The following is a 54,948-nucleotide window of genomic DNA, read 5'->3' as shown; positions in this document are numbered from 1 at the left end:
TATCGCTACTACAGCTTGTACATCGCGCAGAAGGTTATGAAGCTCGACCCGACGCGCGCCACTCCGGCGGTCATTAACAATGACGGCCTGAACTACGTGCCAACCAACCGCTACGTGCTGTTTGGTCACCACTTTGCCGCTATCGCCGGTGCAGGCCCGCTTGTGGGCCCGGTGCTGGCCGCGCAGATGGGCTACCTGCCGGGTACCCTGTGGCTGCTCGCTGGCGTGGTGCTGGCGGGTGCGGTGCAGGACTTTATGGTGCTGTTTATCTCTTCTCGCCGTAACGGCGCCTCTCTGGGTGAGATGGTCAAAGAAGAGATGGGCCGCGTGCCGGGGACTATCGCCCTGTTCGGCTGTTTCCTGATTATGATCATCATCCTCGCGGTGCTGGCCCTGATCGTGGTGAAAGCGCTGGCCGAAAGCCCGTGGGGTGTCTTCACCGTCTGCTCAACCGTGCCGATTGCGCTGTTCATGGGTATCTACATGCGCTTCCTGAGACCGGGACGCGTAGGTGAGGTGTCGGTGATTGGTATCGTGCTGCTGGTGGCCTCCATCTACTTCGGCGGCGTGATTGCGCACGATCCGTACTGGGGCCCGGCGCTGACCTTCAAGGACACCACCATTACCTTCGCGCTGATTGGCTATGCGTTTATCTCCGCGCTGCTGCCGGTCTGGCTGATTCTGGCCCCGCGCGACTACCTGGCGACCTTCCTGAAAATCGGCGTTATCGTCGGTCTGGCGATCGGCATTCTGGTGATTAACCCGGATCTGAAAATGCCGGCGGTAACGCAGTACATCGACGGTACCGGCCCGCTGTGGAAAGGCGCCCTGTTCCCGTTCCTGTTCATCACCATCGCCTGCGGTGCGGTCTCCGGCTTCCACGCCCTGATCTCCTCCGGTACCACGCCTAAGCTGCTTGCGAACGAGAAAGACGCGCGTCTGATCGGCTACGGCGCGATGCTGATGGAGTCCTTCGTGGCGATCATGGCGCTGGTTGCCGCGTCCATCATCGAACCGGGTCTGTACTTCGCGATGAACACCCCGCCGGCGGGTCTCGGCATCACCATGCCAAACCTGCACGAGATGGGCGGTGACAACGCGGCGCTGATTATGGCGCAGCTGAAAGACGCCAGCGCACACGCGGCGGCGACCGTCAGCTCCTGGGGCTTCGTGATTTCGCCTGAGCAGATCATGCAGACCGCGAAGGACATCGGCGAACCGTCCGTGCTGAACCGCGCAGGTGGCGCTCCTACACTGGCTGTCGGTATCGCACACGTGTTCCACAAAGTGCTGCCGTGGGCGGACATGGGCTTCTGGTACCACTTCGGTATTCTGTTCGAAGCGCTGTTCATCCTGACCGCGCTGGACGCCGGTACCCGTGCAGGCCGCTTCATGCTGCAGGATTTGCTCGGTAACTTCGTGCCGTTCCTGAAGAAAACCGACTCTCTGGTAGCGGGCATCCTGGGTACGGCGGGCTGCGTCGGCCTGTGGGGCTACCTGCTGTATCAGGGCGTTGTCGACCCACTGGGCGGCGTGAAGAGCCTGTGGCCGCTGTTCGGTATCTCTAACCAGATGCTGGCTGCCGTGGCGCTGGTGCTCGGCACCGTGGTCCTCGTGAAGATGAAGCGCACCAAATACATCTGGGTCACCGTGGTTCCTGCGCTGTGGCTGCTGCTCTGCACCACCTGGGCGCTTGGCCTGAAGCTGTTCAGCGCTAACCCGCAGCTGGAAGGCTTCTTCTTCATGGCTAACCAGTACAAAGAGAAGATTGCCGCAGGCGGCGCAGACCTGACTGCCCAGCAGATTGCCAACATGAACCATATCGTGGTGAACAACTACACCAACGCGGGTCTGAGCATTCTGTTCCTGGTGGTGGTGTACAGCATTATCTTCTACGGCATCAAAACCTGGTTGAAAGTGCGTAACGCTGAAGGCCGTACGGATAAAGAAACCCCGTACGTGCCGGTGCCGGAAGGCGGCGTGAAGACCTCTTCACACCATTAATCCAGCATGTAACTGTAGGCCCGGATCGCTGCGCGCCACCGGGCTTTTTCTTATCAGGACAGGTTATGTTTGGTAACTTAGGCGAAGCAAAAAAATACCTCGGTCAGGCGGCGAAAATGCTGATTGGCATTCCGGACTATGACAACTACGTTGAGCATATGAAGACCAACCATCCGGATAAGCCGTACATGACCTACACCGAATTCTTCCGCGAGCGTCAGGAAGCGCGCTACGGCGGAAGTGGAGAAGGCGGCGTCCGCTGCTGCTAAAGGAGAGACCATGACCCCGATTGCCGTTACCCTGCTGACCGGTTTCCTCGGCGCCGGTAAAACCACCCTGCTGCGCCACATCCTGAATGAACAGCACGGCTTTAAAATCGCCGTCATCGAAAACGAATTTGGCGAAGCCTCCGTAGACGACCAGCTGATTGGCGATCGCGCCACGCAGATCAAAACCCTGACCAACGGCTGCATCTGCTGCACCCGCTCTAACGAGCTGGAAGACGCCCTGCTGGACCTGCTCGACAGCCGCGATCGCGGTGAAATCGACTTTGACCGCCTGGTGATCGAGTGCACCGGCATGGCCGACCCCGGCCCGATTATTCAGACCTTTTTCTCTCACGAGATCCTTTGCCAGCGCTACCTGCTGGACGGCGTCATTGCCCTGGTTGATGCGGTTCACGCCGACGAGCAGATGAACCAGTTCACCATCGCCCAGTCTCAGGTGGGCTACGCCGACCGCATCCTGCTGACCAAAACCGACGTGGCGGGCGAAAGCGTTAAGCTTCGCGAGCGCCTGACGCGCATCAACTCCCGCGCGCCAATTTACACGGTGACGCACGGCGATATCGACCTGTCTCAGCTGTTCAACACCAACGGCTTTATGCTGGAAGAGAACGTCACCGCGAAACCGCGCTTCCACTTTATGGGAGACAAGCAAAACGACGTGGCGTCGATTGTGGTGGAACTGGACTACCCGGTGGACATCAGCGAGGTTTCGCGCGTGATGGAGAACCTGCTGCTGTCGTTTGCCGACAAGCTGCTGCGCTACAAAGGGATGCTGTGGATTGACGGCGAACCCAACCGCCTGCTGTTCCAGGGCGTTCAGCGCCTGTACAGCGCCGACTGGGACAGACCGTGGGGCGATGAAGTGCCGCGCAGCGTGATGGTGTTTATTGGTATACAGCTGCCGGAAGAGGAGATTCGGGCGGCGTTTGCGGGTCTGAAGAAATAACCGCCATGCATCCCCTCTCCTCTGTAATTTATTAACCTGAAGCGATGAATTTTGTATCAGGAAAATGAATAAATTACAGCGATGTTCTGGTCTGGCTGTAAATCGCCGAAGCGTTTCCGTAGGGCCGGGGCGAGGCGCAGGGATGCGCCGAGAGGGCGTGGCCTGCAGGGATGCAGGCTCATGCCCGACCCGATAGCCCGAAGGAATAAGCTGAGGGCACCGCGAAGCGGCGATTTACCGCCGGGAGCCCGGGTCGCCAGGGTGGTGGCGATTGAGCCACCCTGGCACGTTCACAGGTCATGCCGTTACAGAGTAGCAAGGAACATAAAGTGAACGGAATGACCTCCACAGCCGTATGTTCCCCCTCACCCCAGCCCTCTCCCTCAAGGGAGAGGGGGCCGTCTGTGCAGGCATTATTTTGTGGGGATACTTATTTCACCGCCTCCGGCAGCGTCACAATCCACAGCTCGCTGTCGGACTCCGGCTTCTTCAGCGGCTTCACGCTGAGCGTGGTTTCCACCGGCTTATCATCCAGCGTCAACTTGCCTTCCGCGTTCACCCGATAATCCTTGAGCTTCTTGCCCTCGACCGGGTTTTGCATCGCCACCTTCACGCCAAAGTCGTTATCGTTCGCCACCGCAAGCGTTTTGCTGTCGATAAGCGCCAGCCCTTCAGCCTTCTCCTGCTGCCAGCCCAGCGCGCGGAGATCGACCACCTGCATTTTTGCCGCGAGGGTAATCCCGCGCTGCGCCAGGGTTTTCTCATCATCAAATTCCGGGTACTCGCCCGGCTTGTCAAAGGCGGAAAGATCGCTCGCCTTGCTGAGATCCACCTTGTAAATCAGGTTGCGCATCCCGTCGTTTTTATCGCTTCCCTGCTCAATCAGCAGGATGTGCTGGTCATCGAGCGCCACAATGTCGCCGATTTTGGCGTCGCTGTTTTTATCGTAGGCCGCGCTGTCGATGGGGTAACCGTACATCGCGGTTTTGCCGGTCGCCGGATCGAAGCTCACCAGACGGGTGAACAGCGCCTGCTTTTTGCTCTTACCGTCGATGTCCAGCGTGCTTTGCACGGCGGCGATAATCCGCCCGTCCGGCATCCGGGTCAGGCCTTCAAAGCCCCGGTTGGGCTGGCGCCATTTGATGATGTTTGGCAGACCGCCCGCGATGGATTTTTCCCCTTCCGCGGCCTGCGGCCCGTGGATCGCGAGGATCTTGCCTTTGCTGTCGACGTTAATCAGGAACGGGCCGTACTCGTCGCACAGCCAGTAGCCGCCTTTGCCGTCCGGCGTGATGCCTTCCGTATCCAGTCCGCGGTTGTCACCCTTGAGCGTCTTTAAGGTATCGCTGAACGCCACTTCATTGGTGGAACCAATCACGCCGCTTTGCAGCGGCAGACCGTTAATCTCGCCTTTATCGTCATGCAGCGGACGGGCATCCGTTGCCTCTGCTTTGCCGTTCTGGACGCGGATGGTCATCAGCAGCGGCGCGAAATCTGGCGTGACAAATATTTTGGCTTCGTTTTTACCCATTTTTGGCGCATCGGCGTTGGGACCGCGATCGGTCACGGTCGCAAACGTCAGGGCATCGTCCTGCTTGCCCGTAAACAGCAGGCCAGAGCCAATCCCCACCGGGAGCCCGTTCGGGAACGCATCGGCAAACGCGCCGCTGTATTTCACATGGGAGCCGTCAGGGAAGCTGACGACATAGCGCTCAGCGGTAGGCTGTGCCGCCAGGCCAGAGAAAGAGAGCGCACAACCGATAAGCACAGGAATAATTTTTCTTTTCATATTGTTAGCATCCAGTTAGTGAAGCCAACAACGTAAAGAATAAACGTGTCAGAAAAATGACATGGAAAGGCAACCGGCATGGGCGAGTGAACGTATATTCAATGCCCGGAAATGTAAGGTTGTGTTGTATTGTGTGACAACTGAAATACTTTTGGAAATTATTAGAAACTCAATTAATTCACCTCTAATCACTATCCCTTCTTCGTTCAGTTTATGTTTAGTCAAAAAATTAAACGGTTCCTAAACACCAAAACATCACCCGTTGACACCCCGGCAATCAAACAGCATTGCAACAACTTCTATAAAAAACTTAACAACATCAGCATAAAACAGCGACTTTCATCACATTTGCAGTCATAAAAATCGCTTGTTAAGGTGCCCCCAGATGAATTTAATGACGAGGCATAAAACATGAAAAAACTGAATATCCTTCTTCTTTCTGCTCTGACCGCCCTCTCGGGTTCCGCTCTGGCAATGGGTGGCAGCATTGAGCAGGGTAAAAACTTTACCAACCTCAACCTGGAAATGGGGAAATCCTCATCCGGCCTGTATGCCGAAAGCAACTGGCTTAAAAACACCGATGACGGTACCCAGACCGGCGGCGTGGGCGCAGGCTACAACCTGGAAGTAGGCCCGGTAATGCTGAATGCGGGTGCCAAAGCCATCTACATCGGCCCGAAAAAAGGCGATAACGGCGTGGCGTTCCCCATCGGTGGTGGCGTAAACGTTGCCCTGACCGACAGCATCCACGTGTACGGTGAAGGCTACGTGGCGCCAGAAGGGCTGAACAACAGCGTGAAAAACTACGTGGAAGCCAATGGTGGCGTAAGCTGGACGCCGATCGCGCCGGTGACCCTGAAAGTGGGCTACCGCCACGTGAGCGTTGATGGTAAAGACGGTCGTCCGAACCACACGCTGATTGACGGCGCATATGTAGGCGGTGGAGTGTCCTTCTAAGCCTGTGTGTGCGTTTCGCCCGGCGGCGCTACGCTTGCGCGGGCCTACAATCAAAGGGGCAATATATTAAAATTGTTGCACATTGTAGGCCGGGTAAGCGCAGCGCCACCCGGCAAGAAAGGCGATGACAGTGTTCATAGTAAACCTGCCGGCTGGCAGGTTTTTTTATGACCTCTTACTGACGCACCACCACCAGCTTCTGGTTCACAAACTCTTTGATCCCCAGATCCGACAGCTCGCGTCCGTAACCGGAGCGCTTCACGCCGCCGAACGGCAGCTCTGGTGCGGTATCGGTAAGCCAGTTGATGTACACCATCCCGGTCTCGATCCGGGACGCCATTTTCTTCGCGCGCTCGATATCCTGGCTGAATACCGCCCCGCCCAGGCCGTAGTGGGAGTCGTTCGCCAGCGCGACCGCCTCGTCGTCGTTTTTCACCACGTATATCTGCGCCACCGGGCCGAAGAACTCTTCGAAGTACGCCGGGTTGTCGCGCGAGATGTTCGTCAGGATCGTCGGCTCGAAGAAGCTCCCGTCGCGCTGCACCGGCTTGCCGCCATAGTGCAGCGTCGCGCCGTTTTTCACCGCCTCGTTAACCTGTTTGGTCAGTGTTTCAAGCGCATCTTTCGACGACAGCGGCCCCAGCGTGGTGCTTTCGTCCAGCGGATCGCCAATCTTCACCTGCTTAAACGCCTCGGTGAATTTGCTCAGGAAGGCATCCGCAATCTTTTCATGCAGGATAAAGCGCTTCGCCGCGGTGCAGACCTGCCCGGCGTTGTTGAGGCGCGCATTCACACCAATCTTCACGGCTTTGTCCAGGTCCGCATCGTCCAGCACCACGAAGACGTCGTTACCGCCCAGCTCCAGCGTGGATTTCTTAATGTGCTTCGCCGCCTGTGCGGCCACCACGCTGCCGGCTTTTTCGGAGCCGGTCAGCGCCGCCCCCAGCACGCGATCGTCGGCAATGATGTTCGCCACCTGCTCGGACGAAATAAACAGGTTAGTCCATGCCCCTTCCGGCGCGCCCGCCTCGCGAACCAGATGGGCAAAGGTCTCGGCGCAGTGCGGCACGATGCTGGCATGCTTGGCGATCACCGGGTTGCCCGCCGCCAGGTTTGGTGCCAGGACGCGCATCAGCTGGTAATACGGGAAGTTCCACGGCTCAACGGCCATCAGCACGCCGATGGGGTGATGCTCCACCCACGCTTCCCCAAGCTCAGAGTCGTACTTCACCGGGGCCAGGAACTGCTTCGCGTTGTCGGCATAATAGCGGGCGATCTGCGCGCACAGCTTCACCTCGCCGCGGCTCTGTTCGATAAGCTTGCCCATCTCCTGGCTGGCGATTTTCGCCAGATCCTCGGTGCGCTCGTCGATCAGGTCGGCAAGCTTATGCAGCACCGGCAGGCGCTGGCTGATGTCGCCTTTAGCCCAGTCCGAATGGTAAAGCGCATCGGCCGCCTTCAGGGCCGCTTCGATATCCGCGTCGGTATGTGAGGGGTATTCTTTGATGAGCTGGTTAGTGGCAGGATTTACTGTCTGATAAGCCATGTCGAATCTCCTTGTTTTACCGCTTAGGGTATTAAGGGTAGTCAACATGACTGGCTGTGGACGTAAAGTTGGGTATATCCGGAAGGTTCTTAATGAAGCGCTGCCAGACGGTTCGCTGACGTGGTATAAAAAACGTCCAGAAGGAGTTCATATGACCGATACCCGACATATCCGGCAGACTTTTCACCGCGCCTCAGGCCTTGAGCTGCGCAGCACGTGGCAGAGCACGCAGGCGTATAAACGTCATTGTCACCCGCAGCTCTCCATCGGCGCGATTGTGGAAGGCCAGACCTGCTGCGTGTGTCATGACAGAGAATACATCCTTAACCCCGGGGACCTCATTGTGATCCCGGCCTCTGCGCCGCACAGCTGCAACCCCGTCGCCGGGCAACCGCGCAGCTACCATATGCTCTATATCGACACCGATCTTCCTCTGGCGCTCCAGGTGATTCGCGACCGTACGCTCTTTAAGCGCTACCTTGAGATTGTTGAGACGATGTCGCCTGCCTCCGTGGACACGCTGCTTTCAGCCCTGCCCCGCCGCCTGGAAAACGCAGATGCGCTTCGCTCAACCAGTCAGCACGTGCGGCAGGCGTTTCTTGCCGACCTGGCCGCACCGCCTTCGCTTGACGAACTTGCCCAACTATTCTCGCTGCGCAAAGAGACGCTGATCCGCACCTTCAGGCAGGACACCGGCCTGACGCCGGGCAGCTTCCTCAACATCTCCCGCGTGGAGTTCGCCAAAGCGCGGCTACGTGCCGGGGACGACATCGCCGACGTGGGCTACCAGAGCGGCTTTGCCGACCAGAGCCATTTTCATAAGACCTTCGTCAGCTATACCGCCGCCACGCCGCGCCAGTACGCCACGGGCCGATCAATATCCGACAATAAATAACGTTGGCATCACCGTAGTCTGACCTCAGATTGTTAACCGAGGTTACTATGGAACTGTTCTTCCCTTCTGCTTTTCTTGCCCTGGCGCTGGCGCATTTTGTCGCCCTGTTAAGCCCGGGTCCGGACTTCTTCCTGCTGGTGGGCTACGCGGCGCGCTACCGACTGCGCGGCAGCGCCGGATTGTGCGTCGGCATCGCCGCGGGCAATGGGCTGTATATCTTACTGGTGATTATTGGCTGGAGCGCGCTGCGCCAGTTTGCCTGGCTGTTTACGCTGATAGAACTTTGCGGCGCGCTGTACCTGCTGTGGATCGGCTCGCATCTGGTACGCAGCCAACCGCAGGCGCTGAGGCTGAATGAAACCCGTCAGCGCTGCCCTTCGCTGCGCAAGCAGATCCTGCTGGGGCTCGGCTCGGCGCTGCTTAATCCGAAGAACGCGCTTTTCTATCTGGCGCTGATGACGTCGCTACTGGGGCCGAACGTGACGCTGCTTCAGCAGGCGACCTGCGGCGTCTGGATGGTGATGGTGGTGCTGGTGTGGGATCTGGCGCTGGTGTCGCTGATGGGGCTATCGTCGGTGCAACAGAAGCTCAGCCGTGCGCTGTGGTGGATTGAGCGCACGGCGGGTGTGGTGCTGATGGGGTTTGGCGGGTGGGTGCTGTGGCGGGTGATATGAAAGAATCTTATCAGCCGTTTTCTATGCCCCTAACCGATAATCCCAGTCATCCGAGTGAATAACGTTACCGTCACGGTAATGCCAGGTAATCTTTTTATAACGAAGCAAAACAAGCTCAAGATGACCCTGTTTTTCATGGTAAGTCTCTTTCACGTCATGCATTAATGAAAACACCGTGACGACCTTCACCGCTTCCAGCGTTATCGTGAAATAGATTTCTTCCTGACCGGCATCATTGATTCTGTACAGGTCGATAGTCGCTTTCCTGAACGTACCGCCCGTGCTGAGTGCTTTATAGAGAAAAACACTGGAGGCATCTATTTCTTTCTCAATAAGAAAGGGACGATGCTGGCGTTTGCTCAATGCTCTGCCATTATGCAGGTCAGAATTATAGCTTACGTTATGATAGAGCCCTAAAACCTCAATCTGGTTTTCACGGTCTTTAACTTTCACGCTGCCTTTTATGTTATTACCCGCATCGTCAGTTAATGACATATATCCCGGAATGGCCATTTACATATCCTTATCGAATGGAACAGAGTGTTCAACAGTTGAGATCATAACGGCGAGACATCTTTTACCCTGCGGGCTTTTTATTTTGAACATCTCCCTGATTGAATCCACAAAGAGCTTATTACCCTCTGCTTCCGTTTCTGGATAACTGGCAAAAGCACAGATTTGTTGAATAGTGAGTAAGGGCTTATCGTCTTTTAAAATGGCTAAAACGCCTGCAGGATTATGAGGGATAGCTTCAGAAAGCGCTGCTTTTAAGTCTTCAGCCGTACTGGCGTCCACTCCGGGTTCAAGGGCACTCGCCACGGCTAACCATGCCTGAGTTCCTTTACTTATCTCTGGTATGACATGATTCCACCATTCCGACTCACCCGTATCATTTGAATCCAGCTCCGCTACAACAGACATGGCGCCTTTGCCGTTTATCATTTGCAGGATCTGTTCAGGAGTGTGGTTTTTGGCAAATAAACCCATCGGTAAGCACAAGAAGAATAGCACCATAATATACTTCATTATCGCACCACCAGTATTGTATCACCCGAATCATAAATCATATGACGCTTGTCCTGACCATTCATAATGATACAACCTGCTGATGCAGAGCCTGGTGGCTGACCTTTTTTATCACCATGAATTTGAAAATGATCCCTACCAAAGGTATTGGTCCCCGCTATAGGCTCAAGAATAATGGCCTCAGCGCTTTTATGATTATTCCACCCGGCAATAAAATAAATACCTCTGGGAATGGGGCCTCTGTTTCGTTGACTTTCACACTCTGGCTTATCTTTCGATTCACCCGCACCGCTGTAGCAGTTAGCGACAAACACACCATTATGGCTCAATACCCCCGTCGAAACTTTATACTCCCATGTCATCGATACCGTCTCCTTTCATAAATAGTCCTTTATCGTATGGCTAACAGGAGCGTTAAAATGACTACGACGGTCACAAAACATTACGTCCGAAAATAAATAAGCACAAAAAATATAGAAAAATTAATAATAGATAATTTTGATTTATATAATTTTTATATAAAAGCCGTGTGTCAGGCAGAGAATGCGTCTCTCCCCTTACACCAGTTTTGCACTTTTGGTTCACTTGCCTCTATCCTTAACCCATGGAAAAAATAGCTGAACTCAAACGCGCCAAGCTGCTGGCGCTGGCGCTGCTGCTGGTTGCCGCCGCGGCGTTTATCACCACCCTGTTCCTGCCGCAGACCTTCTGGGTGCGCGGCGTCAAGGCCATTGCCGAGGCGGCAATGGTCGGCGCGCTGGCTGACTGGTTTGCGGTCGTCGCGCTGTTCCGCCGGGTGCCGATTCCCTTTATCTCCCGCCATACGGCGATCATCCCGCGCAATAAAGACCGGATCGGCGACAATCTCGGCCAGTTTGTGCAGGAGAAATTTCTCGATACCCAGTCGCTGGTGGCGTTGATCCGCCGCTATGAGCCCGCGCAGATGATTGGTGCCTGGTTCAGCAAGCCCGACAACGCCCAGCGCGTCGGGCTGCATCTGATGCAGGTGATGAGCGGTTTTCTCGAGCTGACCGACGACGGGCGCATTCAACGCCTGCTCAAACGCGCGGTGCATAAGGCCATCGACAAGGTCGACTTCACTGAAACCAGCGCCGTGATGCTGGAGAGCATGACCAAAAACAACCGCCATCAGGTGCTGCTGGACGCCATCATCAATCGCCTGATTACCCTCATTCAGCGGGAAAGCACGCGGGACTTTATCGCCGACCAGATCGTCCACTGGCTCAAGACCGAGCATCCGCGCAAGGCGATGGTGCTGCCCACCGAGTGGCTGGGCGATCAAAGCGCGGAGATGGTGTCAAACGCGGTGAACACGCTGCTGGACGATATCAGCCATGACCGCACGCACCAGATCCGCCAGGCATTTGACCGCGCCACGCTGAAGCTTATTGACAACCTGAAAAACGATCCGGACATGGCGGCCAAAGCCGACAACATCAAGCACTATCTGAAAAACGATGAGGCGTTTAACCGCTATCTGGGTGAGATGTGGGCCGACCTGCGCCAGTGGCTGAAGGCGGACATGCAGAGTGAGGACTCGCGCGTGAAGCAGCGCATCGCCAACGCCGGGCTTTGGTTTGGTGAAACGCTGACGAACGATGCGAACCTGCAAGCCTCAATGAACGAGCATCTGGAGCAGGCCGCGCACCGCCTCGCGCCGGATTTTGCCGCGTTCCTGACACGCCATATCAGCGACACGGTGAAAAGCTGGGATGCCAAAGACATGTCCCGCCAGATTGAGCTGAACATTGGCAAGGATCTGCAGTTTATCCGCGTCAACGGCACCCTGGTGGGCGGGACGATTGGCCTGATTCTGTTTTTACTCTCGCAAATCCCGACGCTTATCCATTGAGCGTCCTGAGGATCAGCGCCTTCATGCTGGAAATAGCGGCATTGGCGGAGGCGCTTCCCTGATGCAGCGCTATTCCCAACTCTCCTGTATCTGGCAGCTGGCGGCTGTCGACCTGTAACGTCTCGGGCAGGCCAATACGCGTGCGGAGCGTGATACCCAGCCCCGCGCTGACGCCCGCCCACAGTCCGCTCAGGCTATAGCTGGTAAAAGCTATACGCCAGGGAATACCTGCGGCATCCAGCGATGCGATAGCCCGGCTTCGCAAGAGGCAGGGGGCGTCAAACATTACCAGCGGCAGCGGCTCACCTCGCTGCAGAAGTGCCTCAATGTCCTCGCTGGACCGGCAAATCCACTTTAGCGGCTCGCTTCGCACATAGTCGCCTTCTCGTCCTTCCTGCCAGACCAGCGCCAGATCGAGTTCGTTTGCCGCCACGCCCCGCAGCAGCGGCGGGTTGCGATCGACGCGCGCGATCATGCGAAGCTCAGGGTGTTGTCTGTGAAAATCGCCGATAACCTGCGGCATCACGGACTCCCCAAAGTCCTCCTGCATACCCAGACGCACCTCGCCCTGAAGCAACTCCCCCCTGATAGCCCGGAGCGCTTCATCATTTAATGCCAGCATGCGTCGGGCGTAGCTCAGCAGAATTTCACCCTCCCGGGTCAGAGCCAGCGTACGCCCCTGCTTCACGGTGAGCGCCACGCCGCACTGCTGCTCCAGCTTTTTTAGCTGGGCGCTGACCGCAGAGGTGGACCGACACAGCCTGTCCGCCGCCTCGGCAAAGCTGGTGGATTGAATACCCTCCACAAAGCTGCGCAGCGCGTCCAGGTCTAATGCTGAAAAGCGTTTATCCATATCATCCTCATTTTCAGGACATTTGGTCCTGAACATTGCAATTTTATTTATGGTGGCAGCCTGCGAGAGTGATTTCCAGACCACAGGAGGAATAAAAATGAGCACAACACTGAATCGCGACACGCTTGCGCAGGTCTCCCCTAAGCTGGCGGAACTCAGCCAGCAGGTGCTGTTTGGCGATATCTGGCAGCGTCCGCAGCTGGCCCCGCGGGATCGCAGCCTGATCACGCTTGCCGCCCTGGCCGCCCTGGGGCGTACCGCGCAGCTTCCCTGGCATATCGACTTTGCCCGAAAAAACGGCGTGACGGACGACGAGATTGCCGAAGCGTTTACTCATCTGGCGTTTTACGCAGGCTGGCCGGCAGCCGTCAGCGCCCTGACCTGCCTGGCAGAGGAGAAACAATAATGCCGTTTGTTCGCATCATGACGGGTGGCCGCTATAGCGAGATGCAGAAAAAACAGATTTCGGACATTCTGCACCAGGCGCTGACGGAAACCTTCGCCGTTCCCGCGCAGGACCGGTTTCATTTTTTTGAATGCTTCGCTGCCGGGGATCGATACGTTGATCGGCACTATCTCAGCCCGGGCAGAACGGAGGGGGCGATACTGTTCAATATCGTGGCCGGTAAGCCGAGGAGCGAAGAACAAAAAGCGGCGCTCTACCGCCAGTTGGCTGCGCAGCTGAATGAGAAGATGGGCATCAATGGTGGGGACGTGATGGTCGTTATCCAGTTTACTGCCGCTGAAGACTGGAGCTTCAGCGGCGGCATACGCTATCAGCCCTGAATGACGTAGCGCGTCGCCTCGAAGCGGTTCAGGATCAGGTGCACCAGAAAGACCATCGTCAGCGTCGCCACCAGCGAAAAAGTGACGGAGGTGATGCGGTACAGATCGCTGAACACCAGGTCAGTGTCCGGGTGCATGTTCTGCCCGAACATTATCCCGATGGTGGTGATGCTGGAGAACCCTACGCCTGCGCCCACCTTCTCCATCACGTGGAGTCGCGCCCCAAACGCCAGCCCGAGGCCGATCAGCGGCATCATCAATAGCATATGGCTGCTGTGATCGTAGAGGATCAGCTGCACCACCAGAATATAGAGGCAGCCCAGCACCACGCCGACCACGCGCCAGATGGAGCTCATCACCGAACCGCGATAGTGCATCGGGAACAGGATTAAAATCCCCGCCATCAGCGCCGAAAGCGAATCGCTTAAGTCGCTAATCTGAAAAACGACGAATATCAGCGTCGCGACGGTGCCGGAGAGCAGCGACTCGTGGCGCACGCGGGCGTCGTCTTTCTCAATCAGCGGCGGCGGCTTGCGGGGCTCCACGTCCGGCAGGAGATAGTTCATCAGCGCGCTCAGGCATACCGCCATCACGCTCGCTTCGATGTTGGAGAACAAAAGCGTGTGCCAGTTGGTGGTGGGGTAGCTCATAAAGTTGAGCATCACGCTCTGGCACACCACGCCCATCGAACCGAACAGAAACAGCGGGCCTTTACTCATAAAGCGAAAGCGCATCACGTACAGGGCAAACACCACCAGCGTCATGATGACCGGCCATTGCGACAGATAGCCGATGATAATCACCATTTCAACGCAGTTTAGCGCGGCGCTGAAGATGAACTGCTTCGCCACGTGGCGGTTAAACACCGGCACCAGCGACAGCAGCATGATCGGGTAGACCACGAAAAATACGCCATAGCTGGTGTTGTAGAAGCTGGAGATGCTGAGCGCAATCATCCCGGCAAAGACGATGCGCAGGGTCTGGCGAAAGTCGTTTGCCGTATAGACGATGTTGCCGTGCGGGGTAAACACCCGCGCCAGGGTAGTAATAGACATCGAACTAATAAACATAGTGAAGCAGGCTCACCAGGTGGATCTGCATCCCGGAGAAGAAGCGCGCAAACGGTCCTTCGCTGTTGTAGAGCTGCACGGTCGCGCGGGCGCCGGTCGGCAGATGCTTCGGCAGCGCCTCGTCCAGCGTCACGTGAATGCGCATGCGCTGAGCGTCGCGCACCCAGCGGTTGGAGGTTTCCGGCTCGGAGAGCTGGCCGTAAACCGCCTCCTGACCAGCAAGGATCCCCGCGTCGCTGCTGGTGACGTGGGCGCGGAAAACGTGCCCCGGGAAGGCGTCGAACACCACGGCGGCGTCGGTGCCCTGACGGGTGTGGCGCAGGCTCTTCTCGCGGAAATCGGCCACGATGTCGGTCTGGTTGTTCACCAGCGCCAGCGCGGCTGAGCCCGAGGAGGCGTAAAAACCCGGGCTTAACTGCAGGTTACTGACCGTGCCGTCCGCCTGGGCGTAAACCTTCGTCCAGCCAAGATTGAGTTCCGCTTCATCCAGCGCGTTACGGTATTTTTGCAGCGTCACGTTGCGGTGCTCGTCCCGCTCGCCGCGCTGGATGCGCAGGTTATGGATGTTGGCCTGAATTGAGCTGACGGACTGTTCGCTGCTCTGCCAGGTGGTGCGAACCTTATCCAGATCCGCCTGCGAGACGTTCTGCAGGGTGCTCAGCTTCTGGTAGCGGTCAAAGGTTACTTTGTCGTTACGCGCGGTCAGCACGGCGGTTTTCAGGCTGGCCTGCGCGGCAACGATCTGCGCATCCAGCTGTTCGTTGGACAGGCGTGCCTGCTCGAGCGCGATTTGCGCCGCCTCCACCTTATTGCGAAACGGCGTGTCGTCGAGCTCAAACAGCAGATCGCCTCGCTTCACCTGGCTGTTGTTGTGGACATGTACCGCCGCCACGTAACCGGAGACACGCGGAGACACCGGCGTCACCACGCGCATCACGGTGGAGTCCGGCGTCAGCGGGATCCAGATATCCGCGACGATAAAGTAGACAAACATCAGCAGGAAAGAGGCAATACTCACCCTTACCCAGCGGGCAAACTTTTGTTCAGGGGTCATTATTTTTCGGTCTTGTTATCTTCTTCGCGGATTGTCCGCAAATTGCAGGCGATTTGATTCAACGTGGCGCTGAAAATGTCGAGATGTTCCGGCACGATGTTTTGCGATACGCGCGCCTGATACGTCTCAATCACCTGAGTGAGCCTTTGTAACAGGGCTTTTCCCTCAGGCGTCAGCGTCAGAAGCCGGATGCGCTTGTCATAAGGCGATACGGCGCGCAGCAGGTATCCCTGCTTTTCCAGCTGTGTCAGGGTGCGCATCAGCGGCGGCAGTTCAATGCCCTGCACCTCCGCCAGCTCACTCATTGAGACGTTATCCCCGAGCTGATGCAGCTGCATCATCACCGTCCAGCTCGACTGGGTTAACCCGGTATCGAGAATGGCCTCGTCGATGACGGCACGCCACTGGCGCACGATCATCGCCATCCGCATGCCCATCGGCCTGCGGCAGAACAATTCTTCTTCACTCATGGGGAAACCTCTCGTCACACGCGGTCAAGATAATAGTTATCAGGGTAACTATCAAGAAACGAGAGGCGAAAGCGCAGGAATTGCGAAAGGGTGTTCTCCCTCTCCCTGTGGGAGAGGGTCGGGGTGAGGGCATCAGCCCGCAGCGGCGTTTAGCGGCTAAAATGCTTCCTGACGGCACTTTTCCCCGATGCCGTCACCACCACCTCCCGATACCCCGCCACCCGCTGGATCCAGCCTTTACTTTCCAGATGGTCGAGCAGCAACGCGCCGGCTTCTCCGCCCAGGTGAAACCGCCGCTCGCTCCAGTCCAGGCAGGCACAGCAGGCCTTCCGGCGCGGATGCGCGCTTAACGAAATGCCGAGCGTCAGGAACTGCTCCCGGCCGTACAGGGTCAGCGCTGAACCGTCAGCCTCCAGCCAGCCTTCCGCCTGCATGAAATCATAGATCTGCACCGCCACCGTACCGGCGAGATGGTCGTAGCAGGTCCGCGCCTCGCGCATGGCTTTCGGCGCGCTGGTTTCCGGCGGGGTAATACGGCTCCACGAAAGCCCCATCATCTGCTCCACCAGCGCCGCCACGTCGTGCCCGGCAAGGCGATAATAGCGATGCCGCCCTTGCGACAGGCAGGTAATCAGTTGCCCTTCAAGCAGCCGGGCGAGATGCCCGCTGGCGGTCGACGGCGCAACGTCAGCCGCCGCGCTCAGTTCGGTGGCCGTCCACGCCCGTCCGTCCATCAGGGCACAGAGCATCTTCACGCGCGACGGATCGGCCATTGCAGCCGCTACAGCGGCAATCGCCTTTTCCAGCAACGCGCTGTTATCAGGGGGTAAACTCGTCTTAAGCATGGGCCGCCCAGGGTTCGGTGATCTCTGCGGCCAGCTTATCATCATCCGTCAGCAGAATAAGGTGATTCGCATGGTCGCTGTACTGAGTCAGGATTGACACACCGCGTGCCGCCAGCGCCGCTGCGATCTCGCCCAGCTCGCCAGGGCGTTCCTGCTTAAGCTTTCTGATCACCGGCTGTCGCACCGCCTGTACGGTAAACCCGGCGTCGAGCAGCACGCGTCGCGCTTTTTCCCCGTCTTCCACCAGGAAATGGGCATGTGTACCAAATACGCCACCGCCCTCCAGCCCCACGCCGTTGCGGCCCAGCAGCTGCCCAAAGCGCGCCAGTTCACCCGGGATATCGCGAAAAATGACATGAACGTCATACATCGGCATGCCCTCCGGTTTCAGAGGTATATTCCCGCACGACCTGCGCCACCCGAATGCGGTAGTACGCAAAAATCGACTCCCGCCCTTCGGCCTGCGCCGCCTGATGAAAGACGTTCTGCTTCCAGCGGCGGACGGCCTCTTCATCCCGCCACCAGGAAAGGGAGAGGATTTTGCCGTCGGTGGTCAGGCTCTGGAACCGCTCGATATCAATAAAGCCGTCGATGTCGGCCAGCAGCGGCTTAAGTTCGGCGGCCAGCTGGAGATAGCGCGCCTGATGAGCGGGCTCGGCTTTAGCTTCGAAAAGGACTGCGATCATGATGGTCTCTCCGTTGTGATTTGGGGAGAGAATGCAGGATGGAAAAGCACGATGCTTCGGCAAGGAGCGAAGTGTTGTGCCGGATGGCGCTGCGCTTATCCGGCCTACGGGCTCATGTAGGCCCGGTAAGCGCAGCGCCACCGGGCAGGTTTTATCCCACAATCGACCTCGGCTCCATAAACGCCCGAATTCCCCACTCGCCCATCTCGCGCCCCAAACCGGAGTGCTTAAACCCGCCGAACGGCGCTTTCGGTTCATGGGCGAGGGTGTTCACCAGCACGCGACCGGAAACAATCTGCTGCGCCACGCGTCGCGCGCGGTCAACATCGCCGCCCAGCACCATCGCGCTCAGGCCGTAGTCGGTGTCGTTGGCAATGGCGATCGCCTCCGCCTCGTCCTGATAAGGGATTACGCACAGCACCGGGCCGAAGATCTCGTCGCGGGCAACGGTCATCCGGTTGTTCACGTCGGCAAACAGCGTCGGACGCACAAACCAGCCGTCCTGCGTGCCTTCCGGCCGCCCTTCACCGCCCGCCAGCAGGCGCGCCCCTTCTTCGAGGCCTTTACGGATATAGCCCTGCACCCGCAACCACTGCTTCTCGCTGACCATCGGGCCGACGTCTGTCGCACTGTTGCGCGGGTCTCCGGAGTTCACCGCCGCCACGGCCTGCGCCAGCCCGGTTTCGATCTCCGCCTTGAGCGAGTAAGGCACCAGAATGCGCGTCCCGGCCACGCACGCCTGCCCGCTGTTCATAAACCCGGCCTGAATCACCAGCGGGATCGCCTGCGCCAGATCCACATCATCCAGCAGGATCGTCGGCGATTTACCGCCCAACTCCAGGGTCACGCGCTTAAAGCTTTCCGCTGCGTTGCGCAGGATCGCCTTGCCGGTATTCGTGGAGCCGGTAAACGAGATTTTTGCCACGTCCGGATGGCGGCTAATGGTTTCACCTACCGTCTCGCCGCGCCCGGTGACGATGTTAAACACGCCCGGCGGCAGCGCGGCATCGCGCAGCGCTTCAGTGACAATCCGCGTTTGCAGGGCGCTCATTTCACTCGGCTTGATCACCGCCGTGCAGCCCGCGGCGAGCGCGGCCGCCAGCTTGCCGCAGATAAACCCGGCATCGCTGTTCCACGGCGTAATCAGCCCGGCCACGCCGAGCGGCGTCATCTGCACCGTTGCGGCACCTGCGGGGGTGACAAACTCAAACGCCTCCAGCGCCTCAATGGCCTGAGCAATCACCTCCGCCGGATAGCTGGCCATCCACGCCGAGCGCGAGGCGGGCGCGCCGTACTCTTCAATGACCGCTTCCAGCAGATCGTCGTGGCGAGCGGCCACGGCGGCGTGCATGCGCTTCAGCGCCGCGATGCGTTCCTGCTTTGTGGTCTGCGACCACGCCGGAAACGCCGCTTTTGCCGCCGCAATGGCGCGCGCTGCGTCGACCTCATCCGCCAGACGAACCTGGCCGATGACCCGCGCCGTCGCCGGGTTGTACAAATCAAACCACTCGGTGCCGTGCGGGGTAACAAATTCGCCGTTAATAAAGATCTGTTCGATGGTGTGCATATAAACCTCCTCAGGCTGTGTGAGCACAGTCTGGCACGGCTTCTCCGTTGCGATAATCCACGCTATGCTGCAAGGGTTGTTTCGATTTTCAGGATAATCTATGCATCGTTCAGGTCTGACAGAGCTGGAAGTGGTAATGGCGGTGGTGCGGCGCGGCAGCTTTCGCGCCGCGGCGCAGGAGCTGGGGATGTCCGCCACGGCGGTCAGCAACGCCATCGCCGGACTGGAGAGCCGCCTTGAGACGCGGCTTTTCAACCGCACCACCCGCAGCGTGGCGCTCACCGACGCCGGGCAGCGCTACGTGGCGCGTATCGGCCCGGCCCTGCAGGAGATCCGTCTCGCCGGGGAAGAGATCCACAGCGACACCGGAGAACCCGCCGGCACGCTGCGTCTGAACGTGCCGAACCATATCGGCACCCTGTTTCTGGACCAGCTGCTGATCGACTTTATGATCCGCTACCCGAAGATGCGCGTAGAGACCGTCAGCGAAGCGCGAATGATCGACATCGTCGCGGAAGGCTATGACGCGGGGATCCGCCTTGAGGAGTCTGTGCCGCAGGACATGATCGCCGTGCCGCTGACCGGGGAGATCCGCCAACTGGTCACCGCCACGCCGGACTATTTTGCACGTCACGGCATTCCGCAGACGCCGGACGATCTGCTTTCACATCAGGGGATCGGCATGCGGATGGCCCACGGCGGGATCTACCGCTGGGAGCTGGCGCGTCGGGGTGAAACGTACGCCCTTGCCGTACCGCCGCGTTTTGCGACGTCCGATCTTTTTGCCTCGATCCGCGCCGTGAAAGCGGGGTTAGGGGTGGGATTTTTACCGGAACTGTATATCCGTGAAGAGCTTGAACGTGGAGAACTGATGAGCGTCCTAAACGACTGGGCGCAGCCGTTTGCCGGGCTGCGCCTGTACTACCCCGGCCATCGCCACGTCCCGCCGGGACTGCGGGCGCTGGTGGCGATGGTTCGCGAGCGCGGGATTATTCCAGGTTAGCCTTATTCAGCCCGTAAGCCGCGTCCAGCGCGCCGGGTTCCATGCGGGAGGTGATCCCCAGACGGTTCCAGGCGTTGATCGCCACGATGGCGAAGTTTAGCTCTGAAATCTCCACGTCCGAGAAGTGCTCCGCCACGCTGCGGTAGAGCGCATCGCTCACGCCGTGAACGCCAATCTGGGTCAGCGCTTCGGTGAACGCTAGCGCGGCTTTTTCACGGGCGCTGAACAGCGGGGACTCGCGCCAGGCCGCCAGATGGTACAGGCGCAGCTCGCGCTCGCCGGCGATTTTGGCCTCTTTCGAGTGCATATCCAGGCAGAAGGTGCAGCCGTTCAGCTGCGACACCCGAATGTCGATCAGGTGCTTCAGCGCCGGGTCGATGGAGGTTTTTGCCACCTCCATGCTCAGGGCAGACAGCGCGTTGGCGAGGGCAGGTGTAACTTTATGGTGGTTAACGCGAGTGCTCATTGTCTTTCCTCTTTTTGTGCGGCATGTGTCATGCGATGGGGCAAATCTACGCCGTTCATGACATAGTAAAAAGATACAAAAAGCGTGAAATGAGGTAGGACATGAAGCCGGGCTATCACGAGATTTATTCCCGCTATCGCGACAACATCACGCGCGGCGTGCTGAAGCCGGGCGACAGGGTGCCTGCTATCCGCGTGCTGGCGGAAGAGCTGAAGGTGGCGCGTAAAACCGTCGAAACGGCGTACGCCATTCTGACGGGTGAAGGGTATCTGGTGAGCCAGGGCGCGCGCGGCACGCGGGTTAACCCGGACTTACTGCTGCCGGATAAGACTGCCCCTGCGGAGCAGCCCACCGGGGCGCTTCCGGCCTCGCTCATCAGCCAGCGCGAGCGGGCCGGGTTTCTGCGCCCCGGCATCCCCGCCCTCGACAGCTTCCCGTATAAAAAGTGGCTGCTGCTGGCGGGCCAGGCGACGCGGGCCATGCGTCAGGAGGAGATGCTCAACCCGCCCGTTCTGGGCTGGTATCCGCTGCGCCAGGCCATTGCCAGCTACCTCAACATCTCGCGCGGGCTGTCCTGCAGCGCCGAACAGGTGCTGATCACCAGCGGCTACAGCGGTAGCCTGCGGCTGATCCTCGACACCCTCGCCAGCCGCAGCGACAAGGTGGTGTTTGAAGATCCGGGCTATTTTATGGGCCAGCAGCTGCTCAAGCGGATCGTGCCGCGCCTGCACACGGTGCCTGTCGACCGTTCAGGTATCGATACGGACTACCTGCTGCGTCACCATCGCGACGCCCGTTTTGCCATCGTCACCCCGTCGCACCACAGCCCGCTGGCGGTCACGCTCTCCCTGCCGCGTAAACAGCAGCTGCTTGACTGGGCCAGCCAGAACGAGGCGTGGATTATCGAAGACGATTACGACGGGGAGTTTCACTACACCCGCAAGGTGCTGCCGTCGCTGAAAAGCCTCGACCATCACGACCGGGTGATTTTTATGGGCACCTTCAGCAAAACCATCATGCCGTCGCTGCGCATGGGCTACGTGGTCATGCCCGCCAACACCGTCGGGGCCTTTACCGACTGCGCGGACATCACCACCAGCGGCCAGCCGGTGCTGACGCAAAAGATCCTCACCGCGTTTCTCAACGAAGGGCACTTTTTCCGTCACCTGAAAAAGATGCGCGCGCTGTATCAGACCCGCCGCGACTGGATGATTGCCGCCCTGCGCAAGGTGTATGGCGATCTGTTTTTCACCGAGCAAAACGACGGCGGGATGCATATCGTGGCGTTCCTGACCAAAGGAAGCCGTGACCGGGAAGTGGCGCGCTGCTGGCAGGAACAGCAGCTGCAGGTCAATGCGCTTTCGGAGTGGTATCGCGGTTCCGGGAAGCGCTACGGGCTGGTGATGGGCTATAACAACGTGCGGTCGTACGAAGAGGCGGTGGCGCTGCTGGAAAGGCCGAAGCGGCAGACGTTTGCGCTGTTGCGCTGAACATCGCCGGGTGGAGGCTTCGCCTTACCCGGCCTACGGTTTAAATATCATTGCGGGACAACCCAACGTCCTTGAGCTGCTCGTCGCTCATCTGGCTCAATATGCGGCGGGTACGGTTGATGCGATACCAGTTGCAGATCGTTTTCCCGATCCAGACGAACACAATAAACGGACGTTTTGAACGATTCTCGTAGAATTCCATGATGCTCTCCTCACTGTGTCAGTGGGGTTATCATCCCGGAAATACACCCGTGCAATACAGATGCAAAAACACCTTTTGTTTAACATACAGATCCGCTAAAACAGTATCTGCATGGCAATTTTCGCTGCAATCTGTACTGGTTTTATAATCTGTATGGTGAAAACAAAGGATACAGCATGACACGCTACCAACATCTGGCCAATCTTCTGGCTGAACGCATTGAGCAAGGGCTGTATCGCAGCGGCGAACGTCTGCCGTCGGTGCGCACGCTGAGTCAGGAGCACGGCGTGAGCATCAGCACCATACAGCAGGCCTACCAGATCCTCGAAAACCTCCAGCTGATCACGCCTCAGCCGCGCTCCGGCTATTTTGTCTCACCGCGCAAAGCCCAGCCGCCCGTCCCGGCGATGACGCGCCCGGTGCAGCGCCCCGTGGACGTTACCCAGTGGGATGAGGTGATGATGCTGCTGGACGCCCGCGCCGACAAAGAGATGATCTCCTTTGGCGGCGGTTCGCCGGACATTAACCAGCCGAGCCTGAAGCCCCTGTGGCGCGAGATGAGCCGCATCGCGCAGCATAATCCCGGCGAGATGCTGAGCTATGACGTGCTCGACGGGCGACTGGAGCTGCGTGAGCAGATCGCCCGCCTGATGCTCGACGGCGGCTCCACCGTCTCGGCAAGCGACATTGTCATTACCAACGGCTGCCACGGCGCGCTGTCTATCGCCCTGCTCTCGGTGTGTAAACCGGGGGATATCGTGGCGGTGGAATCGCCGTCGTTTCACGGCACCATGCAGATGCTGCGCGGGTTTGACATCAAGGCGATTGAAATTCCTACCGATCCCGAGACCGGGATCAGCATCGAAGCGTTAGAGCTGGCAATGGAGCAGTGGCCGATCAAGGCGGTGATCCTGGTGCCCAACTGCAATAATCCGCTCGGATTTATCATGCCGGAAGCGCGGAAAAAGCAGGTGCTGGCCCTCGCCCAGCGGCACGATATCGTGATTGTCGAGGATGACATTTACGGCGAGCTGGCGGCGGAGTATCCGCGCCCGCGCACCATTCATTCGATGGATATCGACGGCCGCGTGATCCTCTGCAGCTCGTTTACCAAAACCGTGGCGCCAGGCCTGCGCGTCGGCTGGATTGTGCCGGGACGCTACTACGACCGGGTGATGCACATGAAATACGCCGCGGGCGGGTTTAACGTGCCGGGAACGCAGATGGCGGTGGCGGCGTTTATTCGCGACGGGCATTACCATCGCCACGTGCGCCGTATGCGCCAGATTTATCAGCAGAATATGGAAACCTACACCTGCTGGGTGCGGCAGTATTTTCCGGCAGAGATTTGCGTCACGCGCCCGCAGGGGAGCTTCCTGCTGTGGATTGAGCTGCCGGAGAAGGTCGATATGGTGTGCGTCAGCAAGCAGCTGTGCCGGCTGAAAATCCAGGCCGCGGCCGGGTCGTTGTTTTCCGCCTCCGGGAAGTACCGCAACTGCCTGCGGATCAACGTGGCGCTGCCGCCGACGGACAAAAATCGCGAGGCGCTGAAGAAGCTGGGTGAAGCGATTGTGATTGCGATGGAGGAGGGCTAGTGCGGCCTGATGCCCTCACCCCGACCCTCTCCCACAGGGAGAGGGAGAAAACCGTGCAGCACTACTCGTCGAAGTACCAGTACCCCTGGTTAATCAGCCCGGTGAGCTCCTCGACAAACGCCGGGTTTTTCAGCGCATCGCCCAGCTCGGCCTGGCCCAACTCGGTGTAGCGGCACAGCGCATCCGCCGCCTTCGCGTCTACCGTCTCCAGCTGTTCGCTGTTGATGAAAAAGCTGCCGTTGATGTTCAGCACGCGCAGGCCGCTCAGGCGAGACAGCGTTTCGCCGCCCTGCAGCGCGTCCAGCACCTCTTCCGGCGCGTACGGCGGCTCGGCGGCGGCGATATCCAGCTCGTGGCGCGGCGTGGAGACAAAACTGCCGAACCATTTTGTGAAATCATCTGGCTTGGCGATCATGTCGATCATCATCTGACGAATGCGATCCAGCTCGTACTGCTCCACGCGGCCCGGGTGTTCGCGGCAGGTCAGATCCGGATCGCTGTAGTGCTCACCGCCCAAATCGTTTTCCAGCGCATAATCGGCGAAGCTGCTGATCAGATCGCGACCGTTTGGCCCGCGGAAGCCGACGGAGTAGTTGAGTGCCGTTTCATGGGTAAAACCGTCGTGCGGGAAGCCAGGCGGAATGTAGAGGATATCGCCCGGGGCCAGGTCTTCGTCAATGATCGGCTCGAACGGATCCACGTGCAGCAGCGCCGGATGCGGGCAGAACTGACGCATCGGCAGCTTGTCACCCACGCGCCAGCGGCGGCTGCCCATCCCCTGAATGATAAACACGTCGTACTGATCGATATGCGGACCCACGCCGCCGCCCGGCACGGAGAAGGAGATCATCAGGTCATCCAGACGCCAGTCCGGCAGAACGCGGAACGGACGCACCAGCTCCGCCGCGGGCATATGCCAGTGGTTCACCGCCTGCGCCAGCAGCGACCAGCCGGTTTCGCCCAGATCGTCAAAGTGCTCGAATGGGCCGTTGCTGGCCTGCCATTTGCCGTTGAAATGGCTCACCAGACGGCTATCGACCTCCGGCTCCATCGCCAGCCCCGCCAGCTCGTCCGGGGTAATCGGGTCGACAAAGTTCGGGAAGGCATTTTTCAGCACGACGGGTTGTTTTTGCCAGTATTTCTCAAGAAATTCCGGCCAGTTCAGGTTCAGTTGATACGCCATGGGTAGCACCAGTAAGAGGGGAAACAGGCGCGATTATAGGCAAGAAGGCAGAGGGGGAACTTGTCATGGGTCAAACCCGCACGTGTAGGTCGGGTAAGGCGAAGCCGCCACCCGACACAAACACGCCGCGAAAACTTAATCCAGCTTCAGTTCGTCATAATGGGTAATCAGTTTACCCACGATACCGTAGTCCAGCGCTTCCGCCGGCGACATCCAGAAGTTGCGGTCGGTGTCTTTTTTCACTTTTTCCAGCGGCTGGCCGGTGGCGTCGGCGATCAGCTTGTTCACGCGATCCAGCATGCGGATGATCTCGCGCGCTTCGATCTCAATATCCGTCGCCTGACCGCGCACGCCGCCCAGCGGCTGGTGGATCATAAAGCGGGTATTGGGCAGCGAGTAGCGGTGCTCTTTTTTCGCGGCCAGGAAGATGGTGATCCCGGCGCTCGCCACCCAGCCGGTGCCGATGACGTGGACTTCCGGGCGGATGAATTTGATGAAGTCGTGGATGGTGTCGCCCGCTTCCACGTGACCGCCCTGGCTGTTGATGTACAGCTTGATCGGATCGTTGCTGACGCTTTGCAGCAGGATCATCTGGGTGATCACTTTCTGCGCCAGCTCCTGGTTGATCTCACCGGAAATCACAATCGAACGAGACTCCAGCAGTTTTTGCTGCAGAGCGCCCGCGCCGTTTGACCCTTCCGCTTTTTCCTTGTCGCTTTCTTTCAGTGTGTAGTGCATTGTTATGTCCTCAGCATTTAGCGCTCAAAACCAGAGTGTAGCCTGTTTTACCGATCAAAGTCCTCACCGGCAAATTACGAGGGAGCCCATGCACATTGCCCATGTTGCACGCGTTTCGTTCCTTCACCGCCCCCGCCCGGATCGCTATACTTCATATGATTATCATATTGTTAAATGATAATTATATTTAATGTGTTAAGATGAAAGTCAGCATAAACAGTCCCTTACGTCACTCCTGGGGCTGTTTGCATCCTCGACATGTAAAACAGCACCGGGGCGGTGAATGGAACACATTGTGTATGTGGTTGATGACGATGACGCAGTCAGACAGTCCGTGATCGGGCTGCTGGAATCCGCAGACTTAAACGCCATCGGCTTTTCATCGGCAGAAGCGTTTCTTCAGCACCGCTTTGAAGAGCTCCCTTCGTGTGTGGTCCTCGATATGCAGATGCCCACCATCTCGGGTTTTGAGGTGGCAGATGCCCTCAAGGACAGCGGGCGTGAGATCCCGATTATTTTTCTCACCGGCCACGGCACCATCCCGATGTCGGTGCGCGCCATTAAAGGCGGCGCTTACGAATTTCTTACCAAACCCGTCGAATCCACCGCGCTTATCGACGCCATTGAGTCCGCGCTGCAGCTGGCGGAAAACAACGCCGAGCGCAATAAAGAGCACTACGCCCTGAAGCAGCGCCATCTCTCCCTCACGCCGCGCGAACACGAGGTGCTCACGCTGGCGATAAGCGGCATGCTGAACAAGCAAATTGCCGCCGAGCTGGGCGTCAGCGAGATCACGGTGAAAGTGCACCGCCGCCGCGTAATGGAGAAAATGCAGGTGCGCTCCGTGGCAGAGCTGGTCAGGGCCGTTGAGCGCCTGACCAAAAGCCAGCCTGCGGAGTAACATTTACCCTTCCTGTACCGCCAGCGGCAGCGCAAAGGCAAACACCGTGCCGTACGGCTCCCGGCGGCGCGCGCTCAGCTTCCCGCAGTGGCGCTCAATGATGCTGGCGCTGATGGTCAGCCCCATCCCCATCCCCTGCGCTTTGGTGGAGTAGAACGAGTCAAAGATCTGCTCCAGCCGCTCGGGCTCAATGCCGCTCCCGGTATCGGCGATCTCAACGATCGCTTTCCCGTCCGCGTTGCTGGTGCTGAGGGTGATGGTGCAGGCCCGATCCTTCACCTCGGCCATCGCCTCAACGGCGTTCATCACCAGGTTAAGCAGCACCTGCTGGATCTGCACGCTATCGCCGGTGATAAAGCTGTCCTGCGCCTTCAACAGGTAATCAACGCTAATGTGTCGCTGCTCCAGCTCGCTGCGGGAGAGCGCGATGATATGGTGGATCAGATAGTGCAGATCGATGCGCGAGAAGGTGGGATCCTGCTTGCGGGTCAGGGACTGGATGCTGCGAATGATCTCCCCCGCCCGCGCGCCTTCCGCGGCGATCTCTTCCAGCCCTTCCCGCACTTTATCCAGCCGGGCCGGCTCCCGGCTGAGCCAGCGCAGGCTCGCTCCGGCGTTAGAGACGATCGACATCAGCGGCTGGTTGATCTCGTGGGCGATGGAGGAGGTCAGCTGCCCGACGGTGGTGGCGCGGGACACCCTCGCCAGATCCGCCTGCGCCACCCGCATGGCATCCTCCGCGGCGCGCTGGCTGGTGATATCGGTGATGATGCCGTAATACTCGTTCACCTCGCTGCCCACGCCCACCGGATCGCCAATCCCGAGGATATAGCGCGTTGAACCGTCGGTACGCTTGACCCGAAACTCCGCGCGCATGGAGAGCCCTTCGCGCACGCTCTGCGTGACGATGGCGCTGATGCGGGCGTAATCGTCTTCATGAACGAAGGTCAAAAACTCCGCCATGGAGATCATCTTTTGCTGCTCGGGCAGGCCGAGGATGCGGGCGTACTCCTCCGAGACAAACATCAGATCCTGCTCCAGCTCCCAGCGCCAACTGCCGGTGTGGCTGATCTGCTCGCCCAGCATCAGCGAGGTCTGGCTGGCGCGCAGCTCTTTTTCCACCCGACGGCGCTGGATGTTCTCCCCCAGCAGCTCGGCGTACAGCCGCGCCGTCTCCAGGGACACCGCAGCCTGCGCCCCCAGCAGGCTCACCACGCGAGAATGCTCGGCGGTGAAAACCTCCGGCATCAGGCGGTTTTCCAGGTAGAGCACGCCTACCAGCCGCGCCTGTTTGAACATCGGGACGCACATGACGGCCGCCCCCGAGGTCACCAGATAGGGATCCTGACTGAAGGGGTGAAACTCCTCCGGCTTACCGGTGCGAATCTCCTGCCCGGTACGGATCACCGCCGCCAGCACCGACAGGGGCATGTCGGTCGCCGTCGGCACGTCTTTCAGGATCCGCACCCGCACGCCTTCGGTGCTGGTCCAGGCGCTGGCCTCGATCTCCGGGATCAGGCTATCGCTCACGCGAAGCAGCAGGCCGCGCTGCGCCCCGGCGCGTTCGAGGAGGATCGTCATCAGGTTTTCGATTAAGCGCTCGAGGTTGATCTCTTCCGACAGCGCGCGGGAGGCTTTGATGACGCTCTGCAGATCGCGGATGGTCTCGTTCTGGGCGAACGCCACCGTGTCATAGGCGCTGGTCTGCCCGGAGGCCAGCAGGTGCGGGAAATCCTGCTCCAGCTGGCGCACCTTGGCCTGCGCGCCCGCCCGGCCCCAGGCGGCAATTGCGCCACGGAAGTGTGCGTCAGAGGCGGTTGGATAGCCGCAGGCCAGCGCAAAGCGGCCCGCCAGCTCGTGGGCCAGGGCATTAATCGGATTAAACCCGCCCTCGCGGGAGAGCCGGACCGCCTTCTCATACTGCTCAAGCGCGATGCTGTTCATCCCGTCCAGACGCACGATTTCGGCGTAGATCAGCGCCTCTTTATCCGCGAAGGTGCCGGGATTAATGCGCGCCCAGAGGGCGATTTTGTCATAGTGGGCGTGAATGCTGCGGCGGTGGTTCGCCGAGAAGGTCTCCGGCGTCAGCTGACGGGAAAGCGCCAGGGCGCTGTAAAGATGGTAATCCAGCAGATGGATGTGCCCCGGCGCAGACCACGCGTACCACCCCGCCATCTCGAGATCCGCCTGCGCGTCGGCATACTCGCCGCAGGTAAAGTGCGCCATGCCGCGGTAGAGCCAGTACCAGAACAGCATGATGGAGGTCTGCTCCGGCGCCTGCTCCGGCGACGCGGGCAGCAATGCCTCCGGCAGCACCTGCGATGCGGTCCAGGTGCCGATAACCGGCGTGCGCAGGAACTCAACGTAGCCGCGCTGGACCATCAAAATGGTCTCCACGTCCTGGAAGTGGGTTTTACGCACGAACGCCAGGCCGCGATCGATGCTGGTCAGCACCCCGTCCAGATGATCGCCCCGGGAGAGGAAGTTAATGACCTGGTGGCAGGCCGCAAAGCAGGCCATCGTCATATCCCCGTGGGTCACCGCCGAGGTAAAGCAGGCCTTCGCGCACTCGATGGTAAACGATAAAGGCTGGGTCCAGACGCGGAGCTGGTCAAGCGGCAGCAGGGTTTTGGCTTCGAACGCGTCGTAGCCGTGGCGATTGACCAGCTCGCGGGCCAGCGTGCCGTATTGAAAGCCGAGGCGATACTCGGCGTAGCGGTGGCCCATCAGCACGCCAAACCAGGCCATCGCCGTGGTGGAGGCGCCGGTAATACCGTGGTCGAGCGTCAGGTGCATCATGCGGCAAAGCAGTAAAAAGTGCAGGCGCGGACAGATGAAGCTGGCGCAAATGCTGGCGCTGTAGAGCAGGTTCATCACCGCTTCGGTTTCCGGGTTATCCATCCGCGAGAGCGGGGCAAACAGGGTTTGCGGCGCGTCGCCCGCGCGGTTACAGAAGTGTTCCCAGGCCTCGTCGCAGTCGGCATCTTCCGGATAGCGGCCGATCTGAATACCAAATACCCCCAGCCAGCAGAGCGCCGCCTCCAGCGCCAGACGGCTATCCGACTGGCGAATGTACACTTCCACCAGCAGATTGGCCGCCAGCGCCTTTTCGGTCAGCCCGCCGGGGCAGCCGAGAATGGCGTCACACAGCTCGCGGGTGCGCTCCAGGTGCCCCAGCGCAAACTCGCAGCCCGCCTCTTCGATATCGAGCATAAAGTCTGACACCGTCCCGGCGTTGCCCAGCGCTCGGGCAGTCTGGATATAGCTCAGCGCCGAGAGATAATCCCCCGAGCGTTTCGCGCGTCGCGCGGCCAGCAGGCTCAGCTCGCGGAACATCTGGCGCTGCGGGGCGGGCTGGATGCTGTCCAGCGCGGCCGTGACGTGATGTACGGCGCGAAACAGCAGCTCGTTCCCCGCCGCCTGCCGCGCGGCGTCGGCCAGCAGGCTGGCTGTGGTCAGATGAAGATGGCTTTTCTCATGCCGATCCAGCAGCGCAAAGGCGGCCTCCTGCACCCGGTCGTGGGTGAAGGAGTACGCTTTCTCCGTCAGCACGATCAGCTGCGCCATGACCGCCGGATGCAGCGCGTAGCGCATTTCCGCCATCGATATACCAACCACGCGGCAGATCATCTCCATTTCGCCCGTGCCGCCGAGGCAGGCAAGGCTGCCCAGCAGGCGACGCGTCTCGTCGGGCAACTCTTCCAGCTTCTCCAGCACCAGGGTGACGACGTTTTCGGTGTAATGCCGGGCGCGGATCGCCTGCAGATCGTAGTGCCACTTGTCCTGATATTTGTTGTGTACCACCAGCCCGTCATCGACGATGCGGCGGAAAAATTCGTGTACAAAGAGCGGGTTGCCCCCGGTCTTTTCATGGATCAGCATGGCGAGGTCGGTCGTCGCCGTGCTGCGGGTGCGAAATACCGTCCCCAGCCAGCGGGAGACGGCTTTGACCGACAGCGCCTGCGGGACAATTTCGCTCGCGTGCTGTGCCGCCTCCGGCAGGCTCGCCAGCTGCTGTTGCAGCGTGGGTTCGGACAGCGAACCGATATCGCGGTGAGCGACCACCACCAGCAGCGGGATCGCGCCGCAGTTCACCAGCAGATAGTTGAGCGTATGCAGGCTGGCGGCGTCGCTCCACTGGAGATCGTCGAGCACCAGCACCAGCGGGCAGCCCTGCGAGGCAAAGGTTTTCACCAGCGCCAGCACCATATGGCTGAAGCGCGCCCGGGCATCAATGGAAAACGTATCCGCCGGGAAGCGCGGCTTGCGCTCAAGCAGCAGGCCCAGCTCGGGCACGAGGCTCACGGCCAGCGCCTCGTGTCCTTCCAGGGCGCGAAAAAGGCGGATTTTCCACTTCGCCACCTCGTCAGCCGGCAGGCCCAGCAGGTGCAGGGTCAGGGGGCGGAATGCGGAGCTTAATACGCCGTAGGGCAATGACGGTGAAAACTGATCCACTTTGCCCACCGCCAGCAGCACCGTACGCTGCTGGAGCGTTTTTAACGCCGTCGCAATGATGGAGGATTTGCCGATCCCCGACGGCCCGCCGATGGTCACCAGCTCCGGCACGCGGTTCTGCCCCACCCGCTCAAACGCGGCAATGACGTCATTCGCCTGCGGATGCGTCGCGAACAGCGAGTCCGCCAGAAGAATAGCCGGGGTGCGGTCCTGCTGGCCGGGGGTAAAGGCAACGATCTCGCCCTCACCGGTCAACGTCGCCTGGCAGCGGCGGAGGTCGGCAATCAGCCCGTCAACCGTCTGGTAGCGGTTATCCGGGTGCTTTTCCAGCAGCTTGAGGATGATGGTCGACAGCATTCCCGGCACGTCAGGGCGTATCGCATCCGGGGCCAGCGGCGCCGAGGCAATATGGTAGTGCGCCCAGTTGGTCCGATCGTCCTCCCCCAGTTCAAACGGCAGGCGTCCGGTCAGCAGTTCATACATCACCACGCCGAGGCTGTAGAGATCGCTGCGACCATCGACGGGGCGCTGGGTGCGGGAGGTGTGCTCCGGGGACATATACGCCGGCGTGCCGCCTGAAACGGCAAGCCGGGTCTGCGCGAAAGCGCCGGAGAGGCTGCATGAAAGGCCAAAGCTGCCCAGACGGCAGGTGGCATCGTGATGAACAAAAATATTGCCGGGCTTGATATCGCCGTGGATCAGGTTTTGCAGATGCATCTGGCGCAGAGGAACGCAGATCTGGATCGCCAGCTCGATAAAGCGCGCGATCCCCGAGATCGCCCTGCCCGCGCGCCGCGCCAGCAGCTCAAACGAAAACGGGGCGTACACCAGCGCGAAGCGTCCCCGGTACTGGGTGGACGCGACGGCGCGAATGGCCCAGCTGTCCTGCAGCGCGTCACGCAGCGCAAACTCGTTTTTCAGCAGCCGGGTGGCCCGCTCTTCCTCTTCGTCGCTGACCGCGGTGGCGATAATGAACGAGCCGCCGGAATGAGGATGTCGCGCATGCATCCAGGCGATTCCGCCCTCCTGCGCCAGCACGGTAAAAATCACATCCTCTTTAAGGACAAAAACCCGCCCCTGGTGAAGGTTCCCCTGGGCGGGCCAGAATGCAGGCTGCTCGTGTTCGTTCATCCGCGATCCTTATTGTCGGCGGGCCAGCTCCCGCTGAATATGATCCAGCAGAATATCGATGTTAATCGGCTTACGCAAAAAAGCAGCGGCGCCCAGACCGAGAGCGTACCGCTGCATATTTTCATCTGCATGACCGGAGATAAAGAGCACGGGCGGAGGCGGTACGGCCAGCAGCCGCAGCTTGTCAAACAGCTCAAGGCCGCTCATGCCCCGGAGCTTGATATCGGTGATCACCAGCGCCGCGCCGGACAGGGCAAGCGGATGGCTCAGAAATACCTCTGCCGAATCAAACGTGTCGGTTGAATAGCCTTCCGACTCCAGGAGATTACTCAACCCGCTGCGGACGGAACGTTCGTCATCAATGATGGCAATGCGCCACGGCAGCGTCATGCTGTTTTTCCTCTAACCAGTCATTTAACGTCGCGAGGGTCCTTCGCGGGCGCAGGGGGCGCCGTGCCGCTGATTTTCGGTACGCATTCGTGACGAAACCAGGCGAGGGTGAGCGGTTCGCGACTCAGTAAACGTCGTCCCACCGGGATGAGCTGTTCACCCACCAGCATGCCGAACAGGCCAAGCAGGGCGACAACCGGCGGTGCCGGGGAATGGACGTCGAGCAGAGCGTAAATTACCCCAGCAACCACGCCGCACACCAGCGAAATTATCCATGCTTTCATGATGACGCTCCCGTCTGCGATGCCGCCTGCGGAACGGTCACCTGAGGAGGTGGGGCGCCGTCGCGGGATAAGAGATGGCGCGTCGCCTGTTCACCCGCCAGCATCCCCAGCAGACCAATCAGCGCCAGCGCGGGCGGCGCGGGGGAGCGCACCTTCATCACGGCATACATCAGGCCAATCAACACGCCTGCCGCAAGGGATATCAGCCCAGTACTCATCGTGAACTCCAGAGAAAGAGGCAGCGGCGAGCCGGATGAGGGACCAGCCCGCCGACGGGACTTAGCGAGCCGGGACCGGCGCTAAGGTGCGGTGCTCGCTCTTCTGGCGAGACGGCGCTTTATGCACCATGGTGTAGGCGTAATCCACGCCCATGCCGTACGCGCCGGAATGCTCGCGCACGATGTCCATCACCGCGGTGTAGGTCTCTTTACGCGCCCAGTCGCGCTGCCACTCCAGCATTACCTGCTGCCAGGTCACCGGGATCACGCCCGCCTGGATCATGCGCTGCATCGCGTAGTCGTGGGCTTCTTTGGAGGTGCCGCCGGACGCGTCCGCCACCATATAAATTTCGTAGTCGCCTTCCAGCATCGCGCACAGGGCAAAGCTGTTGTTGCACACTTCGGTCCACAGACCGGCAACCACGACCTTCTTCTTGTCGTTGGCCTTCAGCGCGTCGCGCACCTTCTGGTCGTCCCAGGAGTTCATGGAGGTACGCTCCAGGATGTCCTGACCCGGGAACACGTCCAGCAGTTCCGGATAGGTATTACCGGAGAAGCTTTCGGTCTCTACGGTGGTGATGATGGTCGGGATGTTGAACACCTTAGCCGCTTTCGCCAGCGCCACGGTGTTGTTTTTCAGCACCTGGCGGTCAATCGACTGCACGCCAAACGCCATCTGTGGCTGGTGATCGATAAAGATGATCTGACAGTTCGCAGGGGTTAACACTTCGAGCTTTGAAGAGGTCATAGCATTTTCCAGTGGTTAAGGGTAGAAATCGCCGCGAGCGCCGCGACGATAAAGTCACCCTCATCCTGCGGTTTTCCTTCTCCGCGCGTAATTATCTCTTCGTATAGTTAACCTTAGGTATAGCTATACTTTGGTATACCTATCCTATTGTATAACTGGATCTTTGCCGAAACCGGTTCCCATAATCCTGACCATTCCCCTCTCAGTCAGGAGCAGTTTATGGTTACCCCAGGTAAAGCCGATCTCATTCTGGTTAACGGCCAGTTTCACACCGTCGATCGCGAAAACCCCGTCGCGGAAGCCGTTGCCGTGCGCGATGGAAAATTTCTGGAAGTGGGTACCGTCGCCGAGGTGATGCAACACCACGGCGACGGCACCAAAGTAGTGGATTTGAAAGGCCACACCGCCATCCCCGGCCTCAACGACTCGCACCTGCACCTGATCCGCGGCGGGCTGAATTACAACCTCGAGCTGCGCTGGGAAGGCGTGCCGTCCCTGGCCGACGCCCTGCGGATGCTGAAAGAGCAGGCCCTGCGCACCCCGTCGCCCCAGTGGGTGCGCGTGGTGGGCGGCTGGACCGAGTTCCAGTTTGCCGAGCGCCGCATGCCAACCCTGGACGAAATTAACGACGCGGCACCGGATACCCCGGTCTTCATCCTGCACCTGTACGACCGCGCCCTGCTCAACCGCGCCGCGCTGAAGGTGGTCGGCTACACCAAAGACACGCCAAACCCGCCGGGCGGGGAGATCCAGCGCGACGCCAACGGCAACCCGACCGGGATGCTGATTGCCCGTCCGAACGCCATGATCCTCTACGCCACGCTGGCCAAAGGGCCGAAGCTGCCGCTGGAGCAGCAGGTCAACTCCACCCGCCAGTTTATGCGCGAGCTCAACCGTCTGGGGCTGACCAGCGCCATCGACGCGGGCGGCGGCTTCCAGAACTACCCGGAAGATTACGAGGTGATTGCCGAGCTGCACGAGAAAAAGCAGATGACCATCCGCATCGCCTACAACCTCTTTACCCAGCGTCCGGGTCACGAGCTGGAAGATTTTGAAAAATGGACCGACATGCTCACGCCGGGCCAGGGCAGCGACTTCTTCCGCCACAACGGCGCGGGCGAGATGCTGGTCTTCTCCGCCGCCGATTTTGAAGATTTCCTCGAGCCGCGCCCGGACCTCGCGCCGGGCATGGAGGACGAGCTGGAGCGCGTGGTGCGCCATCTGGTGGAGCACCGCTGGCCGTTCCGCCTGCACGCCACCTATAACGAATCCATCAGCCGCATGCTGGACGTGTTCGAGAAGGTGAACCGCGACATTCCGTTCAACGGCCTGCACTGGTTCTTCGACCATGCGGAAACCGTCACCCAGGCCAACATCGACCGCATCAAAGCACTTGGCGGCGGCATTGCCGTGCAGCACCGCATGGCCTTCCAGGGGGAATACTTTGCCGAGCGTTACGGCATCGAAGCCACCCGCCACACGCCGCCGGTGGCGAAAATGCTCGAGACCGGCGTACCGGTGGGCTTAGGGACGGACGCCACCCGCGTGGCGAGCTACAACCCGTGGACCGCGCTCTACTGGCTGGTCTCCGGCCGCACCGTCGGCGGGATGCAGATGTACGATTACAGCGCCCGTCTGGACCGCGATACAGCCCTGATGCTCTGGACCCAGGGCAGCGCGTGGTTCTCCAGCGAGCAGAACCAGAAGGGGCAGATCAAGGTCGGCCAGCTCGCCGACCTGGCGGTGCTGAGCAAAGACTATTTCCGCGTGCCGGAAGAGGAGATCAAGGGCATCGAGTCCGTTCTCACGGTGGTCAACGGCGACATCGTCTACGCCGCGGGCAGCTTTGGCCCGCTCGCACCGCCGGCCATCCCGGTCCTGCCCGAGTGGTCCCCGGTGGTCAAGGTGCCGGGCCACTACCGCAGCGCGCCGCCGCAGGCTGCACGCGTGGGTATGAGCGCTGTCCACCACTGCAGCGGCCCGTGCGGGGTTCACAGCCACCAGCACGATTTCGCCCGCACGTCAGCGATGCCGGTGTCCGACGATAACGCTTTCTGGGGGGCGCTGGGCTGCAGCTGCTTTGCATTCTGATGAAAAACACCACTATGCCGCCCCGGATCGACCTGGGGCTGTTCTTCCTGCGCCTGACCGGCAGCCTGCTGCTGCTCTACGTGCACGGCCTGCCGAAGGTGCTGCACTTCAGCGAAGAGCTGACGCGCATTGAAGATCCGTTCGGCTTCGGGCCTTACGCGAGCCTGATCCAGGCGATTGTCGCCGAGGTGATCTGCCCGCTGTTTATCATTGCGGGCGTCTACACCCGCCTGGCGTGCCTGCCGATTATCGCCGTGCTGCTGGTGGCGATGCTGGCGGTCCACCCGAACTGGTCGATTGCCGAAGGGCAGTTTGGCTGGCTGCTGCTGATTATCTTCACCACTCTCGCCCTCACCGGGCCGGGCCAGTGGCGGCTGCAGCGTAAGGCAACGGAGAGGTTCGCATGACCCAGGTTAACGACGTTCGCGACGCACACGTCGAGACGGCGCCCGCACCGACGGTTTCACCCTGGCAGCCGCTGAGCCAGCCGGTGTTCCGCATGCTGTGGATCGCCACGGTGGTCTCTAACGTCGGCTCATGGATGAGCGACGTCGGCATCAACTGGAGCATGCTGACCCTGAGCGCCGACCCGCTGGATATCGCGCTGGTGCAGGCGGCCAGCAGCCTGCCAATGTTCCTCTTCGCCCTGCCGTCCGGGGTGATGGCGGACATCGTTGACCGGCGTAAATACCTGCTCTTCTCCCAGCTGTGGGTGTTCATCGCCGCCGCCGGGCTGACGGTGCTCTCCTTCACCGGACACGTCACCCCCACCGTGCTGCTGGTGGCGACGTTTCTGCTGAGCGTAGGGGCGGCGATGAGCTCGCCGCCGTTCCAGGCCGTGGTGCCCGATCTGGTGAGCAAGCCGGAGCTGGGCGCCGCCGTGGCGCTGAACTCGCTGGGGGTGAACATCAGCCGGGCGATTGGCCCCGCGCTGGGTGGTTTCCTGCTGTCGCTCGCTGGGCCGTGGATGGTGTTTGCCCTGAACGCGCTGTCCGTGGTGGGCGTGGCGTGGGTGCTGTGGCGCTGGCGCCCGGCCCCGTCCATTCAGCGTCTGCCGCCGGAGCACTTCTTCTCTGCGGTGCGCACAGGCATCCGCTACGTGCACGCCGCCCCGGTGCTGCGCAACGTGCTGGTGCGTACGGTGGCCTTCTTCGTTTTCGGCAGCGCGGGCTGGGCGCTGCTGCCGCTGGTGGCGCGCCGCGAGCTGGGCCTGGGCCCGGCGGGCTACGGCGTGATGCTGGCGTGCATTGGCCTGGGGGCGATTGCCGGGGCCATCCTGCTGCCGCGCCTGCGCCAGCGGCTGAACGCCGACCGCCTGATGGTGGCCGCGAGCCTGGTCTTTGCCCTCACCATGCTGGCGCTGGCGTTTGTGCGCCACGTCTGGCTGCTCAACCTGTTTGAGTTCTTCACCGGCTTCGCGTGGATTGCGGTGCTCTCGACGCTGAACCTCGGCGCGCAGCGCAGCGCCGCCCGCTGGGTGAAGGCCCGCGCGCTGGCGGTCTACCTGACGGTGTTCTTCGGCTCGATGACCACGGGCAGCGCTATCTGGGGGCAGATCGCTTCCCGGTTCGGCACCCCGACCGCGCTGGTTGTCGCCACGCTGGGGATGGTGCTGGCAAGCGCCACCGTGTTCCGCTGGAAGCTGGAGAAAGACCCGGAATTGAACCTCGACCTGAGCGGCCAGCCGCTGGACGGCGTGGAGATCGACCTGCCGAACGAGCGCGGCCCGGTGCTGGTCTCGCACGAGTACATCATCGACCCGCACAACGCAAAAGCCTTCCTGGAGGCGGTACACGAGCTGCGCCGGGTGCGACGCCGCGCCGGGGCGATGAGCTGGGCGGTATACGAAGATATTGAGCGCCCCGGCCTGTTTATCGAGACCTTCCTGATGGGCTCGTGGATTGAGCATCTGCGCCAGCAGGAGCGCCACACCATGAATGACCTCCTGCTGCAGAGCCGCGTTCTGGCTTTTCATCAGGGCACAACATCACCGGCCATTCGCTATCTGGTCGCGCCGGTATAACCATAACCATCACCTGCACAGGAACACACTATGGCAACGTTTAAGGCAAAAGACGGCACGCAGATTTACTACAAAGAAGGCGGCGCGGGCAAACCGGTTCTCTTCAGCCACGGCTGGCCGCTGGACGGCGACATGTGGGACAGCCAGCTGAACTACCTGGCCGAGCGCGGCTTCCGCGCCATCGCCTTTGACCGTCGCGGCTTTGGCCGTTCGGATCAGCCGTGGAACGGCTACGACTACGACACCTTTGCGTCCGACATTAACGACCTGATTACCACCCTGGACCTGCAGGACGTGACGCTGGTGGGCTTCTCCATGGGCGGCGGCGACGTGACCCGCTACATTAACAACTACGGCAGCGCGCGCGTGGCCGGTCTGGCGCTGCTGGGCGCGGTTACGCCAATCTTTGGTAAATCTGAGACCTTCCCGCAGGGTGTGGATCAGAGCGTGTTCGACGGCATTCGCGACGGACTGCGTAAAGATCGCGCCCAGTTCATCAGCGACTTCGCCACCCCGTTCTACGGCACCAACGCCGGACAGACCGTTTCCGCCGGTGCCCTGACCCAGACGCTGAACATCGCCCTGCTGGCCTCCCTGAAGGGCACCATCGACTGCGTGACCGCCTTCGGCGAAACCGACTTCCGCCCGGATATGGCGAAAATCGACGTGCCGACGCTGGTGATCCACGGCAGCAACGACCAGATCGTGCCGTTTGAAAGCACCGGCAAGCTGGCGGCAGAGATGATCAAAAACGCCACGCTGAAGGTGTACGACAACGCGCCGCACGGCTTCGCGCTGACCCACCAGGACCAGCTCAACGAAGACCTGCTGGCGTTTGTGAAGTCGCTGTAAGTCTTAAAAAGCGAAGCCTGATGGCGCTTCGCTTATCAGGCCTACAAGGGCTGGTCCTGTAGGCCGGGTAAGGCGCAGCCGCCACCCGGCGCTTTCGCAGACGCGTTGCGCTCCGCCAGCAGCCGACAAATCTCCGCGTGCTTCTCTTCGGTAAAGGTAAAGCGCGACATAAAGCCCATTCGGATCAGCGACCCTATTGCCGGCAGCAGGCAAATCCCGAAGAACAGCCCCGACAGCACGCTCTCGCTCTGGATTTGCGCCTGCGGCACGTAGCCGATCATCGTCAGGAACACCCCGATTAACCCGCCGCCCACCGCCACCGACATCTTGCCGGTAAAGGTCTGCCCGGAGAAGGTGATCGCCGCGCAGCGCTTGTGAGTGTGGTACTCCGCGTACTCGATGGTGTCGGCAATCATCGACGAGGTGAGGATGTTGGTCATCATCACGAACAGCGTGCTCAGGCCGAGCAGAATAAACAGCATCGTTACCTGCTGATAGCCGACAAACCACATCACCACGCGCACCGCCACGTCCAGCCCGCAGAGGATCATAAACAGCTTCCGCTTCTGCATCCGGCGCGTCAGCATCGGGGCGACCAGGCACAGCACCGCCGCCACAATCCCCATCACGCCAATCGCCATCTGCAGGCTGCCGTCGCCCAGGTTGTTGATAAAGAAGTAGATATACAGCCCGCCCGCCACGTTGTGAAACACGCAGAAGAAGAACGACAGCAGGACGATAAACAGCGGCTTGTTCTGGCGCAGGTTGTGGAAGGTGTCGCGGATGGTCACCTTTTCCGGGCTGGGCGGCACGCGCTCTTTGATCTGCATAAAGCCGTTGAGCATCAGCGGCAGGCCCACCAGCATCATGACCAGCGCCGCCATAAAGTAGCCTTTGTCATTGCTGTACTGGGCGAAATAGGCCGCCAGCTTCGGGAAGAAGATGTTGGCGCAGGCAATCCCGGCGTTCACCCCGAGCATCGCCGCCGTCACCGCGCGGGTGCGCTGCCCGGAGTCGTTGGTCATCACCGACGACATCGACCAGAACGGGATATCGGAGATGGCGTACAGCGTCCCCCACAGGATGTAGGTCACCCCGGCGTAGAGGATTTTGGTGGTCATGTCCGCTTCGATTTTATAGAACGACAGCAGCGTGACGCCGGTGATCAGCAGCGGGGCGATCAGCAAAAAGTGGCGAAACTTGCCGAACCGGCTGTTAATGGTGTCCATAATGCTGGCAAACAGCGGATCGTGAACCGCGTCCCACGCGCGGGCAATCAGGAAGATGGTGCTCGCCGCCAGCGCCGAGATCCCCAGCACGTCGGTGTAAAAATAGTTAATAAACGAACCCACTAAACCAAAACTAAAACACTGACCTAAACCATAACCAAAATAAGACCACAGCTCGCGAGACGGTATTTTCATTGTCGTTGCCATTGTTATATGCCTGCCTGGTTGCCCGGCGGTGGACCGCCGGGTCGATATTATTAGTCCTGCGCCTGTGGGGCGATCTTGCGCAGCTGCTGCATCAGGGCGATTTCACGGCGCGAGAACGGAATGCCGTTCTCCTCAAACACGTCGTGGAACCAGAGGCGGCAGTAGTCCGTGGACTCCTTCATCACCACCGGCCACGGCAGCCAGGTCTGGGTTTTGCCGCGCACCAGACCCCACTGGTACGGCGCGACCTTCGCCGCGTACATCAGCGGAAGCTGCTCTTCGATGGTGCTGCCCACGTGGCGCGCCAGCCATTCGGTACAGAACAGCGGTCGTCCGAGCTGTTGCAGCTGCTGGATAATCGCCGTCATGCGCCCGGTGTGGGTGTAGGCGTGGAAGCTCACCACGTCCGAGAGCGCCAGCGCGGTCTGGTCCAGCGGGTGCTGGAAGAACGTCTCGCCCTCCTCTTCAGGCGGCAGGCGCCAGGCGCAGACGGTGAGCGGCTGGGTTGGGTCTTCTTCACGCACCCACTGGAACGCCAGCTTCATCAACTCGTGGGCGCAGGTCTCCAGCTTCGCGTCGTACTGCACCTCCTGCGTGCCCGTCGCGAAAATGCCGCGGTTGCCCGGCTCGTTGTAGAGATCCCACAACAGCACGCGCTTATCCTCGCGGAACTGGCGCACAACGTCGCGGATATAGCGCTCAATGTCTGCCCAGCAGTCAGGATCGCACACCTTGTCGCGCCCCGGGCTCGCCGCCGCCTGGCTGTTGTGCTTGCCCGGCACCGGCGGCTTTTGCGGGCCGAGGTACGGCTCGTCGCCGGAGAAGCCGCAGTCGTCCATCAGGGTCAGCATGGTGCTGAACCCGTGGCCGTCAGCAATCGTCAAAAAGCGGTCGATGCGCGCCATCAGCCCGTCGCGGTCGTGCTCCCAGACGATAAACGGCAGGTTGATGCGCAGAGTGTTGTAGCCCGCCTCCGCCGCCCAGCCCAGCTCGCGCTCAATGGTGGCGGCATCGAAGGTCTCTGCCTGCCAGATATCGGTCCAGTTCACCGCCGTCGACGGCAGGTAGTTAAACCCGCACAGCCAGCCTTTTTGCTGATACCACGCCTGTGCCTGCTCCCTGCTCCACTGCTCTTTCATTACGCGTCCTCTTACTGATAATATTTAGCTAATAAATATTAGCTGCGGGATAAATGCGCAATTTCCCGCACGAAGAAAAGCGATGCCACTCACAAAGTTCACGCTTCGATGAATGAGAAACGTGATCGACGGCGCGTAAGCGTGCGGTTAGGGTATGATGCGAAGTCGCGAAAGGGAGAGGACGGATGAAGCGAAAAACGAAGGTAACGATGAACGATATTGCGCGGGCGGCAGGGGTGTCGCAGGCGACGGTATCGCTGGTGCTTAACCAGTCCCGCAACATCAAGCTCAGCGACGACACCCGCCAGCGGGTGATTAATGTGGCTACCGAGCTCGGCTACGACCGCCTCCCCGCCGTTCACGCCCCACGCAACCAGGAAGAGATCGCCCTGCTGGTGAGCTCCATGCAGAGCTTTGACCCGTTTATCGACGCCATCAGCCAGGCGCGGGAAGCGGCGTGGCGCAATGAAACGTTGCTCACCGTCTACGACTACGGCGACGATATCGAGCTGGCGCTGAACATCATCCGCCAGCTGGAGAAGCGCAACTGCATCGGGATTATCCTCGCCTCCCCGATCACCACGCTGGTGGACATGACCGCCTTCCAGGACTGCACCCGCATCCCGCTGGTGCTGCTCAACCAGCGTGACCCCGGCTCGCCGCTGCTGCCGTCGTTTATCCCGGACGACTACGCCAACGCTTTCCAGGTGACTAAACACCTCATCGCCTGCGGGGCCACGCGCATCGCCCACATCACCGGGGAGAGCTGGATGGAGGCCTCGCGCCAGCGACTGGCGGGCTACCAGGCCGCGCTGCAGCAGGCCGGATTAACCTGCGACGATAGCCTGGTGCGCCAGACCAACTGGCAGTTCAGCGAGTCCTTTACCGCCACCACCTCTCTGCTGGAACTGGCCGAGCGCCCGGACGCCATCTTCTGCGCCAGCGACTGGCTGGCGATTGGCTGCTATCAGGCGCTGGCGGTGAACGGCGTGCGCATCCCGCAGGATATGCTGCTGGCGGGCTACGACGACCAGAAGATCTCCGAGCAGCTCACCCCGCCGCTGACCAGTATCCAGCTCCCCTACAGCGAGCTGGGACGACTGGCGGTGGAGTACCTGTGCAATCAGGAAGATGCCGCCACGCACGTGACGCTGGCGGGCAGGCTGAAGGTGCGCGCCTCAAGCCTCGTCTGAGGTAAACACCATGCCCGCGTAGGGCTTCTCGCGACACGCCGCCAGCCGCGCGGCGAGGCTGCCCACGTGCAGCTCCAGCTTGTGCCCGTCCGGGTCGAGAAAATAGAACGACGCCCCCTCGCTTTTGTTCTGCTTCCAGACGGTGACGCCCGCCTGCTCCAGCCTTTGCGAGAACGGTTCAAAATCCGCTTCCGCAACGGTAAACGCGTAGTGGGTGTAGTCGCTCTCCTGCGGCGGCACGTACCGGCGCGCCTCGTCGTACGACAGGCAGACCCACAGATCGCCGCAGGTGAGATAGGCCCCGGTATTCCAGCGGGCGTGCAGGGTCAGCCCCAGCAGCTCGTGCCAGAAGATGACGCTTTTTTGCAGGTCGCTGACCGCAAGGGTCAGGTGGTTGAGTGATTGCAGCATGACGTGCCCTTTTGTTTTTCGCGCCGGACGTGATACGGTAAAGAGATGAACATAAACCACGCCGTCCTCACCGTAAACCGCTGGTGGCTGCCTTCTTAAAGGCGGCACGGAGTAGTTTTCCCCATTTTCAGATAGCCGCCGAAAGGCGGCTTTCACATTTCTAAGACCCCTTTCGGCAACTGCACATTAAGGAGTCTTTATGAACAAGCAAACCATCCTCACCGGCGATCGCCCAACCGGCCCGCTGCACCTCGGCCACTTCGTCGGATCGCTGCGCCAGCGCGTGGCGCTCCAGCAGACGCACAGCCAGTTTGTGCTGATTGCCGACCTGCAGGGGCTGACCGACAACGGCAGCAACCCGCAGAAAATCCGCGACAACATCCCCGAAGTGCTGGCCGACTACCTCGCCGCCGGTATCGACCCGAACCTGACCACCATCTGCCTGCAGTCCGCCCTGCCCGCCCTCGCCGAGCTGACGATGCTGTATATGAACATCGTCACCGTCGCCCGCGTGGAGCGTAACCCGACGGTGAAGAACGAGATTGCGCAGAAGGGCTTCGCCCGCTCGCTGCCGGTCGGGTTTATGGCCTACCCCATCAGCCAGGCGGCGGACATCACCGCGTTCAAGGCCGAGTGCGTGCCCGTCGGCGACGACCAGCTGCCGATGATTGAGCAGACCAACGAGATTGTGCACAAGATGAACAGCCTGCTCCCCGCCCCGGTGCTGCGCCACTGCAAGGCGATGCTGAGCGACACCAGCCGCCTGCCCGGCATCGACGGCAGCGCCAAGATGTCGAAATCGCTGGGCAACACGCTGCACCTTTCGGCCAGTGAAGAGACCATTCACCGTGCGGTCAGCGCCATGTACACCGACCCGAACCACCTGAAGGTGAGCGACCCAGGGCAGATTGAGGGGAACGTGGTGTTTACGTACCTCGACGCGTTTCACCCGGACAAAGAGAAAGTGGCGGCGATGAAGGCGCACTATCAGGCGGGTGGGCTGGGCGACCGGGTTTGCAAGAACGAACTGGAGGCGTGCCTGCAGGAGCTGATTGCGCCGATGCGGGAGCGGAGGGCGATGTATATGCGGGATAAGGGGGAGCTGATGGCGATGCTGAAGCGCGGGACGGAACGGGCGCGGGGGGTGACGCAGGAGACGTTGAGGGAGGTGAAGGTTGGGTTGGGGGTGCCAGTGTTTAGTTAAGTTAGGTTTAGCGGTGGAGTGCGTGGGAAGAGCACGAAGCCGCTTTGTAGCCCATTAAAATAATAGTTAAAGCGCAAGAGTCTCTTAAATGCATTATTAGCGAATGTCGTTTGTCATCCGACTAAGAGCACGATATTCATAGACTCTTTATATTTTTAAACGTCGCGACAACTGTTATGAGCAACTTTATTATTTCCATGCTGAATACATTACTTTGTGTTTTAGTGATCGCGCTATGTCTCATTTGCGTGGGTGTCACTGATAACTGGAAAGACTGCACTATAGTAATAGTCCTCATTTTAGGATGCGCACATTTCATGACCATTTTACTGAATCGCGTATTGCCTCATAAGTTAAATATTTTCGATGGGATAGTGGAATTAGTAGGAGGACCACTATTAGTTATAGGCGCAATTGTGTGCTTTGATGTATTCGAACCTTGGCCGTTAAAAATCATTGGGATGTTTGCGTGGATTGTTTTGATTTTCTTTGTACCTTCAATAATAAGTCCCAGGCGTTAACTCGATCTACTGATGAATGTCTACGTCATTTCTGTACTAAAGGAATTAAACATAATGCAACCCACTCTTTCGCAGGTCATTGAGGTTGTGCGTCAGTCCTCTGGACATCATCGCAAGCACATTGATGAGAACACCCTAATCGAAGCCGACCTTGATATCTGCGGCATGGATGGCGATGCCCTGATAGAAGACTGCGAGGAAGCGTTTGGCGTTACGCTCGTCACTGAAGAAGATGGCTATGAGAAAACTTTTTCCCTCGCTGAAAACGAGTTTCTTTTTAGCACAGAGGGCATAGATTACTTTGGTATCTGCCGTTTGATTCGCAGGTTACGAGGCATTCCCGAACCTGTGATACGCGATTTAACCGTTGGCGAGCTCCATGCTGTGCTGGTTAAGGCTGCGAAAGAACAAATACATCATGATTGAGTGACTTTTAGCGTAGTGCGGGCATGTGCTCACATGCCCGCGCATACTGGCTTGAAGTTTAAACAGCCCGCCCACTCCCACGCTTAATCACCGGAACATCTCCTGTATCATTTAATGCACCCGGGAAGGTCTTCAACCACTGCGCGACTTTATGCTTATTTATATTCACCACGCTCATACCTTCCAGGCATCCCCATAATTCTCTTGTATGCTGCGGCGTAATCACAATGCAGTCTTTCATGGCGCGGATTTTTACGGGCATGCCGTCGATAAAGCCCGCACGGGTTAACCACTCGCCGCCCAGCAGAAGGTATTTCATATCTATGCGGGAATAAAGTTCGCAGCAAGCGGCACTGTCCTGCGGCGTCTCCGCGCGGGGATGGACGGGCGCCGCATTGAGCTGGTTGCCGTGTAAACGGCGGGCGCTGTTTTTGCGTACCAGTTCGCGGTTTTCAATCATGCCGGTGAAAGCGTCTGATTCTGTTTTGCAAACAGTAAACTCTGGCTTAAAATTCGTCGCAGCCATTTTCAACTCCTCGATAGTTGGTTGTGGTTAGCGGTATGGGGGTGTTGCAGCACCTTCATATCGCGAATTCTCTCTTTAAATATTCCTTGATACTTCCTTTGCCGTTCGGCGTAATTTCTGGTGCTCATTATACAGAGCTGAATATAAATACAGCGGTTTGGCGTGGGATAAATTTGAAATTTGCGAGGGAGATTCAGGAAAAGGGTTGGGTCAGGGAAATTACGCAGCGAGGACTATCAGAATATAAGATGAGTGGCCGCATGGACCTCAGAGCAACCATTCGCCGATCTGCGGGCTGGCAATGAGTCCTTTTATTATCAAGTTCGGTGACCGACTGAGCAATCACCTTTAATACGATGGCAGTTACACAGAATTACGGACAGGCTCCCTTGAGAGGATAAGCGTTAATAAAGAGGAGGCACTCAATGCCTCCTTTCTATTTGTTACGCTCTTACGTTCCAATCGTCCGTATACTGGACATTACCATCAACATAACGCCAGGTGATTTTGTCATACATCAGGGAAACAGATTCCATGTGGTTGATCTGTGAGTTTCCTGCCATTTTAGCGTTTGGCATCCCTGGGTTAATGCCCGTCACTTTCACGCCCTCAATGGTCATGACGAAGTAGCACTCTTCTTGTCCTGCATGGTTAATGCGATACCAGCGAATTTCCGCACTTTTCAACGTTTGACCGGTGGCAACGGCTTTGTATAGATACGGGCTGGAGCTATCAAACTCCTTTTCAATCATCATCGGAGAATGTGAACGCTTACCAGTAATCTTCCCGTTGGCACTGTCTACTGGAATGTTCAGACCATGACTAAAGCCAACAATCTCTATACTCCCCTCGCGATCCTGAACGTCTACAGCTCCTTTAATATCTGCGCCGCCATCGTCCTTAAGCCACATGTAAGCCGGAATAGGCATTTTACAAACTCCTTTTAGTTGTGATTTTCTTCGTGATGAACCAGTAGCAAACAATCGTTAAGAGCAACTGAAAGCCCACAATCGCCGCCATTGTGAAATTTGAATACGTTTGATCTGGGAATAAAGACTGATAAGGCAGCAAGCGAAACAACGCCCAAAACAGGAAGGTAAACCCGAAGATTTTAGCTAACCGTCGCAATGTGGAACTGAACCACTCTCTGGGGATGCCTGCTGGACTAACTTTTTGTGTCGCGCCACTGTACGCCGTGGTAATGGCGCTCATGACAGGTACGCTGATTAATGTATTAATTAAGATGCTAAAATAGTCGTCTAACGATTCCCAAACTTCTAAATCAGGTTCACCCAAAATGAAGCGGGTAAACTTGTCGGCGCTTTGGAAATCGAAAAGCCCCGTAATAGAATTAACTAATCCATCATACGGAACCATGTCAGCAACGATCAGCACAACAACAGCGAACAGCACTATCTTGATGAATAAACTAAGGGCATGTTTTGCCATTGGAGATCACCTCAATCGTGCCGTATGCCTGTAGCTTCCTCATGCAAGGAACATCTATTCTTTGGCTTCTCAACAGAGCATTACGCAACATGGCAAAATCAGAATCATGTGGGAGAGTGATACAACCTTCTGATAGTACGCCTGGATGTAAACGGAAATTGCCACGCTGAACGCTCTCAATCCATGTGTAATCGTCGATCCCCCAATCATCACGCCATAATGCGAACCATTCAGAATGTTTGAACGTTGCACCATTGGCGAAGTGATTATAAATGTCTCTTCCCACTGTGTTTAGCTGTGACTTGAGTCCACCTTGAGGGCGGTCAACAATCCAGTATTTACCCGCTGGTACAGGCCCCTCTTTGGGGATCATTCCACATGCCCCACGGTTACGGTAGGCACCATTACCAGAGAATGCTAAAAACGTGCCTATACCAGGAAACGATAACGGGGAGTAGTACGCATCATTAATTACGAACCTTCCATGTAGAGCCATTGATAACCCTTTTATCTATAATGATTTGTTGGCTTATCGTACTCCTACGCAATCGGACATAAGAAGGTTTTCTTCCGGGAGACCTCTGATTTTCAGACAATAGCCCGTTGGTGGTAAGACAACGTGTTAGGCCGTTAGACGGTAACATCAGAGGTGTGTCAGGAAGCGAAGTTTATCAAGTTGACCATGTACCCTCAGGGGCGAGACCGAACCGCTGGCAGTGTAAGTATCCCGGCAAAAACGAACCATTCACTTTTAGAGATCTTCCGGCATACTGATTATGTCCGCCTGAGGAGCTCGCCTTGCGTAAAGCCCGATTCACTGACCACCAGTTCATTGCCGTTCTGAAGTCCTTCGAAGCCGGACGTGCCGTTAAGGATGTCTGCCGCGAAGCCTGTATCTCTGAGGCCAGCTATTAAAATTGGAAAGCAAAATATGGCGGGATGGAAGTAGCTGATATTTAAAAAACCAAAGATCCGGAGGATGAAAATCGTCGCCCAAACAGATGTTTGCCTATTTCAGCCTTGAATGCCGGGCTCTGAAAGACGTTACTAAATAAAAGCTTTAAAAACAGCGATAATCCGTGAACTCGCCAGCTATCTGACGGCGCAATTTGCCATGAGTTTACGCTAGGCCTGCAGGACATTATCGCTGAGCAGGAAGATTTATTTTTACCAGCTCGATGCACGGATGATGGAGCGGTGATCCAGGCACTGACTGAGCTGGTAGAGCGCTATCCGCGCTACGGTTTTAGAAGTTGTTTCAACTGCTGCGCAGGCGAGGCAATACCTAAAACCATAAACGCGTTCATCTGCTTTACACTGAATATAAATACAGCAGTTTGGTGTGGGGTAAATTTGGAATTTGCGAGGGGGATTCAGAAAATAAAATCAGACGAATTAAAGCAAGACACAAATACTGGGTTTTGGTTCTAAATCACTGGAAAGCCTTTCGAGAGGAGAAAGTACATCGAAGCACTCTATTTTGTTTAGAGCTGCTGAAGAATGTTTTTTTTCTTCTCCGAGTCCAACTTTGGCCAAAGACGGACTAAAGAGGCAAGTTCATCATCTTCTGTGTAGAAGTATGCTACAGGCACTTCAAGAACTTTAGCGAGATGCCGGACGACTTCTATGCTTGCCTGATGAACCCCTTTCTCGTAGCGGTTGATACGTGCGCTCGCTGCAAACTCATCTATGCCAGCCAAAATACCCAGGCTTTTTTGCGATAACGCCATGTCTAAGCGCACCTCTTTGAGGCGTCGACTGAAGAGCTGATTGTGGGGATTGGATGTTTTCATAACTACGATAATCGTAGTTAATGCCCAAGGAAGATACTACGTTTTACGTAGTGCAACCGCTAGATTGATTTTTATGTAAGATTTTCAAAAATTCTCGAGCGCCCTCGCAAAACTACGTTAAACGTAGCTTTATAGATTCCAAAGAAGCTACGAATAACGTAGTGTCTCGTTCAGTCAACTTCTCACAAGGAGACAGGAAGAAGGGTTAGGTAAAAAGCATGCGTTTTAACGGCTCTCGAAAAGGAACGAGCTTTAGCTCGCCACCTTCGGTGTCAGCTCCTACACAACGATTAACGCTCTTGGAAGACCATGGCACAAAGTAAACTTCTTCTATGCCGGGGCAACTGGTATCAATCTGAGTTCATACGGCCGCGTTGTTACTCCAATACTTTGCCTCGAGGTTTACATTCAAGAAGAATCAAGCACAGCAAAGAGTTACGTTAAATCATACGTAAATCTTTAACAATTCGTGTTTTATCATCATAAAAATTTCGTTCTGAGAAATTTTTTACGTAAAATGTAACGTAATAGCGTATTTAAAACAGGGACTAGATCATGGCTAACTTTGATGCAGACTATTGCTACTCTTTCCCCGCTGTAAGGGGTGTCCAGGCTGGACGACCATTCTATATCGCCACTTGCCCTATGCGCATCATCCCAAAGATCTTCAGCTTTGATGAGACAGACGTGCCGCCGGAGCTGCGCGCTCAGCGTATCTTGAATAAATCACGCATCCCAGAGATGGTACGTTATTTACTTGAAAACCCAAAAGATTACGTATTCTCTGCATTAACTGCATCCATTGCGGTCGATGTACAGTTTGACGAGTTCGAAAACTCCAACAACCTTGGAACGCTTCGCGTACCAATGGATGCGCAAATTCTTATCAATGATGGTCAACATCGCCGTAAGGCTATCGAGGATGCCCTTTCTGAGCGTCCTGAATTAGGACAGGACAACATCCCCGTATTGTTCTTTGTTGATGAAGGTTTAAGGCGTAGTCAGCAGATGTTTGCTGACCTGAACAAATACGCAATCCGCCCTAGCCCATCTCTATCCGCGCTTTACGATCATCGCGACGTAAGCTCGAACCTTGCCCGCTATCTGGCCATGTCTATCGAGCCCTTTATTGGTCTTACTGAACTTGAAAAATCCAGTATCAGTTTGCTTTCCAATAAACTGTTCACGCTAAGCAGCATTAAACAGGCAACACGCGCCCTGCTTGGTAAAGACCCTAAAGTAGGCAGCATTGAGGACAATACGCACATCGCCAGGCTATACTGGCAGGCTATTTTCAAAGTCATGCCAGACTGGCAGCTTGCTGCGCGAAAAGAAGTATCTCCAGCGCAGCTCCGCCAGGATTATGTACATGCCCACGGTATCGGTTTGCAGGCTTTGGGCCTTCTGGGCCGTTCACTACTGGCTGAAGAACCTGAGCACTGGCAGGAAAAACTTACGAAGCTAAAAACCTTTGACTGGCGTAAAAGTAATCCTGAGATGATTAAGCGCGCAATGCAGCATGGCAAACTGAGCAAAACCGGCACCGCCATTCAGCTAACGTGCAACGCTTTAAAAATTGCGCTGTCTCTCCCCCTTTCTCCTGAAGAAAAAGAGCTTGAAGCTCAGATGGTTGTATCATGAGTACATTAACTCAGGCCTATGATCTGGCCGACTATGAAGATTTCATAAACGAAGAGCAATTTGCAGGGCGTACTCTCGCTGATTTTGTCTCTGAAGTTCAGCGTGTCTACTGCGCAGATAAACGACCTTGGGTGATTGGCTACAGTGGCGGTAAAGACTCGTCAGCAGTCATTACCCTTGTTTACTTGGCGCTGATGGGTCTTCCGCCGGAAATGCGTACGAAGGATGTGTTTGTCGTTTCCTCAGACACGCTCGTAGAAACGCCGGTTGTAGTAGACCTCATCAAAAAAACGATGCTCCAGATTGAAGCTGGCGCTAAGCGCGACGGCTTACCGATAACACAACATGCTGTAACCCCAAAAACCAACGAAACATTCTGGGTAAACCTGCTTGGTAAAGGCTATCCAGCGCCTACCCGTAGTTTCCGTTGGTGTACTGAACGCATGAAAATCAACCCGGTAAGTGACTTTATCAAAGATAAGGTCAGCCAGTTTGAGGAAGTTATTGTCGTTCTCGGATCGCGCAGCAGTGAAAGTGCATCACGTGCTCAAGTTATTGCAAAGCATAAGATTGACGGCTCGCGCCTTGCGCGTCATACCACACTTTCTAATGCATTTATTTACACCCCTATTGATACCTGGGATGTGGAAGATGTATGGAAATTACTGCGTGGTGCATTTAGATATGCGCCTGATGATATTGATGAGTGGGAAAGCCCCTGGGGGGGTAATAACCGCCCGCTGTGGACTCTTTATATGGATTCCTCAGCTCAGGGTGAATGCCCGCTAGTTATTGATGACAGCACGCCTTCCTGCGGTAACTCACGCTTTGGTTGCTGGACATGTACTGTTGTCACAAAAGATAAAGCGATGGAAAGCTTAATCCAGAACGGTGAAGAGTGGATGTCGCCACTTTTGAAATACCGCGACCTGCTGGCTTTCACAACCGATCCAGTAAACAAAGATACCTACCGCAACTATAAACGACGCACAGGTAAAGTGAGCTATCAGTATGCGAAAGATGGCGAGGAACTTACAGCTGAGCGTAAACATGTGCCAGGTCCTTACTGGCTTAAGTATCGCCAGGAATGGTTGAAGGAATTGCTGACGATTGAGCGTGATATGAACGCTCAGGGTCACACCATTACATTGATCACAGAACCAGAGCTTCATGCCATACGCCAGCAATGGCTAAAAGATCCCAATGAGCCTGACTGGTACGACACATTACCGGGTATTTATCGCGAGGTTTATGGCAAGGATCTGGACTGGGTTATAGACGATCAATCACGTTTTGACGCCAGCGATGCCGAACTTCTCGAACAAATTGCCCAAGGTTTTGATGTTGTACCTGAAATGGTTATGAAATTGATCGAGCTTGAAGTTTCGATGGAAGGCCTGAGCCGCCGCCAGGGGATCTTCGACAAGCTAGGGACGATCCTCAAGCAAGACTGGGGAAGTCTTGAAGAGATAAAACAACAGCAGGAAGCTTTGCAGAAACGTAATGAGCGTGATGTTCATCAGGAAGAAGTGGCAAGCATAGAAGCTGAACTGCAGATGCTGCAGCGGAGAATTGCCGAAGTCAGCGAACCAATTCTGCTTACCAGTGAGGAAAAAGAACGTGTTAATTAAACAGCTGGTACTGCGTAATTATCGGGTTTTCAATGGAACCCATGTTATCGATCTGGCCCCTAAAAAACGACAGAACGACGATAACCCCCGCCCTATCGTTTTATTCGGTGGGTTAAACGGCGCAGGTAAAACATCAATACTTTCCGCTATCCGCCTGGCCCTTTATGGAAGGCTTGCATTTGGTTCAACTACTCAACAGCAAGAGTATGTGGAAGAGCTTAGTGCCCTGGTACACAACGGCTCAACTTTGGGTGAACAGCCCGATGAGGCCTCAGTCGAGCTTATTTTTACGTACAACAAAGGTGGTCAGGAGGCTGAATTTACCGTTACCCGCACCTGGCAAAAAGGTAAGCGAGACAAACTGTCCTTACAGCAGGATGGCAAACTCATTGAAGGACTTGGCTATGATCAGTGCCAGGGTTTTTTAAATGAATTAATCCCCCACGGCATAGCCGACCTGTTTTTCTTCGATGGTGAAAAAATTGCGGAGCTTGCTGAGGACGAATCGGGAAACATCCTCCGTACGGCTGTGCGTCGTCTGCTGGGTCTGGATCTAATCGAGAAGCTCCGGAACGATTTAACAATTTTCGTGAAGCGCCAACAATCTGGTCAACTGGCTGAATCTCAACAGCAGAAGCTGCTTGAACTTGAGAAAAAGATTAAAGAATTTGCCTTTAAAACCGAGCAAACTCTTGAAAAGGCTGATTTCGCTAAATTGCGTATTGATCTGATCTCCAAGGAAATTGTGCAGAATGAGACCCTTCTTAACGCACAAGGGGGGGCATTTGCTCAAACAAAAACCCAGGAGAAACAGAAGGTCGAGACGCTTTTAAAAGAAAAAGATCGCCTGGAAAAAGCGCTTCGTCATGAGTGTGATAGCTCACTACCGTATGCTTTAGCTCCAAAAACTCTGGGTCGTTTGCTAGAACAGATTAGTACTGAGACGCAAATAAAACAGGCAAATAGCTTCGAAAAGGAATTGAATCAATTTCTTACGCAATTAAAAAGCGACATTTCCTTCCGTTCAGGAAGCACAGGCAAAATTGCTGCTGAGGCTATAGAAGACAACCTTAAAACATATCTTGCTGATAAACCAAAAGGTGAATTGCTGTTTGACATATCTGAACGTGAAGCAGGGATGATTCAGCAGGCCATCGAACAGGATAGTAAGAAAGCCTGGCAACGCTTCGATCTTTATCGTAACCAGCTGGCAGAAGTAGAAGAACAGTTAGAGCAAGCCGCAGCAAACATCGCCCGAGCGCCGGAAGATGATCAGCTGATGGATATTTTTGAAAGACTCCGAGAGCTAGATCGTCAACGTGAAGCTAAGCGGCAGGAGTATCGCTCATTCCTTGAAGAAGCAAAAAATACCAAACAACAGCAACTTGATTGCGCTCGCCAGGTTCAAAAGGCTCACGACGCAGCGCGCAACCAGCATAGCTTTAATAGTGCGTTCAATAATGCGCAAGAGACGATCAGCTTACTTGATCGCTACAGTGAACTATTAACTCAGGCGCGAGTAAAAACCCTTTCTGCTAACTTCGAAGTTGCTTACCGCAAGTTAGCCAGAAAAGAAGATTTGCAGCTAAATGCGCATATCAATCCAGAAACATTTGATGTTGAACTGGCGGATGAGAACAACAAAGTTATCAACCGTAAACTACTCTCCGCTGGTGAGAAGCAAATTTATGCGATAGCGATTCTTGAAGCACTGGCTAAAACATCGGGTCGAGATCTGCCAGTGATAATTGATACCCCACTGGGGCGTTTAGACTCTCAACATAGAGATAAACTAATCAATCATTATTTCCCTTATGCAAGCCATCAGGTTGTGTTGCTTTCTACAGATACAGAAGTAGATGAAAGATATTTTGTTGATCAGCTTAGAGATGATATTTCTCATGCATATGAGATCGTGTTTAATGCACGGACAAAATCATCTGCACTTAAACCAGGATACTTCTGGCAATTAACTAAGGAGGTAATCTAATGCTCCCAAATAGAATGCAACTTAGCCGACAGACTGAAGAACAATTAAAAAGGCTTAAAGGATATACTGGCTTGACTCCAAATGTTTCAGCCCGTTTAGCATTTTTTCGTTCTATTGAAAATGGTTATATATATTCTTTTCAGCAACAAGATATTAAATTAGACGGTAGCTTAGTATTGGATAAGTTAACTTGGCTGGGTGAAACAATGCATGTTACAGAATTAACATTAAGGTATCTTTACCCTAATTACTCAACTAAAGACTTATTAAAAGCTTGGGCCGCTCATGTTGAAGATGGGATATCAGCGATTCGGAACTATAAAAGTTTAAATGAGTTTTGTAGTGCACTTTAAAAAAACCTGCCCACAAAGAGGGCAGGCTGTATCAATATAACATTATAGTGTCAGAGGCCAGATGTCTGGAGATTTCACAGCTATGTCTTGGCCTCTTTTATCGATAATTTCAGGGTTCCAATACATGCCGTGTTGGG

The 54,948-nt window shown here is 57.3% G+C and carries 55 protein-coding genes and 1 pseudogene (2 of these 56 running past the window's edge); 25 read left to right on the top strand and 31 right to left on the bottom strand.

Features of this window, described 5'->3' with window-relative positions:
- The 3 genes from AC0TN7_RS07405 to yjiA form a co-directional block, all read left to right on the top strand.
- Positions 1–2,004: the 3' portion of a carbon starvation CstA family protein gene (locus tag AC0TN7_RS07405; protein WP_032649928.1), read on the top strand. The gene continues 150 nt to the left of window position 1, outside the view; 2,004 of the gene's 2,154 nt are visible here — the last part of the coding sequence; its start codon lies off the left edge, out of view; its stop codon occupies positions 2,002–2,004.
- 65 nt (positions 2,005–2,069) lie between these two features.
- Positions 2,070–2,273 (top strand): YbdD/YjiX family protein, encoded by a 204-nt coding sequence (locus AC0TN7_RS07400; protein WP_003856610.1) that lies wholly within the window; start codon positions 2,070–2,072, stop codon positions 2,271–2,273.
- Between the two features lie 10 nt (positions 2,274–2,283).
- Positions 2,284–3,237, top strand: a complete 954-nt coding sequence (gene yjiA / locus AC0TN7_RS07395; protein ID WP_090419174.1) for a GTPase — start codon at positions 2,284–2,286, stop codon at positions 3,235–3,237.
- A 430-nt stretch (positions 3,238–3,667) separates the two neighbouring features.
- Here yjiA and AC0TN7_RS07390 read toward each other — a convergent pair whose 3' ends face one another.
- Positions 3,668–5,026: an esterase-like activity of phytase family protein gene (locus tag AC0TN7_RS07390; protein WP_024908299.1), complete on the bottom strand. Its 1,359-nt coding sequence runs from the start codon at positions 5,024–5,026 to the stop codon at positions 3,668–3,670.
- A gap of 411 nt (positions 5,027–5,437) precedes the next feature.
- Here AC0TN7_RS07390 and AC0TN7_RS07385 point away from each other — a divergent pair, with 411 nt between their 5' ends.
- Entirely contained in the window at positions 5,438–5,983 is a 546-nt protein-coding gene (locus tag AC0TN7_RS07385; protein ID WP_024908300.1) for a YfaZ family outer membrane protein, read from the top strand.
- A gap of 175 nt (positions 5,984–6,158) precedes the next feature.
- On the opposite strand, the gene AC0TN7_RS07380 is transcribed toward AC0TN7_RS07385, so the two are convergent.
- Positions 6,159–7,529, bottom strand: a complete 1,371-nt coding sequence (locus AC0TN7_RS07380; RefSeq protein WP_417927892.1) for an NAD-dependent succinate-semialdehyde dehydrogenase — start codon at positions 7,527–7,529, stop codon at positions 6,159–6,161.
- A gap of 151 nt (positions 7,530–7,680) precedes the next feature.
- Here AC0TN7_RS07380 and AC0TN7_RS07375 point away from each other — a divergent pair, with 151 nt between their 5' ends.
- Both AC0TN7_RS07375 and AC0TN7_RS07370 read left to right on the top strand, forming a co-directional pair.
- A complete protein-coding gene (locus tag AC0TN7_RS07375; RefSeq protein WP_024908302.1) occupies positions 7,681–8,424 on the top strand; it encodes a helix-turn-helix transcriptional regulator in 744 nt (247 codons plus the stop codon).
- Positions 8,425–8,471: 47 nt separating this feature from the next.
- Entirely contained in the window at positions 8,472–9,098 is a 627-nt protein-coding gene (locus AC0TN7_RS07370; RefSeq protein WP_473701984.1) for a LysE family translocator, read from the top strand.
- 21 nt (positions 9,099–9,119) lie between these two features.
- Here AC0TN7_RS07370 and tssD read toward each other — a convergent pair whose 3' ends face one another.
- The 3 genes from tssD to AC0TN7_RS07355 are packed head-to-tail and all read right to left on the bottom strand — an operon-like array spanning position 9,120 to position 10,486.
- Complete coding sequence (gene tssD / locus AC0TN7_RS07365) at positions 9,120–9,611, bottom strand: type VI secretion system tube protein TssD (RefSeq protein WP_248165921.1); 492 nt, start codon at positions 9,609–9,611, stop codon at positions 9,120–9,122.
- Positions 9,612–10,124: a hypothetical protein gene (locus AC0TN7_RS07360; protein WP_473701983.1), complete on the bottom strand. Its 513-nt coding sequence runs from the start codon at positions 10,122–10,124 to the stop codon at positions 9,612–9,614.
- Complete coding sequence (locus AC0TN7_RS07355) at positions 10,124–10,486, bottom strand: tlde1 domain-containing protein (protein WP_021240619.1); 363 nt, start codon at positions 10,484–10,486, stop codon at positions 10,124–10,126. Before AC0TN7_RS07355 ends, AC0TN7_RS07360 begins: the two co-directional genes overlap by 1 nt.
- Before the next feature lie 242 nt (positions 10,487–10,728).
- Between AC0TN7_RS07355 and AC0TN7_RS07350 the strand changes: the two genes are divergently transcribed.
- The gene (locus tag AC0TN7_RS07350) at positions 10,729–11,997 is read left to right on the top strand and encodes a DUF445 domain-containing protein (protein WP_473701982.1); all 1,269 of its coding nucleotides are present in this window, start codon (positions 10,729–10,731) and stop codon (positions 11,995–11,997) included.
- On the opposite strand, the gene AC0TN7_RS07345 is transcribed toward AC0TN7_RS07350, so the two are convergent.
- Entirely contained in the window at positions 11,987–12,850 is an 864-nt protein-coding gene (locus AC0TN7_RS07345) for a LysR substrate-binding domain-containing protein (protein ID WP_148768524.1), read from the bottom strand. The two genes, AC0TN7_RS07350 and AC0TN7_RS07345, sit on opposite strands and share 11 nt — an antisense overlap.
- A gap of 97 nt (positions 12,851–12,947) precedes the next feature.
- On the opposite strand from AC0TN7_RS07345, the gene AC0TN7_RS07340 reads away from it, so the two are divergent.
- Entirely contained in the window at positions 12,948–13,256 is a 309-nt protein-coding gene (locus AC0TN7_RS07340) for a carboxymuconolactone decarboxylase family protein (protein ID WP_148768523.1), read from the top strand.
- Complete coding sequence (locus AC0TN7_RS07335) at positions 13,256–13,636, top strand: tautomerase family protein (protein ID WP_148768522.1); 381 nt, start codon at positions 13,256–13,258, stop codon at positions 13,634–13,636. Before AC0TN7_RS07340 ends, AC0TN7_RS07335 begins: the two co-directional genes overlap by 1 nt.
- Here AC0TN7_RS07335 and AC0TN7_RS07330 read toward each other — a convergent pair.
- The 7 genes from AC0TN7_RS07330 to AC0TN7_RS07300 form a co-directional block, all read right to left on the bottom strand.
- Entirely contained in the window at positions 13,627–14,691 is a 1,065-nt protein-coding gene (locus AC0TN7_RS07330) for a DUF2955 domain-containing protein (protein WP_463726545.1), read from the bottom strand. The two genes, AC0TN7_RS07335 and AC0TN7_RS07330, sit on opposite strands and share 10 nt — an antisense overlap.
- A 4-nt stretch (positions 14,692–14,695) precedes the next feature.
- The gene (locus AC0TN7_RS07325) at positions 14,696–15,763 is read right to left on the bottom strand and encodes an HlyD family secretion protein (protein WP_473701992.1); all 1,068 of its coding nucleotides are present in this window, start codon (positions 15,761–15,763) and stop codon (positions 14,696–14,698) included.
- A complete protein-coding gene (locus AC0TN7_RS07320) occupies positions 15,760–16,230 on the bottom strand; it encodes a MarR family winged helix-turn-helix transcriptional regulator (protein ID WP_157188566.1) in 471 nt (156 codons plus the stop codon). The genes AC0TN7_RS07325 and AC0TN7_RS07320 overlap by 4 nt, the downstream gene beginning before the upstream one ends.
- Positions 16,231–16,379: 149 nt before the next feature.
- Positions 16,380–17,075 carry an ArsR/SmtB family transcription factor gene (locus tag AC0TN7_RS07315; protein ID WP_473701981.1) on the bottom strand — a complete coding sequence of 232 codons (696 nt, stop codon included), beginning with the start codon at positions 17,073–17,075 and terminating at the stop codon, positions 16,380–16,382.
- The gene (locus tag AC0TN7_RS07310; RefSeq protein ID WP_148768996.1) at positions 17,068–17,445 is read right to left on the bottom strand and encodes an amino acid-binding protein; all 378 of its coding nucleotides are present in this window, start codon (positions 17,443–17,445) and stop codon (positions 17,068–17,070) included. Before AC0TN7_RS07310 ends, AC0TN7_RS07315 begins: the two co-directional genes overlap by 8 nt.
- Positions 17,438–17,761, bottom strand: a complete 324-nt coding sequence (locus tag AC0TN7_RS07305) for an antibiotic biosynthesis monooxygenase family protein (protein WP_126545533.1) — start codon at positions 17,759–17,761, stop codon at positions 17,438–17,440. Before AC0TN7_RS07305 ends, AC0TN7_RS07310 begins: the two co-directional genes overlap by 8 nt.
- Before the next feature lie 151 nt (positions 17,762–17,912).
- Positions 17,913–19,328, bottom strand: a complete 1,416-nt coding sequence (locus AC0TN7_RS07300) for an aldehyde dehydrogenase family protein (protein ID WP_473701980.1) — start codon at positions 19,326–19,328, stop codon at positions 17,913–17,915.
- A gap of 100 nt (positions 19,329–19,428) precedes the next feature.
- On the opposite strand from AC0TN7_RS07300, the gene AC0TN7_RS07295 reads away from it, so the two are divergent.
- On the top strand, positions 19,429–20,331 hold the full coding sequence (locus AC0TN7_RS07295; protein WP_048992906.1) for a LysR family transcriptional regulator: 903 nt from the start codon (positions 19,429–19,431) through the stop codon (positions 20,329–20,331).
- On the opposite strand, the gene AC0TN7_RS07290 is transcribed toward AC0TN7_RS07295, so the two are convergent.
- Entirely contained in the window at positions 20,318–20,797 is a 480-nt protein-coding gene (locus AC0TN7_RS07290; RefSeq protein WP_024909883.1) for a carboxymuconolactone decarboxylase family protein, read from the bottom strand. The genes AC0TN7_RS07295 and AC0TN7_RS07290 overlap by 14 nt on opposite strands.
- A gap of 101 nt (positions 20,798–20,898) precedes the next feature.
- Here AC0TN7_RS07290 and pdxR point away from each other — a divergent pair, with 101 nt between their 5' ends.
- Entirely contained in the window at positions 20,899–22,287 is a 1,389-nt protein-coding gene (gene pdxR, locus AC0TN7_RS07285; RefSeq protein WP_473701979.1) for a MocR-like pyridoxine biosynthesis transcription factor PdxR, read from the top strand.
- A 40-nt stretch (positions 22,288–22,327) separates the two neighbouring features.
- Here the strand turns inward: pdxR and AC0TN7_RS07280 are convergent, their stop codons facing one another.
- Entirely contained in the window at positions 22,328–22,489 is a 162-nt protein-coding gene (locus tag AC0TN7_RS07280) for a DUF1127 domain-containing protein (protein ID WP_032645487.1), read from the bottom strand.
- A 176-nt stretch (positions 22,490–22,665) separates the two neighbouring features.
- Here AC0TN7_RS07280 and AC0TN7_RS07275 point away from each other — a divergent pair, with 176 nt between their 5' ends.
- Positions 22,666–24,084: an aminotransferase-like domain-containing protein gene (locus AC0TN7_RS07275; protein WP_024909502.1), complete on the top strand. Its 1,419-nt coding sequence runs from the start codon at positions 22,666–22,668 to the stop codon at positions 24,082–24,084.
- A 61-nt stretch (positions 24,085–24,145) separates the two neighbouring features.
- Here the strand turns inward: AC0TN7_RS07275 and AC0TN7_RS07270 are convergent, their stop codons facing one another.
- On the bottom strand, positions 24,146–25,267 hold the full coding sequence (locus tag AC0TN7_RS07270) for a ribosomal protein uL16 3-hydroxylase (protein WP_063622639.1): 1,122 nt from the start codon (positions 25,265–25,267) through the stop codon (positions 24,146–24,148).
- Positions 25,268–25,402: 135 nt separating this feature from the next.
- Entirely contained in the window at positions 25,403–26,005 is a 603-nt protein-coding gene (locus AC0TN7_RS07265) for an ATP-dependent Clp protease proteolytic subunit (RefSeq protein ID WP_024909504.1), read from the bottom strand.
- 283 nt (positions 26,006–26,288) lie between these two features.
- On the opposite strand from AC0TN7_RS07265, the gene AC0TN7_RS07260 reads away from it, so the two are divergent.
- On the top strand, positions 26,289–26,906 hold the full coding sequence (locus AC0TN7_RS07260) for a response regulator transcription factor (RefSeq protein ID WP_048028672.1): 618 nt from the start codon (positions 26,289–26,291) through the stop codon (positions 26,904–26,906).
- 3 nt (positions 26,907–26,909) lie between these two features.
- Here the strand turns inward: AC0TN7_RS07260 and AC0TN7_RS07255 are convergent, their stop codons facing one another.
- The 5 genes from AC0TN7_RS07255 to AC0TN7_RS07235 all read right to left on the bottom strand — a co-directional run bounded on the left by AC0TN7_RS07255 (position 26,910) and on the right by AC0TN7_RS07235 (position 34,132).
- On the bottom strand, positions 26,910–32,492 hold the full coding sequence (locus tag AC0TN7_RS07255; protein WP_473701978.1) for a trifunctional serine/threonine-protein kinase/ATP-binding protein/sensor histidine kinase: 5,583 nt from the start codon (positions 32,490–32,492) through the stop codon (positions 26,910–26,912).
- A 9-nt stretch (positions 32,493–32,501) separates the two neighbouring features.
- A complete protein-coding gene (locus AC0TN7_RS07250) occupies positions 32,502–32,882 on the bottom strand; it encodes a response regulator transcription factor (protein WP_008501346.1) in 381 nt (126 codons plus the stop codon).
- A 20-nt stretch (positions 32,883–32,902) separates the two neighbouring features.
- Positions 32,903–33,166: a XapX domain-containing protein gene (locus tag AC0TN7_RS07245; RefSeq protein ID WP_024909507.1), complete on the bottom strand. Its 264-nt coding sequence runs from the start codon at positions 33,164–33,166 to the stop codon at positions 32,903–32,905.
- A complete protein-coding gene (locus tag AC0TN7_RS07240) occupies positions 33,163–33,384 on the bottom strand; it encodes a DUF1427 family protein (RefSeq protein WP_473701977.1) in 222 nt (73 codons plus the stop codon). Before AC0TN7_RS07240 ends, AC0TN7_RS07245 begins: the two co-directional genes overlap by 4 nt.
- 61 nt (positions 33,385–33,445) lie before the next feature.
- Positions 33,446–34,132 carry a hydrolase gene (locus AC0TN7_RS07235; protein ID WP_473701976.1) on the bottom strand — a complete coding sequence of 229 codons (687 nt, stop codon included), beginning with the start codon at positions 34,130–34,132 and terminating at the stop codon, positions 33,446–33,448.
- A 219-nt stretch (positions 34,133–34,351) separates the two neighbouring features.
- Here AC0TN7_RS07235 and AC0TN7_RS07230 point away from each other — a divergent pair, with 219 nt between their 5' ends.
- Genes AC0TN7_RS07230 through AC0TN7_RS07215 form a run of 4 tightly spaced genes read left to right on the top strand, consistent with a single transcriptional unit; the run spans position 34,352 to position 39,098 of the window.
- Complete coding sequence (locus AC0TN7_RS07230; protein WP_024909509.1) at positions 34,352–36,223, top strand: amidohydrolase; 1,872 nt, start codon at positions 34,352–34,354, stop codon at positions 36,221–36,223.
- A complete protein-coding gene (locus AC0TN7_RS07225) occupies positions 36,223–36,630 on the top strand; it encodes a DoxX family protein (RefSeq protein ID WP_473701975.1) in 408 nt (135 codons plus the stop codon). The genes AC0TN7_RS07230 and AC0TN7_RS07225 overlap by 1 nt, the downstream gene beginning before the upstream one ends.
- Entirely contained in the window at positions 36,627–38,246 is a 1,620-nt protein-coding gene (locus AC0TN7_RS07220) for an MFS transporter (protein ID WP_473701974.1), read from the top strand. The genes AC0TN7_RS07225 and AC0TN7_RS07220 overlap by 4 nt, the downstream gene beginning before the upstream one ends.
- A 30-nt stretch (positions 38,247–38,276) precedes the next feature.
- Entirely contained in the window at positions 38,277–39,098 is an 822-nt protein-coding gene (locus tag AC0TN7_RS07215) for an alpha/beta fold hydrolase (RefSeq protein WP_024909512.1), read from the top strand.
- 41 nt (positions 39,099–39,139) lie between these two features.
- Here AC0TN7_RS07215 and AC0TN7_RS07210 read toward each other — a convergent pair whose 3' ends face one another.
- A complete protein-coding gene (locus tag AC0TN7_RS07210) occupies positions 39,140–40,534 on the bottom strand; it encodes an MFS transporter (RefSeq protein WP_032649974.1) in 1,395 nt (464 codons plus the stop codon).
- A gap of 50 nt (positions 40,535–40,584) precedes the next feature.
- The gene (locus AC0TN7_RS07205; RefSeq protein ID WP_473701973.1) at positions 40,585–41,673 is read right to left on the bottom strand and encodes a cellulase family glycosylhydrolase; all 1,089 of its coding nucleotides are present in this window, start codon (positions 41,671–41,673) and stop codon (positions 40,585–40,587) included.
- A gap of 185 nt (positions 41,674–41,858) precedes the next feature.
- Here AC0TN7_RS07205 and AC0TN7_RS07200 point away from each other — a divergent pair, with 185 nt between their 5' ends.
- Positions 41,859–42,866, top strand: a complete 1,008-nt coding sequence (locus AC0TN7_RS07200; RefSeq protein ID WP_473701972.1) for a LacI family DNA-binding transcriptional regulator — start codon at positions 41,859–41,861, stop codon at positions 42,864–42,866.
- Here the strand turns inward: AC0TN7_RS07200 and fosA are convergent.
- Positions 42,852–43,277 (bottom strand): FosA/FosA2 family fosfomycin resistance glutathione transferase, encoded by a 426-nt coding sequence (fosA, locus tag AC0TN7_RS07195; protein WP_473701971.1) that lies wholly within the window; start codon positions 43,275–43,277, stop codon positions 42,852–42,854. The genes AC0TN7_RS07200 and fosA overlap by 15 nt on opposite strands.
- A 199-nt stretch (positions 43,278–43,476) precedes the next feature.
- Between fosA and trpS the strand changes: the two genes are divergently transcribed.
- Both trpS and AC0TN7_RS07185 read left to right on the top strand, forming a co-directional pair.
- On the top strand, positions 43,477–44,481 hold the full coding sequence (trpS, locus tag AC0TN7_RS07190) for a tryptophan--tRNA ligase (protein WP_473701970.1): 1,005 nt from the start codon (positions 43,477–43,479) through the stop codon (positions 44,479–44,481).
- Between the two features lie 575 nt (positions 44,482–45,056).
- Positions 45,057–45,428, top strand: coding sequence for a hypothetical protein (locus tag AC0TN7_RS07185; RefSeq protein WP_473701969.1), 372 nt, complete (start codon positions 45,057–45,059; stop codon positions 45,426–45,428).
- A 58-nt stretch (positions 45,429–45,486) separates the two neighbouring features.
- Here AC0TN7_RS07185 and AC0TN7_RS07180 read toward each other — a convergent pair whose 3' ends face one another.
- The 4 genes from AC0TN7_RS07180 to AC0TN7_RS07165 form a co-directional block, all read right to left on the bottom strand.
- Positions 45,487–45,954 carry a SymE family type I addiction module toxin gene (locus AC0TN7_RS07180; RefSeq protein ID WP_473701991.1) on the bottom strand — a complete coding sequence of 156 codons (468 nt, stop codon included), beginning with the start codon at positions 45,952–45,954 and terminating at the stop codon, positions 45,487–45,489.
- 443 nt (positions 45,955–46,397) lie between these two features.
- Entirely contained in the window at positions 46,398–46,883 is a 486-nt protein-coding gene (locus AC0TN7_RS07175; protein ID WP_008501360.1) for an Hcp family type VI secretion system effector, read from the bottom strand.
- Between the two features lies 1 nt (position 46,884).
- A complete protein-coding gene (locus AC0TN7_RS07170) occupies positions 46,885–47,403 on the bottom strand; it encodes a hypothetical protein (RefSeq protein WP_473701968.1) in 519 nt (172 codons plus the stop codon).
- Positions 47,384–47,899 (bottom strand): DUF2778 domain-containing protein, encoded by a 516-nt coding sequence (locus tag AC0TN7_RS07165; protein WP_010427296.1) that lies wholly within the window; start codon positions 47,897–47,899, stop codon positions 47,384–47,386. The genes AC0TN7_RS07170 and AC0TN7_RS07165 overlap by 20 nt, the downstream gene beginning before the upstream one ends.
- Positions 47,900–48,201: 302 nt before the next feature.
- Between AC0TN7_RS07165 and AC0TN7_RS07160 the strand changes: the two are divergent.
- Positions 48,202–48,755, top strand: a pseudogene (locus AC0TN7_RS07160) (transposase); the annotation flags it as partial.
- A 132-nt stretch (positions 48,756–48,887) separates the two neighbouring features.
- Here the strand turns inward: AC0TN7_RS07160 and AC0TN7_RS07155 are convergent.
- A complete protein-coding gene (locus tag AC0TN7_RS07155) occupies positions 48,888–49,196 on the bottom strand; it encodes a helix-turn-helix domain-containing protein (RefSeq protein ID WP_063152437.1) in 309 nt (102 codons plus the stop codon).
- A 555-nt stretch (positions 49,197–49,751) separates the two neighbouring features.
- On the opposite strand from AC0TN7_RS07155, the gene dndB reads away from it, so the two are divergent.
- From dndB to dndE, 4 genes are read left to right on the top strand one after another with little or no spacing between them, the layout of a single operon-like run.
- Positions 49,752–50,837 carry a DNA sulfur modification protein DndB gene (dndB, locus tag AC0TN7_RS07150; protein ID WP_047364012.1) on the top strand — a complete coding sequence of 362 codons (1,086 nt, stop codon included), beginning with the start codon at positions 49,752–49,754 and terminating at the stop codon, positions 50,835–50,837.
- Positions 50,834–52,468, top strand: coding sequence for a DNA phosphorothioation system sulfurtransferase DndC (gene dndC / locus AC0TN7_RS07145; RefSeq protein WP_063152434.1), 1,635 nt, complete (start codon positions 50,834–50,836; stop codon positions 52,466–52,468). The genes dndB and dndC overlap by 4 nt, the downstream gene beginning before the upstream one ends.
- Positions 52,458–54,458 carry a DNA sulfur modification protein DndD gene (dndD, locus tag AC0TN7_RS07140; protein ID WP_473701967.1) on the top strand — a complete coding sequence of 667 codons (2,001 nt, stop codon included), beginning with the start codon at positions 52,458–52,460 and terminating at the stop codon, positions 54,456–54,458. The genes dndC and dndD overlap by 11 nt, the downstream gene beginning before the upstream one ends.
- Positions 54,458–54,811 (top strand): DNA sulfur modification protein DndE, encoded by a 354-nt coding sequence (dndE, locus tag AC0TN7_RS07135; protein ID WP_126326245.1) that lies wholly within the window; start codon positions 54,458–54,460, stop codon positions 54,809–54,811. Before dndD ends, dndE begins: the two co-directional genes overlap by 1 nt.
- Before the next feature lie 42 nt (positions 54,812–54,853).
- On the opposite strand, the gene AC0TN7_RS07130 is transcribed toward dndE, so the two are convergent.
- On the bottom strand, positions 54,854–54,948 hold the 3' end of the coding sequence (locus AC0TN7_RS07130) for a DUF262 domain-containing protein (protein WP_348573144.1). The gene runs 1,666 nt beyond the window's last position; the window shows 95 of its 1,761 coding nt (coding positions 1,667–1,761); its start codon lies beyond the right edge, outside the window — the gene reads right to left on this strand; it ends in the stop codon at positions 54,854–54,856.

The organism is Enterobacter sp. PL_is511 (genome assembly GCF_055816065.1).
The sequence above is the reverse complement of the archived record's forward strand: the minus strand, read 5'-3'. Positions and strand labels throughout refer to the sequence as shown.

What these genes read in the sequence shown, in the direction of transcription:
- AC0TN7_RS07185 (WP_473701969.1), top strand. Translation starts at nt 45,057, where the DNA reads ATGCAACCCACTCTTTCGCAGGTCATTGAGGTTGTGCGTCAGTCCTCT.
- AC0TN7_RS07330 (WP_463726545.1), bottom strand. Translation starts at nt 14,691, where the DNA reads ATGTCTATTACTACCCTGGCGCGGGTGTTTACCCCGCACGGCAACATC.
- AC0TN7_RS07270 (WP_063622639.1), bottom strand. Translation starts at nt 25,267, where the DNA reads ATGGCGTATCAACTGAACCTGAACTGGCCGGAATTTCTTGAGAAATAC.
- AC0TN7_RS07225 (WP_473701975.1), top strand. Translation starts at nt 36,223, where the DNA reads ATGAAAAACACCACTATGCCGCCCCGGATCGACCTGGGGCTGTTCTTC.
- AC0TN7_RS07390 (WP_024908299.1), bottom strand. Translation starts at nt 5,026, where the DNA reads ATGAAAAGAAAAATTATTCCTGTGCTTATCGGTTGTGCGCTCTCTTTC.
- AC0TN7_RS07335 (WP_148768522.1), top strand. Translation starts at nt 13,256, where the DNA reads ATGCCGTTTGTTCGCATCATGACGGGTGGCCGCTATAGCGAGATGCAG.
- AC0TN7_RS07265 (WP_024909504.1), bottom strand. Translation starts at nt 26,005, where the DNA reads ATGCACTACACACTGAAAGAAAGCGACAAGGAAAAAGCGGAAGGGTCA.
- AC0TN7_RS07345 (WP_148768524.1), bottom strand. Translation starts at nt 12,850, where the DNA reads ATGGATAAACGCTTTTCAGCATTAGACCTGGACGCGCTGCGCAGCTTT.
- tssD (WP_248165921.1), bottom strand. Translation starts at nt 9,611, where the DNA reads ATGGCCATTCCGGGATATATGTCATTAACTGACGATGCGGGTAATAAC.
- AC0TN7_RS07235 (WP_473701976.1), bottom strand. Translation starts at nt 34,132, where the DNA reads ATGACCTCTTCAAAGCTCGAAGTGTTAACCCCTGCGAACTGTCAGATC.
- AC0TN7_RS07380 (WP_417927892.1), bottom strand. Translation starts at nt 7,529, where the DNA reads ATGGCTTATCAGACAGTAAATCCTGCCACTAACCAGCTCATCAAAGAA.
- AC0TN7_RS07280 (WP_032645487.1), bottom strand. Translation starts at nt 22,489, where the DNA reads ATGGAATTCTACGAGAATCGTTCAAAACGTCCGTTTATTGTGTTCGTC.
- AC0TN7_RS07230 (WP_024909509.1), top strand. Translation starts at nt 34,352, where the DNA reads ATGGTTACCCCAGGTAAAGCCGATCTCATTCTGGTTAACGGCCAGTTT.
- pdxR (WP_473701979.1), top strand. Translation starts at nt 20,899, where the DNA reads ATGAAGCCGGGCTATCACGAGATTTATTCCCGCTATCGCGACAACATC.
- AC0TN7_RS07320 (WP_157188566.1), bottom strand. Translation starts at nt 16,230, where the DNA reads ATGAGTGAAGAAGAATTGTTCTGCCGCAGGCCGATGGGCATGCGGATG.
- AC0TN7_RS07305 (WP_126545533.1), bottom strand. Translation starts at nt 17,761, where the DNA reads ATGATCGCAGTCCTTTTCGAAGCTAAAGCCGAGCCCGCTCATCAGGCG.
- trpS (WP_473701970.1), top strand. Translation starts at nt 43,477, where the DNA reads ATGAACAAGCAAACCATCCTCACCGGCGATCGCCCAACCGGCCCGCTG.
- AC0TN7_RS07385 (WP_024908300.1), top strand. Translation starts at nt 5,438, where the DNA reads ATGAAAAAACTGAATATCCTTCTTCTTTCTGCTCTGACCGCCCTCTCG.
- AC0TN7_RS07255 (WP_473701978.1), bottom strand. Translation starts at nt 32,492, where the DNA reads ATGAACGAACACGAGCAGCCTGCATTCTGGCCCGCCCAGGGGAACCTT.
- AC0TN7_RS07340 (WP_148768523.1), top strand. Translation starts at nt 12,948, where the DNA reads ATGAGCACAACACTGAATCGCGACACGCTTGCGCAGGTCTCCCCTAAG.
- fosA (WP_473701971.1), bottom strand. Translation starts at nt 43,277, where the DNA reads ATGCTGCAATCACTCAACCACCTGACCCTTGCGGTCAGCGACCTGCAA.
- AC0TN7_RS07250 (WP_008501346.1), bottom strand. Translation starts at nt 32,882, where the DNA reads ATGACGCTGCCGTGGCGCATTGCCATCATTGATGACGAACGTTCCGTC.
- AC0TN7_RS07310 (WP_148768996.1), bottom strand. Translation starts at nt 17,445, where the DNA reads ATGTATGACGTTCATGTCATTTTTCGCGATATCCCGGGTGAACTGGCG.
- AC0TN7_RS07165 (WP_010427296.1), bottom strand. Translation starts at nt 47,899, where the DNA reads ATGGCTCTACATGGAAGGTTCGTAATTAATGATGCGTACTACTCCCCG.
- AC0TN7_RS07290 (WP_024909883.1), bottom strand. Translation starts at nt 20,797, where the DNA reads ATGAGCACTCGCGTTAACCACCATAAAGTTACACCTGCCCTCGCCAAC.
- AC0TN7_RS07295 (WP_048992906.1), top strand. Translation starts at nt 19,429, where the DNA reads ATGCATCGTTCAGGTCTGACAGAGCTGGAAGTGGTAATGGCGGTGGTG.
- AC0TN7_RS07180 (WP_473701991.1), bottom strand. Translation starts at nt 45,954, where the DNA reads ATGGCTGCGACGAATTTTAAGCCAGAGTTTACTGTTTGCAAAACAGAA.
- AC0TN7_RS07205 (WP_473701973.1), bottom strand. Translation starts at nt 41,673, where the DNA reads ATGAAAGAGCAGTGGAGCAGGGAGCAGGCACAGGCGTGGTATCAGCAA.
- AC0TN7_RS07155 (WP_063152437.1), bottom strand. Translation starts at nt 49,196, where the DNA reads ATGAAAACATCCAATCCCCACAATCAGCTCTTCAGTCGACGCCTCAAA.
- AC0TN7_RS07220 (WP_473701974.1), top strand. Translation starts at nt 36,627, where the DNA reads ATGACCCAGGTTAACGACGTTCGCGACGCACACGTCGAGACGGCGCCC.
- yjiA (WP_090419174.1), top strand. Translation starts at nt 2,284, where the DNA reads ATGACCCCGATTGCCGTTACCCTGCTGACCGGTTTCCTCGGCGCCGGT.
- dndE (WP_126326245.1), top strand. Translation starts at nt 54,458, where the DNA reads ATGCTCCCAAATAGAATGCAACTTAGCCGACAGACTGAAGAACAATTA.
- AC0TN7_RS07175 (WP_008501360.1), bottom strand. Translation starts at nt 46,883, where the DNA reads ATGCCTATTCCGGCTTACATGTGGCTTAAGGACGATGGCGGCGCAGAT.
- AC0TN7_RS07240 (WP_473701977.1), bottom strand. Translation starts at nt 33,384, where the DNA reads ATGAGTACTGGGCTGATATCCCTTGCGGCAGGCGTGTTGATTGGCCTG.
- AC0TN7_RS07315 (WP_473701981.1), bottom strand. Translation starts at nt 17,075, where the DNA reads ATGCTTAAGACGAGTTTACCCCCTGATAACAGCGCGTTGCTGGAAAAG.
- AC0TN7_RS07200 (WP_473701972.1), top strand. Translation starts at nt 41,859, where the DNA reads ATGAAGCGAAAAACGAAGGTAACGATGAACGATATTGCGCGGGCGGCA.
- AC0TN7_RS07300 (WP_473701980.1), bottom strand. Translation starts at nt 19,328, where the DNA reads ATGCACACCATCGAACAGATCTTTATTAACGGCGAATTTGTTACCCCG.
- AC0TN7_RS07370 (WP_473701984.1), top strand. Translation starts at nt 8,472, where the DNA reads ATGGAACTGTTCTTCCCTTCTGCTTTTCTTGCCCTGGCGCTGGCGCAT.
- AC0TN7_RS07215 (WP_024909512.1), top strand. Translation starts at nt 38,277, where the DNA reads ATGGCAACGTTTAAGGCAAAAGACGGCACGCAGATTTACTACAAAGAA.
- AC0TN7_RS07400 (WP_003856610.1), top strand. Translation starts at nt 2,070, where the DNA reads ATGTTTGGTAACTTAGGCGAAGCAAAAAAATACCTCGGTCAGGCGGCG.
- AC0TN7_RS07360 (WP_473701983.1), bottom strand. Translation starts at nt 10,124, where the DNA reads ATGAAGTATATTATGGTGCTATTCTTCTTGTGCTTACCGATGGGTTTA.
- AC0TN7_RS07355 (WP_021240619.1), bottom strand. Translation starts at nt 10,486, where the DNA reads ATGACATGGGAGTATAAAGTTTCGACGGGGGTATTGAGCCATAATGGT.
- AC0TN7_RS07350 (WP_473701982.1), top strand. Translation starts at nt 10,729, where the DNA reads ATGGAAAAAATAGCTGAACTCAAACGCGCCAAGCTGCTGGCGCTGGCG.
- AC0TN7_RS07375 (WP_024908302.1), top strand. Translation starts at nt 7,681, where the DNA reads ATGACCGATACCCGACATATCCGGCAGACTTTTCACCGCGCCTCAGGC.
- dndB (WP_047364012.1), top strand. Translation starts at nt 49,752, where the DNA reads ATGGCTAACTTTGATGCAGACTATTGCTACTCTTTCCCCGCTGTAAGG.
- AC0TN7_RS07275 (WP_024909502.1), top strand. Translation starts at nt 22,666, where the DNA reads ATGACACGCTACCAACATCTGGCCAATCTTCTGGCTGAACGCATTGAG.
- dndC (WP_063152434.1), top strand. Translation starts at nt 50,834, where the DNA reads ATGAGTACATTAACTCAGGCCTATGATCTGGCCGACTATGAAGATTTC.
- AC0TN7_RS07210 (WP_032649974.1), bottom strand. Translation starts at nt 40,534, where the DNA reads ATGGCAACGACAATGAAAATACCGTCTCGCGAGCTGTGGTCTTATTTT.
- AC0TN7_RS07260 (WP_048028672.1), top strand. Translation starts at nt 26,289, where the DNA reads ATGGAACACATTGTGTATGTGGTTGATGACGATGACGCAGTCAGACAG.
- AC0TN7_RS07170 (WP_473701968.1), bottom strand. Translation starts at nt 47,403, where the DNA reads ATGGCAAAACATGCCCTTAGTTTATTCATCAAGATAGTGCTGTTCGCT.
- AC0TN7_RS07245 (WP_024909507.1), bottom strand. Translation starts at nt 33,166, where the DNA reads ATGAAAGCATGGATAATTTCGCTGGTGTGCGGCGTGGTTGCTGGGGTA.